Below are 57,671 nucleotides of genomic sequence, written 5' to 3' on the forward strand. Positions count from 1 at the left end.
GGAAAGTGAAGAGACAATAGATACGATTAATCATGGTATAAATCGCATCCAATCAATGCGCATAATTATTTCGTTTTTTCCACAATGAAAGTAAGTGATGTAACGCTGATTATTGATATGACAGCATTCTAACTATTTTATAATTTGGATAGACTGATTCCATAATGTCTAAGTTGTCTGTATGAGAGCGTAAATATGTGGAATAAAGTTGTCTCTATGTCTGAAGACGATAAGCAGGTCATTGCGAAACTGCCATCGACGGTTGTCGTTGAAAGCAATTTCGATCAGACAGGGTTAGATGAAGCGCTTGATGCTTTAGATGCCCAAGACTTATGCTTATTAGAATCAGAGGTAACTCGTTTCATTAATTGCGCAAAAGATGGTAAAGGTGATGCTTATGAAGGTTTCGTCATTGCTGAGTCTCGTAATGCGACATCGGTTGTTGAAGTCACTGATAACGACATGCTTGCCACCATGGTGATTACAGGTGCTTATCGTGGGCGAGGCTTACGTGGTAACGAAATTGTTCATGCGCTCGCAACTGCTCATGTAACGAAAGGCATAAATAAGTTAGCCCTAAAAAAAGTCATGGCCGTAAGCGCAAGTTTAGCTGGAGGTGAGGTTTTCAATCAACCCGTTGCTCAGGGGAAAATGCCGATTCAAGGGACTGACAGCCAGTTTATCCCTTTGGTGGATGATGTTACTAAACAAGTTCTTAAGCCTCAGGGCGATAAAACTAGCACTGGTAAGTTGGATATGCGTAATCTAGGTGAGACGATTACGGTCGCTGAAAACGAACAAGTAATGAAAAGAATCCCGTCAACAAAAGGTGAGGCTGGATTTACTGTTCAAGGCAAAATTATCCCGCCTCAGCCAGGAAATGATGTCGCACTCCAGCCTGGCAAGGGGACTCATATCTCCCCAGATAACCCCAACTTATTACTCGCAAGTTTTGCTGGTATGCCGCTAATCAAGCCTAAAACGATTGATGTAGATAACGCCATGTGTGTGAAAAATGTAAGCGTGGCTACGGGGCATATAAAATTTAAAGGTAGCGTCGTTATTGCTGGAGATGTCGAACCGGGGATGATTGTCAAAGCGACGGGTTCAATCACTATTGGTGGTTTTATTGAGTCGGCCGATGTTCGTGCTCAAGGCGACATACAAGTAGGAAAAGGGATCATTGGTCACACCGTAAGTGATGGTGAGGAAAAAACCTGTCACGTGAGATCTAGCGGCTCAATAACGGCTAACTACGCTCAATTTTCAGATTTGCAAGCGGGACAAGATATAAGACTCAGCGTGCACAGCATGAATAATGAAATTCGCTGTGGTCATGATTTAATTGTTGAAGACGGCAATCAAAAGCAAGGCACCTTAAACGGCGGTTGCGCTAAAGTAGGACGCAAAATTCAATGTGTGCATTTAGGTGTTGAAGGGGACAATGCAACAAAAGTTATCCCTTTTGCTCGATACGACATGTATAAAGAGAAAATAGCTAAGTACAAAGAGCAGTATAAAATCGCGCAAGCTGCAACAATGGATGTTATTCGTAAAGAGATGGAGTTTAAGAAAAAACCAAAAGCGGAGCGGAGTGATGAAGAGGCGCACATTATTGAACAGATGAAAGCTCAAAACAGCGTGACTTTGGAAAAAGTGAAAAAACACCTTGAAGGACTTGAGTTAGAATTTGATGGCTTACTGGAAACAGCGACGGTAGATGTGATTGATAAGGTGTACACCCGAGTGAGTGTTCATTATGGCGATGAGTTTATTACGACGAAACGAGTACATGGGCCGAGTGTTTTTTCATTTAATCATTACGAGATATCTTGTGAGTCCAAGTTGGCAGAGGGAAGTGACGCTGAGTCAGATGACGATATTTCGATGTAATCAATACTTAAAAATAAAGCCCTTATCAAGTGATAAGAGCTTTATTATCAATAACTTTTTAGATACCCATATTAACAATACAAGTAAGATCAGAGTTAACTTGCTGCTTTTACTTTCCCTCTCTTCAAATCAGCTAATACTTGCGTTTTTGGTCCATCGGCAATGATGTTGCCTTTTTCCATAACAATAACGCGGTCGACAATATCTAACATTGAAGTTTTATGCGTAATTAGGATTAATGTCTCACTTGGCATTAATTGGCTCAACTGGTGCTTGATATGCATTTCAGAGCGGTTATCCATGGCACTTGTGGGCTCATCCAGTAGCAAAATTGGTGGTCGTCCTAAAAATGCTCTCGCAATGGCAACGGCTTGTCGCTGGCCTCCTGATAATTGCAAACCGCCTTCGCCAACTTGTCGATCTAAACCCGCAGGGTCTTGTTGAGTAAATACCGTGACCCCAGCTCGGTTAGCGGCATCCATTACATCGCGATCGTCCACTAATGTTCGGCCTAAAGTAATGTTATCTCGAATCGAGCCGAAGAATAGATTACTGTCTTGTGGAACACAGCCTATATTGCGTCTGACATCTACGTGATGAAGTTGCTCAATATCGGTCTCATCAATCCTTACATGACCCTCTGTTGGCTTATACAGGCCCATAATCAAGCGTTCTAGCGTTGTTTTTCCTGAGCCTATTCTGCCAATGATGGCGACCTTTTCTCCTGGGGTAATGGTTAAGGAGAGCCCGCGAATGGATGCGACTGGCGAGTCAGGGTAATGGAAAGTAACATTATCGAGTTCGATTTTCCCTTGAATGACTGGACGATGAATGTAGCGTTTTCCTTCTTCTTGTTCATCAGGCATGGACATCACTTGTTCAATGATGGTCATTGACGATTTAGCTTGGTTGTATCGCGTTGATAGTAGGGATAGTTGAACCAGTGGGCCAATGGCACGACCGCTTAACATGGTTGCTGCAATCAGCCCACCCATTGTCAGTTCGCCTTCAGCAATGAGGTAGACACCTAAGATAATCATTCCCACATTTGTGCTTTGTTGAACAAACCCTGCGGCATTTTGGATGCTGTCGGTTAAGCGACGGCTTTTAATATTCCAGTTCGCCATATGAGCGACGGCTTCTTCCCAGCGGTACTGAAACTGGCTCTGCGCACTAAGAATTTTAACCGTTTCTAACCCTGCCAAGCTTTCTATTAAATTGGCGTACTTCTGTGAGGCAAGTCGGGATCCCTCTTCAATGGTTTTTTTCAGCGGGCCTTGGATCAGTAAAGAGTGGATAATTAAGATGACCACACCAACGATGGGTACTAATACTAAATTGCCAGCCATCAGCCAGATTAAGCCTAAAAATAGCAGAGCAAAGGGCAAGTCGATCAACGATGACATCGTCGCTGATGTGAAAAATTCACGAATGGATTCAAATTCTTGTAGATGGCGAGCGAAAGCCCCAACGGATGGAGGTTTTGACTCCATGCGGATCCCCATCACTTTACTGAATAGTTTGGATGAAATCAGAATGTCTGACTTTTTACCTGCAACATCAATGAAGTAACTTCTGAGTAACTTTAAGCACAAATCAAAAGTGAATATGACAAAAATACCACTCGCGAGTACCCACAAGGTTTCAAATGCAAGATTAGGGACGACTTTGTCATACACTATTCGTGTGAACATAGGAGCGGCTATCGCAAACATATTGATTAAGATTGAAGCGATCAATACATCTCGGTAAATGTTGCGTGATTCCCATAACGTACTCCAAAACCAGTGACCTTCTCTAGTTTTGAGTACTTCCGGCGAACGTTCATCATAACGAAACTGTTTTTTTACTAGAAAGTACCGTTCAGTGTATTGCTCTTCAAGTTCAGCCAAAGGCAAGTTCACGGGGATCATGCCAGATTCATGGGTGATCACCTCCGCTTCCTGCGTCTCTTTGTTTATATTGATGAGCACACACGCTCCGCCGTTCTTGAGAAGCAGAACAGCAGGAAGAATGAGAAGAGGAATGTCCAATAGTTTGGAGCGATTTTCTTTTGCTACTAGGCCTGCGCGTTCTGCTGAACGCGGAAATAGGAAAGGCGTTAACCTTCCGTCTGTTAGCGGTAGGCCATTGATTAGCGCTTCAGGTGAATTCGCTAGTCCGTAATAACGGCTAACATAGATAAGCGAATTGAGTAGCGGATCTTGCATTCAATTGAACCTTAATTCTTATTTATCAACGATGAAGCCTTGGAACACTTCAACAAAATTTTCTGACAAGAAATCTAATTGGGTTTGAGTTTCCACGCGTGATGCTATGGTTGTTATCCCTAAGTTATGTGCTGTTCGAGAGATGGATGTCAGTGTGAATTTCTGTTTTTCATCGTTTAAGTGGTGAGTGAACAAGTAATCCAATTTCACGTAATTGGGTCTGAATTCATTGATGTAATCGAGAGACTGGAAGTTACGACCATAGTTGTCTACTCCAAAATCAGCGCCAGCAGTACGAATAGCATTACACAATAACGCGGTGTAGTGGGGGGCATTAACAAAGCAATTTTCAGGGATCTCAAAATGTAACTTGTTTGCAATGGAGGCGTGTTTGACCAACATCTTGCTCACCCAACGAATGAAGCTTGGCTGAGAGACACTGCTTTGGGCAAGGTTAATTGCGATAGGACAGTCAAACTCACCATTATGTAATTTTTCAATAATTGACTGGATAACAAATTCATCAAAGATGTGACTGGCTTGAAGTTGCTCAAGAGCGAATAAATACTGATTGGCGCTGTATCGCTCACCATCTTTTTCTATTGATGAAAAGACTTCACGATGGAATGTTTTTCCCCAGCTATTGTTGGCTTCTTGGAATCTGAAATTGACCCAACCATTGTGAATCGCTTCTTCAACAAGAGTTTTCCACTGTTGCTTACCGAGGATGTTTTGTCCTTTATCACTGCAAATTAACGCGTATGGTAGAGAGGGATCTGCTTTTGCTGTCGATAACGCATTATCGACTAAAGATAAAATTTCTGTGGTTGTTTTCGGGGTACGGTTAAATGTCACACCCAGCGAGATCTTAGGATTTGCCATTCCAGTAGGATCGGAGTCCATACTGCGCACGCAATTGATGATGCTGTCAGAAACAATTTTTAACTCACTCTCATCCATATTTGGCAGAATAAAACCAAATTCATCGGAAGAGATCCTTGCGATGGTTGCACCTGTTGAGGTAATCGTATGTTTAAGCTGTGCAGAGAGATCATGGATAAGAAGATCGCCTTGTTCATATCCTTTTTCATCATATTCATCTTTAATGAATTGAGCATGTAAAACGGCTAGGCCACCAACGGCTGATTCAGATAACCATTGGTTAAGTTGGGCAAGATAAAATGCACGGTTTCCAAGTTGAGAAATAGGATCAATGTAAGCTCGGTCTCGTAATTTTTGAGCTTCTTTGGCTTGAGCTTGAAAAGCAATCTCAACTTGCGTCGACATGTGGTTGATACCGTCAACAACAGAAATGAGATCTTTGGTGTTTGGCCTTTCTAACGGTTCACCAAATTGATTGTTGGCAATTTGGTCCATTTTGTTGACGATCTGTTTTAGTGGAATTAAAGCGTGTCTTAAAATCAAAGATATCGAGATTAACCCTATGAGAAAGATGCCACTAAAAACGGTGATCAAATCGATAAATGCTTTCCACAGTTGTAAGTAGGCAGGGCCGGGATGACTGACGATTTCAACTTCCGCAAGTTGCATCCATCCGCTGGTGACGACTCGGCGATCATGTATTTTTTCAAATAATGGAAGGTCAGTGAACCAAGTTGGAACCTCTTTCGAACCGACAGGGTATGAACGGAGAATTTCTTCACCTGAATCTAGAAAAATAAGCCTGACCACTGAATACGAACTTCCATCAAACAGGGCATTGATTACTGATTCAACGGCGACAGTGTCATTGTCTTTTAAGTAAGGGGCGAGTGCCAAGCCAACGGTATTGATTGTATTATTTACTTCAGAGCGTTGCTGCTGCTCTAGGTTATCGCGAGTGGTATTGAATTCGATAATGAACACTGACGCTATGAGCATCAAAAATACCGCTGTCATCCCCACGACAAGTTGTCTATATAAAGTCATAGTGCTTACTCATCATAATTTATAATTGGTTTATTTAAGTTTAAGTTTCGCTCTCTAGAGCGTAAATCGTTCCACAAGCTGAGCCTTGATGACTTACCAGCTAATTTTCCGCTTGAGTTCTTTGACTTCATTAGCCACAAGTTTTTACCGTTAAAGCTATAAATCGGTAGTAAATCTGGGCGTGAAGACGCTCGTTTTATTTCAGGATTAATGTTGTCTAAAATCAGAGGCTCGGCGCTGGGTTTTGAATAATAGGCTAATACCATATGAAACTGATTCAGTTCTATTGCTTTAACATACACCAAACGAAGTTTCTTATCTGATACACCAAGTTCGAGTAATGAAAAGTATTTGGCGATAGTAAAATCCTCACAATCTCCAGCATTACTACCTAGAAACTCTAGCGGTGTTGCCCAATAATCCTTTTTTCCCCATAAATCGATATCATTAACAAAATAGAGCTGATTAAAGAATCGATTGACTGAAGTGAGTTGCTGTTTTTCTGGCAACTGATGAAACTTCGCAATCTGATTTCGCCAAGTGTTTACTCTTTTCCCTGCTCGTTCACCATAAGTGATAGTGACAGCGTCAATCCACTGTTGTTCTTTCGTGTTTAATGCTAGCGATGTAAAAGAGGCTAATAGTATTGAAAATGAAAGAGCTGCTAGCTTAAGTTTCATTTAAAAGTCACTGTATCCAAGAAGTTAAGGTCAGTTATCACGTTGTTCTCCTTTAAGGCTTCCGTCGAATTCATCAAAAGATAGAGCTCGATGTCCAATCTATTTTTTATTTAGTGTATTACTCTTTTAAAGCATCATTCTTTTAGAGCATTAGTTCGAGCGCTTAAGATTGGCTTGAGTAGATACTCCAACACGGTTCTTTTTCCAGTGATAATGTCGATGGATGCGGTCATTCCGGGAATAATGGGTAACTCTTTATCATGACCAAAGTTGGTTTTTTCGGTACGAACTCGCACAATGTAAAAGCTGTTCCCTTCTTCGTCTTGTGTTGTATCTGCACTGATATGTTCCAACACGCCTTCCAAACCGCCATATTTAGTGAAGTCATAGGCGCTAAACTTCACTATTGCTGCCAAGTTAGGTCTTAAAAAAGCGATATCTTGTGGGGCTATTTTAGCTTCAACCAGCAAGGTATCTTCAGTGGGAACGATTTCGACGATATCCATCCCAGGCTGAATTACCCCTCCCACCGTATTGAAGTTCAGTGTTTTTACGGTGCCGGTAACGGGTGATATAACATTGGTACGGTTAACTCTGTCTTCCAAGCCCACTGCTGATTCTGTTATGGCAGATAACCTGTCTTGCGCGTCATTGAGCTTCTCTTGCTGCTCTGAACGAAATTTTAGTGCAGCATCAATTCGGCTAAGCATCGCCTCTTTGATTGCAGATTGCAGAAGTGGGATCTTCAATTCGCTAGAGGTCAGTTCACGTCTAGTATCGTTCACTTGGCGTTGAAGTTTTAGTAACTCAATACGCGGTACCACGCCTTCTTCAGCTAATGGTTCCGTAATTTCGAGTTCTTTCTGTGCAAATTGGTAGCTTCTCTTGAGGTTTCTGGCTCGGGCTTGAATTTCGATCAGATCTTGTTGTCGCTGAATGACTTGTTGATCAAAAACTGACAGTTGGTTACGTAGACTATTAAGATCTTGTCGATATTCTGCTTTTTGGCGACTAATTAATTTCGGCTGAAGTTCGCTAAATAGAGGAGGGAAAGCGAGTTTTCCATAATCAATTTTTACGCTGTCTTCCCAATTCTTTTGAGAAACTTCTTCATTGATAACCACACTGCTTATTGAAGCTGAAAGTTGTAAAACATTCGCCGTTAGATTTGATACTTGCTGTTCTCGCTCACGGTAATCCGACCGAAAACGAGTGTCGTCGATCAGTAATAGAGGTTGTCCTTTTTGGACTTGTTGCCCTTCATGAACCAGTATCTCTTTAACTAAACCACCTTCAAGGTTTTGAATAATTTGGATTTGAGATGAAGGCACCACTTTTCCTTGGCCTACGGTGACTTTATCTATTTCTGCCCAAGAGGCCCAAAGCCCAGCAATAATAAAGAATAGAACCATGATCCATAGCATCAATCGTGCGCTAGTCGGAGTATTGAGAAGCAATGCCGCGGTTTTGTCATCTACGTAATCAAGCTCATTCTTTGAGAGCTTGTCGTAGTTTTTATTACTCATGTGCGTTCCTTGTCAGCATGCATCGTTTAAGTCTCAACGATATTTTAGGCTGATTTTAACAAAATGTTAAAGTTTTTAGGTAATTACCTTATTATACAACAGCCATTGGGATTTTATTAAACCTCTAAGTTTTAAAGTGAGATTTATCTAATTGGTGTTTTTTCAGTTTGTCATAGAGCGTTTTTCGTGAGATTTGCAACTCTTGTTGGATTTCTTTCAAACGGCCGTTATGTCGTTGCAGAGCATCCATTAGTAGAGAGTGTTCAAAACGCTCTGTTTTCTTAGAAAATGAATCGCTCTCCGTGGTTAACTCAGACAACAATACTTCAGGGGATTCTTCCGCAGGTTTTAGAGCTCTCATCTCAGCATAGTGACGTAGCTGTTTGATGTTTTCTGGCCATTCGTAGCTTTCGAGTTGTTGAATTTCGTAGTTTTTAATGGTGGGAGGCTGTAACTGATATCGACTTGCCGCCCCACGGACAAAGTGCTTAAACAGTAGACCAATATCCTCATGTCTATCTTTCAGTTCTGGTAATGAAAAATGATACAAAAGGGAGGTCGGTTGATTCTGTGATGATTCAATTTCTTGAGGCAGTGTATTGGTTGCAAGAATGAGGCGGCAGTTGTGCATGTTAATTGTCAGTAGTTGTTGCCAATGCGCAAGGGTTAGGATTTCCGCGGAGTGAATGTAAATCGTTCCTCCCTGGTAGTGGTCCGCAAGCTTAGAAATAGAATTAATCAGCTCGCACTCTTGTAATTCGCATAACGTATAAGCCGAAAGGGGATAAAGCTCAGCTTGTGGCGATGAATGAATGTCATGGGTGTACTGCGCGGCGATACGTTTACCTGTTCCAACTTTACCAACAAAAATGATCGGTAGTCTGGGTTCGAGTTCTATCAGCTTGCGCCGTAAATCGATAATGGCTTTGGAATGACCGATGAGTTTTGGGCCAACCTGACTCTGCATCTCTAACTCTTTTTTTAACCAGATATTTTCTCTCACTAAAGTGAGCTTTTCTTGTGCTTTATAGATTGAGGCGAGAAGTTTTTCGGTTGAAAAAGGTTTTTCTAAAAAATCGCATGCTCCTGATTTCATCGCGGTTACAGCCGTCGATACATCGCCATATCCTGTGAGTACAATGACTTGAAAGTGAGGGTTGTTATCTAGTAACTGGGTCATGAAATCGAGCCCTGTCATCACTGGCATGTGAATATCTGTTATCACAATCGCTGGCGTTGTCATATCAATCGTGCTGAAAGCTTCCAGGGCATTAGGAAAAGTCACAACATGGATCTGTTCAATCAGTAACGCTTGAGAAATCGCATCTCGGATTGCTGGCTCGTCATCGATTAAGTAGATGGTTTGATCTAGCATTATTCTTCCTCCTTTATATCCGATCCGTGATTTGACCGAGCAAGTGGTAGCCGAATAGTAAATGCTAATCCGCCTTCTTCTCGGTTATGGGCTGTGATATATCCATGATGCGCTTCAATAATTCGCTTCGTAATAGTAAGCCCGAGCCCTAATCCTTCTGGTTTTGTTGTGAAAAATGGGTCAAATAGCGTGGTAAGTTCTGTGTCATTTATCCCCGGCCCATTATCCCAAAAATGAAGGTTGCCTTCTCTGTTGTTCACCTCCCACTCAATGCCGATTTGTGGGTTGTGCGACTCTGTTAAGGCTTGCAAAGCATTGTGGATTAGGTTGACTAATACTTGCTCTAACTGAACGGAGTGAATTGCCACATATTGGTCATTCGCAATTGCGGGAATACGCAGTGTAACGCCTTGGCGTATTGCTTGAGTGCTTAGAATACCGATAGCGTTATTTATTGCTAAATGCACGCAAGCGGAACAGGTATCGCTTTGGGTACTTTTACGAGTAAACACTTTTAAGCGGCTAATAATATCCCCGACGGTTTGATTGAGTTCTACCATTTTGTTGAGGTTACTCGTCACTAAATCTAGGTGTCCCATCTCTAATAGACGCAGGCTGTTTTCACTGTAAGTCCTCATTGCGGTAAGCGGTTGATTAATTTCGTGGTTGATACTGGCTGATAGTTCTCCCAATAGCGCTAATTTTGCCGCTTGAGTCAATTCATGCTGAGTCTGTTTTAGCTCGTGTTGAGATTGCTGATATTGAAAAATTGTATTTTCCAACTGTTCATTGGCGTGTTGTAAAAATTGAGTGCGCTTTTCTACTTTACTTTCTAGTGCTTGGTTTAAGTTTAGCAGTGCGTTTTTTGCGTGATATGTTTGTCTCCAGTACCAAGTGACCACGATGAGCAGGCTATAGACCAGCAGATAGATAATAGCGACCTCACTGGTTGCTATCAGTAGTTGACTCTTTGGTTGTAGTGCTAAAATTTGATAGCCGTTTGTGTTCGATGGTTGAGCGTATAGGTAGTGATCATCGGTTGAGAGTAGTTGCTCGGTTGGTAGAGTCAGATCTGCAGCGAAAAGCGGACTAATATTTGGCTCTGTGAGCAAGCTGATTTCTTGCACGCCATATTGACGTGTTGACTGCAGTACTTGGTGTTGTTTTGCGTTTAAAGGGGATACTGATTGATATAGCCACGGAGCGAAACTGCTTAGAAAAACGATGTTGTTGCTATCAATCACCATTATTTGCATGTTATCAGTACGGATCAACTGCTCTATATTTTCCAAGCTGACTTTCACTGTCAAAACGCCAACAATGGTTTGCTTAAAGAAGAGTGGGGATGAAAAGTAGTAGCCACGTTTATTCGAACTGATCCCTAAGCCAACGTATTGGGATGACAGCCCCTTTATTGCCTGTTGAAAGTAGGGACGAAATGCGTAGTTATTGCCAACAAAGCTATTGGGCTGATCATGATTACTTGCCGCAATACTGACACCGCTCAAGTCGTTAATGTAGATGGTGTCTGCAAGGCTTTGAACGGACCACTCTTCGAGTAATTCATTCAGTGTTTCAGAGCTTAATTTCCCCTCAAAGTAAGCCGCTATTCGTGGGTCGTGATCCAGTAAGTTGGGTATTTGCTGAAATTTGGCGAGCTCAGAATCTATCTGTTGGTAGGCTTTCTGAGCGCTTGCGTTGAACTGTTTTTGTAGTTGTGTTTGCTTGTATTGAGTTACGCTGAAAAAGATCAATATTAAACTGACGAGACCAATGATGACTGATTTGATGATGAATTGTGAATTGGTCGATAGCGATGATGAAAACGTCGATAACTTAGACAAATAAACCTCGAAGATATGCCGATCATGTGGGTGTTTATTTAGCTTATCAGTTTGAGCCACATATTAACGCGATCCAGTTATCAAGGGCTTCCAGTTTGTAAGTGTTTGTTTGTCTAAGAGTTGGTTTGGCGAATTTCGATTGTTACTTGTGTTTCGTGATATAACAGCGCAAAATCTAAAAAAAATTCTAAGGAGTAGAAATGGAACTGACAGATATTCGTCGTGAATACGCACAAGGCGGTTTAAGACGAAAAGACCTAAAAGCCGATCCTATTGAGCAATTTAATTTTTGGTTAGAGCAGGCGATTAACGCCAAACTTACCGATCCGACGGCAATGACGGTTGCGACTGTGGATAAGGATGGTCAGCCATTTCAGCGAATAGTGTTACTGAAAAATGTCGATAAAGAGGGATTCATTTTTTACACTAATTTAGGTAGCCGTAAAGCTCAGCATCTGGAAGATAATTGCAAAATTAGCCTTCACTTTCCATGGCACCCTTTAGAAAGACAAGTTCATATTACTGGCACGGCTGAAAAGTTATCGGCATTAGAGAATATGAAGTATTTCTCTTCTCGTCCTAAAGAGAGCCAACTCGCAGCAATCGCGAGCAAGCAAAGTAGTCGTATTTCTGCGCGCGGTATTTTAGAAGGGAAGTATTTAGAGCTGAAGCAAAAATTTGCCAAAGGTGAAATTCCGGTACCAAGCTTTTGGGGTGGTTTCAGAGTTAAACCTGAAAGCATCGAATTTTGGCAAGGTGGCGAACATCGCTTGCATGACCGGTTCCTTTTCTCTAAGCATGATCAACAGTGGGATATTGACCGCTTAGCGCCATAGTTCTATAGGTGCGAAGTTATGCTGTGTCATCGTTTTACATTGTAAATCGTCGATTATTAAGCCTCGAAGTAACGTTGAAAAACGAACTCGTGAGGCTTTTTGGGGTCGAGAGAGCTTTTGTGTTGCGTAAGTATGCAAAATAACTTTCCCCGCAGAGGAAACCTGTTGTGGGACATCTTCGCGATGGCTCCAACTAGCGTCCAGAGGATCAATAAAAACAGTAAAATGATGACCACGGAGAGCGGCATCACCACGGTATAAGTGCTAGACCAATAAAAACCGATGTTATAGAGGTAAGTGATCACATGAGGCGTGATAATGACCGCGGTTAACAACAGCAGCAGTCGGCCATTCATTTTCAATGCAGAGGAGAGGAACTGGAAATACTGTTTGGTGCCGTATTCATCATTATTATTGGTTCCGTTATTCTTAAAGCGACCTCTTTTAGTATTTTAAAGAGTAGAGCTTCGCCCGTGTAGAAACCAAAGCTGCTAATATGATGCTTTAATTGAATATTATGGTTAGTGTTGAATTCAATTGCATCCACAAACGTTGCCTCATTGAATGGTTTAGTTCCCTGAATTAGGAAACAAAGCCGCATATAGCTTCTGAAATGGAGGCTATATGAAGTGCAAGTTATTTGCCTGTTGGTGAACAACTGATGGTTTTTTTATGAATGTTGATGTGACATTTCTGTCCATTCCATGGTGCGGCTGCTATAAACCTAACCCCACTACTGTCTACATTTACCCATCCGGCATATACGGTAGGTGCGTCCCTTTCTAGATCGAGTCCAGATTCACCTAACTTGCAATATCTTGTCTCTTCGTTTGATTTAAACATCTTAACGTTAATGCATGGATCGCTTTTTAACATGTAGGCAGCAAATCTTTCTTTTTTTGTATTCAGAGAGTAATCGGTGGCATAAAAGCGATAACTAGTGTCAATATTAGCCATTGCTGATAATGACACTAGGGCCATTGCGAAAATAAGTCTTTTCATAGTAAATGCTCCCAACGTTTTTGGAATCTATTCGGGTCAACACCTCTTTCTCTCCAACGATCGTTGATCATAATCTCGAAAAAAGATGAGTTTGTGTCAGTTATATTATTTTTAATATCGTAAACCAAGGCTGGTATAAACCAAGCTCGAGTACTACCTTTAGGGTCCTTGCTACCCGTATTATCACCTCGATATGTTAAGTCTACTAAAACATCCTTAACGTTTGCAGGGAGCCTTTCCCACACGATGACATGCTCCTTATCGTAAGCTGTGCGAACATCTGCTTTGGTAACAAGTCGCTCAGTCTTCTTTTCGTATTCAGGGTAAATTTCCAAAAACAAAAAGTGCTGTTGTTTGCGTGTGAGTAGTTGATCTTCTTTAGCAACCATGAAGTTTAATTGTTTGTAATGCTCATAAGCTGCTTGTTTGGTCTTCCCTGCCCCGTCTTGGATCCATTTGAGTAAATTGTCAGATATAGGGCTACAGTGTTTAGACATATTAGCAAAGAATTCTGTTATTTCACTCGGCTTGCGCTTTCCAATATCTAAACCTCGACCAAACGTGATACCTGAATCACCAATAACAATACCGTTGTTATTGGGAATGTGTGGGATACGAGTGAAGTAAGGGCTTGATTCATTATCATTGCCTTCTGAGCTAAAGGTCAGTTGCCCCCTGGGTACATTCAGCCACTTTTTATCCATTTCATCGTCATTCGACTTTATTGATTGAGTTATAGAAATGCTAGTTTCTACAACATGGTTGGTTGAAAACGTGTTTTTCTTTTCATTCAATTGACCATATTCAATACCTTCGGCTGCGACTTGTACCGTGAGATCCCCCGAGTTTTGAGCCTCTTTTAATATTGGCAGAGTCGCCATTTTACTTGCCGATCCTGTACCACTTCCTGGGGAGCCCCCGCCTAAATTGATTGCTGGACCTACAACAGTAACACCGTTGCCATCGACATTAATAAAGCTACCACCACCAGAAAGTGTAATTTCAGAGCCCGCTTCAATGACGGCTTTATTGCCAACATGTAGATGAATTTCAGAGCCTGATTCAATCAATTGGCTATGGCTAATTTTTTGATGCAGAGAGCCTTCAATTTGCTGGTGACTTTCATTTTTGGTGGCTGTAAATTGGTGGCCTTGTACTGTACTGTGGCTATCTTTTTTTATTTCTTGGTATTGATCGCCTGTGACCGTGAGGCGATCGCTGTCTTTGATCTCTTGAGTTCTTTTGTTCTCTACTTGGCTATCTAAATCTTTGGCGGCATGCAGATAAATGTGTTCTTGATCTTTTTTGTCTTCAAAGCGAAGTTCATTAAAGTTATCCGCCCCAATGGAAGAGGAGGTTTTAAAGGTGCTGCGAGTTTTATGTTCTGGTAGTTCGTAAGGCACACGGTTTTTGGCATTATAGAGAGCCCCTGTGATGAGCGGTTTATTTGGGTCACCATTGATAAAACTGACGATGACCTCATGCCCAACACGGGGCAGTATAAGTTGACCATAACCATTCCCTGCCCACCCTTGTGCGGTGCGTAACCAACAAGAAGCATTTTCATTGGCACTGCTTTCTCTGTCCCAGTGGAATAGCACTTTTACTCGACCAAATTCATCGCAGTAAATCTCTTCGTTTTCTGGCCCTGTCACGAAAGCAGTTTGCGTGCCTACGATCGTTGGTCGTGCTAATTGTTTTGGGCGATAAGGAACATCCCAAGGTATACAGGTAAACTGTGCCTGGTAAGATGCACCTTCAGATGCAAACTCTTCTAAGACTTGTGGTTGCTTGCCATGATGACTAACTCGTACGATTAACCAGTCATCATTCCACTCTGCTTTGCTGTGTTGCTGCATAGGTTGAAAATAGCCACTGGTGATTTGGGGGCTGTCACTTTCAGCACTTATGAGCGTATGATCGCCACGCCGTTGTTCTAAATGCAATTTAGATTGAACACTCGCTTGCGCTTCGGTAATAAACTCACCAGGGTAGCGGTAATCTTCTAATGGTTGTTCATCGGTAATATTTGTTATTTTTTGCCCTTGGGGCTTAAACGTGCTTTTTTTGAAATCATAATCACGAAGGCTTATTTTTCCGGTGCGAACTTGGTGTCGAAGCTGAAATTGGCTGATTACATCCTCTGTTTTGTTCATACCATTAAATGGTGCATAAACTAATGTAGGTAATTGTAAAAAGCCATCTTGGCCATCAGCGATAATTAATAGGTGCCTCTGCTGCGTGTGTTCAAAGTGATAATGCAGACCCGATTCACTCATGATTCGTTGAATGAAGCTCAGATCGGATTCCCCATATTGAACGCAATAGTCGAATTTTGGGTGAGGGTTTGACAACCTAAACTCAAATTCATTACTTAATATGCCCGCATCACTGAAGGTTTTCTTGATGATCTCTTCGACGGAGAGTTGCTGGAAGATTCTGGAATCTATTCGGTGCTTTAAGAGCTCAATTCGTGGCTTTATGGTGACTTTGTATTGGCAGTGCCTTTTGGTGTAGGTGAGCTGCTCAAACGCGTACACCATACCATTGATATAACGATGGTTATCTGCTGTTTGGTTATTTGGGTTGTTGTTTTGTAGAGTCAGGCAGACAGGCAGTTGCAGCCAGCTTTCGAGGTCCAAATTAGGCTCATCGCAGACAATGACCACGTCAAGGTTGAAGTTCTGACTGATCTCTTCATTTCCTTCGAAAGCGAGTACTTTTAAGGGGAAATCAATTGTGGCGACGTGAATTTCAAATTGAGCTCGATTGGCAGCCGTTACCATTGTACTTTTCCATATTTTGATGGGTGAGTAGAAACTTAAAAAGGGAGCATTGCCCCCATTAAATAAGTCGTTAAGCTATTTGTTACGAGACCATTGCTGTGCGCCAGTCATCTGAACCTGACGTGCCAGCCACTTCATGAGTCCACTCAATCGCTCGATAAGTCATAAAGACATCTTCCAAGTGCGTGAAGTGAGATAAGCCTGGATCTTGACAATTAGGCATTTTTGTTACGATATCAACGATGATCGCATCCGTTAATGTAGTGGTGAAATAGTGCTCTTGTGTACCGGTTGATGACGTGCGATACCATTTGATCTCTACTTTTGGTAGGCGTTCACCAGAGGTTAATGCGTTGTACATAAGTGGTGATGATTTATCAAAAATCTTTGAAATCATAACGGGTTTATGAACACGTTGACCTGTTGGTTGGCCTGATTGTGGATCTCGAGGTAGCACAACTTGGTGTCCAAAACCTTGAACTAAAACTTCGTCTTCGTGACCTTCTTGGAAAATATTTCCAACAGAATCTTCAGTGAAGTTACCTGCTGTAATTAGCCCTTGTTTCTCGCCTTCGATGCGCATATAAGCTGGAGTTGGTATTCTACTATCCTTTAAATAAGTGGTTTAATAATTCATGCACAGTAAAGCGATTAATGTGCCAATAATAAACCACTTACTTTTCAGTTTGTTACGTGTATTGGTGATCTTTTCTATTATTGAAATATTGAAAATCAAGCATAAATGATTGATTTTCAATCCTGGAAAAAAATATGCCAATATTATCGACTCTGGAGGCGGTACAGGTCTTTTTTAAGCTGTTGGAAACCTAAAGTTCTGTCTTGTTCTTTTGGCGTCATCCCTTGTAGTAATATTTGTTGAATATTAGCGAGTGTTTTATTCGTGCTTCTATTTATTAGGTGCTCTTGTTGATAGGGATGAATATTGAACAGTAATTTATAGATAAGAATACTTAACGAAAATAGGTCACTTTTTATTGTTGAGGTTTGCCCATTTATAACTTCTGGAGCGGCAAAATTTCCGCTCCATGCATGTACTTTATTGAAATCAATAGCAAACTGATTCTCTTTTTCATTAAGGCTTCGACTAATACCAAAATCAAATAGGAATAAATGCCCTTCCTTTGAAATTAGTATATTGCCAGGTTTAATATCGCCATGTATTACTGAACTGTTATGGCAGTGTGAAACGGCATTTATTAATTGGATGGCATAATTTACTCTTTCAGCATTGGAGATATGACTCATTGGTGAATCTAATAGTATTGAGAGTAGATCTCCCTGAATGAGTGGCATGAGAAGAAAAGTATTGTCTGTTTTATTGCATAACTCTATTTTCTGAATAGGTAATATATTGGGATGGTGAAGCTTTCGAGTTTGCGTGTATTCATTAATTAGAATGCATTGCGCATCGTTATATTGATGTGCTTCTGCATTTAATACTTTTATGGCCAATCTATCACTTGAAATATTCAGGCTAGTTAGCAATAGGTCACTGACTTCGTAAACAATACCCATTCCACCGATACCAGCGATACGCCTTATTTTATAGCGGTTATTGATGATTTCCGGTAAAGGGTGGGCGATTGGCGCTTTGGTTATAGATTTAGGCGCTTCGATTTCGGCACTACCGGCAAGAAAATCATTTATGTTTAAGTGGCTCATTGAGTTACCTTGATCATAACAGCAGACAAGTTATCTGTAGCGTCAGTTTGTAGTGTCATCTGTTGTAAGTATTGAGTTCCTTTGGCGGTATTTGTGTGCTCCATACTATGCTGAATGACACGAACAGGAATGGATTTATGTACTCCGTCGCTTGTGAGTAGTAACGTGTCATGGTTGCGGATAGAAAAGATGCAATGCTCGATATTTAGTGAGTAACCCATCCCAATAGCTTGAGTTAATACTTCTCTGCCTTTCTCTGTTTCTGTTGTGTGGTCTTTTGATATTTGATAGAGCTTTTTTTGGCGGTATAAGTAGCAGCGTGAATCACCAACCCAAACGCAAGCCATATGCTCTTTGTATGAAAGAAGTAAGCAGACGGTACTGCCAATAACAGAGCTTTGAGATAGGGTTTTCTCTTGGCTTAGGTGGTAATTAACTTGCTGTAATTGTTCTTTAGCTGCGTTAATTCTTTGCTCTAATGTGCCAGTGAAGGTCCCATCTTTTAGCCTTTCGATGATCATGCGACTAGCGAGTTCACCATAATCGTAGCCTCCCATACCGTCAGCAACAGCCCAGACGCTTTTTGAGCTCAAAGAGAGCAAGGCGTCTTCATTTTTAACTCGAACTTTACCCTGATGGGTAAAGCTCGCAGAAGAAAAAGCGATCATTATGATAGCTTCTTCGGTAGTGAGAAGTTCGTTAGCATTTTCCGGTCAAACGGGTTTGGTGTGCGCTCACTGTAAATGAGGTACTTAGCGTTCATTCCGCGATTTTGCAGATCAATTTTTAGTACATCTTTTCCTTTATAGTTTTGCACTTTAAAGCTATCTAACACTCTAAACAGCGCCCATGGACCTGTACCTTGCTTATTGATGACTTTAGTTCCGTTGAGGTCTTGCAATACAAAACTCACGTACTGGCGTTGTCCTTGAATTGGCCAGTTAAGCGCGACTTTTTGCCTCGGTCCGTGGCGATATAGCACTTTAGTCTTGCCATAGTAGAAGGTTGACTGAAGGGCGCTTGCGTCTAACTCGAATGGTGTAATTTTAAAGTTAAGGTTGGCATCACTTCCTTTATTACCATAAAAATTTCTTTTAATTTTAAGTCCTTTCGCGAACTGGTATAAGAAGAGATTGGATAGTCCAATATCTTGGCCGTTCACTTTTTTAAGCGACATCTTCCCACTTCTGTATTTAACAAATGGTGCTAAGGTATTGTTATAGAAGTGATCTAAAGCTCCGTCTTTTTGAAAAAAGCTATCAAAATCGGCAATGTTGACATCTCTGCTACTTTTCTTAAACGGGTAGCGCCCTGCTAAAGATAACGTATAGGGAGAGACGACTTGATCAGCATAGAGAGATTGCGCATGACCTCTTGCGGAATTCAATATGGTTCCCCATGCATTGCTCGATAACTGTTTCCACCAATTTGATAATGGTTGTGGAAGGTTTTCTGCCGAAATTTGCACATCATTCATTACATTAGGCATGCCTTGCATTCGATCTCTAGCGAGTTTGAACGATGATTTTAGGCTGTTTGGTGAATGGTTTATGATGGCTAATTTTGCACCAAGCTCATTGATTGAAACCAAGGCATCTTGCAGAGGTATATCGGCTTCTGCGGATTGGGTTAGTAATTGATTTAAGCTTTGGAACTGGCGTGATACTGCTTTTCTAGCGCTTTCTGTACGTTGTTCAACGCTGAATAGTCCTGAAGCCGCGAGTTTGGTTAAATTATTTCCGATCGGGGTTTTCTTGCTTCCTTTGGTTACTTTATCTGCTATTTGGGACTCATCAATAAACGTAGTGTTGTCTTTTATGATTGATAGTAATTTTACGATTGGTTGGCTTGAGCCTGTCATGCTGGTTATTTGAGCAACGGCATGATCGTAATCCGTCGCTGGAATGATCTGCAGCTGATTGACGGCATCTTGCCAGTAGCGAATATAGTCATTGAAATAGAGGTCTTCTACTTCAGCATATAACTCTCTTATTTCTAATGAACTTAGGTCGGTAGAGGTACCTAATACCCAGTTTTCATTCACTAGGGTCTGCACTTCAGATAACCCTTTGTTTAGGAATATTTTTTGGTATCCAGTTTGAGTGTAAAACCCTGATATAACAGTATCTGTATTATTAAATAACAGTTGAGATGGGCCTAAGTAGTCGCTGAATTTTAGATCGCGGAGACCTTCAACATCTGGGTCCTCTTTGAGCATTTGGTAGACTAACTCTGATGTATTCGCTTCACGTAGATATTTGCGTGATTTGGCAATTAAGTTGTCGTTTAACTCTACAGGTTCAAAGCCAGAATTGAGCAGGCGTTTAAAGTGCTTTTGTAGTGATTGCTGTTCCGTTGCTGAGCCACTATAAATATAAGACCAGTTAAGAGCTAACCACTCTTCAAGGTACTGTTTGTCCATGTGCTCTTGCTGTTTAAGCATTAGATATGCACGTAGTGATTTAGTTAAAAACTCTCGATTGTCTTGGTTGCTTTCTATTTGCTTCTCTAGCTCACTTTCAATGCGAGGTAGCAGTAAAGTTCTCAGCTGTTGCTGATAAGTTTCTACTGTAGTTGTAATGATCTTGTTGCTTTGATCTAAACCAGAATAATGTTCAGCGAAGCTCTTATCGCCGTGTGAGTAGACTTGTGTTGCTTTATAGAGCGTGTTGAGCGTTGGTAGTAACTCAATAGAACTGGCTAAAGGTGAGACATGCAAGATTCGGTTCTGATACTGTTCTTTTAGTGCTAATAGTTCTTGCTGTTTACTGTGGTTGCTCAGAAAACCGCTGACCCATAGGCCACCAAAGAGGATGATAAGGGATACTGAGCCAGCGTAAAACATGGTGTTTCTTAATTTGACAGTACGTTCGTATTTTTCATCTAATGTTGCTAGTTCACTGTTAGGGAAAATGATCTCTTCAAGCAGTCGTCGAATGAAAAAACCACGTTGATGCTTGTAGGTTGGTAGAGCTCGCTGACTTATCCCCAAATTTTGCCCGATAGCTGTTGATGTGGAGTCGATATTTTGCGCTTCAGGTTCTGGAACGGAAGTTAGGTAAAGTCCACGAAGGTGAGTAGGGGTGTGGTAGCGTGTTTCTGCAAATGATAGTTCGCAAAAAAGAGAGAGACGTTCGACAATTGCATTTAGCTGCCTTGGAAATTGCAGTAAATCTGCGCGTCTTATTACATCTCGTTCAGTATGAAGGCGTGACAAAAGCTGAGCGTTTAAGCGACGTAGGAGCTGTTCAAATTCTTGTTTTATATATTCTGTTTGTTGTCCTTCACCTTCATTAAATGTGACTCCGAGCACTTGATCCATCTCTTCGCGGCTAAGCTGAGAAAAGAAAGAGTCAAACCCAGTAATTTTGTCGGTTTTTGTTAATACTAAATAAACTGGTACATCAGAGTTTAATTTCTCTCTTAATGTTTGCAGTTGATCTCGAACGTATCGAGCATGTTGTTCGATTTCATTTTCATCTGGATTTTGTAATGTTTGGATATCTATGGTTAAGATAATGCCATTGATTGGACGACGACGGCGTTTAATATTTAGTAGGTGTAAAAACTGCCCCCAAATGGAGCCTTCAATGGAATTAGAGGCTTGATCAAAGAAACGTCCTGCGGCATCTAGAAGTACTGCATGGTTGGCAAAATACCATTCACAGTGTTGACTACTTTGAATATCTCTTGTGTATTTACCAGTGGCTTGATTCAGAGGAAAATCAAGACCAGAGCACTCTAGTAGCGTGGTTTTTCCGCTGTTTTGAGGGCCTATCACCATGTACCATGGAAGTTGATACTTCACATCGTCATTTAATTTTCCGTATAAGCCTGCTCGTTTTATGGTGGCAATGGCGTCATTCAGCTTATCTTTTAATATATCAACTGAATCGTGAATGATGGACTCTTCTGCCGCACGAGCTTCAGTTATCTCTTTGTTTTCTTCTGAAAGTGCTTGCTGTTTTTTTGAAAAGTCGAGTGCGAATAGCGATAATCCCCAGATTGCAAAGAAGAGTATGATTGCTATGACTTTACTGCTGGTCGCTGTTAAAAATGCATGACCACCAATTGCGATTTCTGCTCCCCAGATCACAACGATGACGCTAATGAGCAGGGTGAGAACTAGACTCCAGCACCAGGTTTTTTTTAAGGTTTCCCAAATTTTTTTGAATACAGCCTTCATGTTTTGAAATCCTATTGAGTAATCTGAAGGTAAGAACCTGCAACTTGTACAGATTGCTGATCAAGTACGTAGTAAAAGCCACTGAACATAGCGATAAGGCAAAGGAGTACGACGCAACAAATTCCGATTCTTGATGTATTTCGTGCAAGCTTGTGCCGCTGAACTCTTTTGGGCTCCCAGTTTGGAGATAGACCGGTGGGCTCATCACCTCGAAGTGAACGAATTTGGCGATATAAACTATCTCTGATGGTGTCAAGTTCGATAAGTCCTCTAGAGAGCACCCGATATTTTCCTTCAAACCCTAAGCTTAAGCAGAGGTAAATGAGCTCTAATAAATTGAGAAATTTAGCTGGGTTACGGCTTAGTTTTTCAAGTAATAGGAAAAACTTTTCCCCACCATAGGTTTCATTATGGAATGTACTTAGCATGCTTTGTTGAGACCAGTTACTGTTGTGCCCCCAAGGGGTGGTGACAACGGCTTCGTCAACAAAAGTGCATAGAAGGTAGCGCGATAATGAAATATAGTTATTCTCTACCCCAAAGTTAAGCGCTTGAAATTCAAAGGCTTTAATTTCATCAATTAAACGTGCTTTGAGTAGTTCTATATCTTGATAGGTCTCTTTTTTGAGATCGGCCGCGAGCCCTAATATGGGGGTAGCGGCATCAATTAAAGGGTTGATGCCGACAATGATCTGCTCTTCAGGTTTCAGACGCGCAGCGTAAACCATTCGTTCCTGGAGTTGTTCAAACCTTGGCGCGTTAGCTTGGGTGGTTAATGAGGCAGATGCTTCGTTAGGCTGTTGGGTGATTAGAACTGTTCGATCATCTATACTGCTTATGTTGTTCATTTAGCTATTCCTTATTGCCCAAAACTGAAGTGATAGATCGTCGAAATCGCCCGCAATATGGAAAGCAAAACCACCTGATTGGGTAAGTTGTGAGCGGTCGGTAGTATTGAGGTCAAGAGCGAAGTAGCAACAATCACCATGGTAAGGCACTTGTCGCGGTGCTACTTGTAAAGCTCGGCAGCGGATCCCCGGAAGTTGGAGGTTGACTAGGCTACGGATCTTTTCTACAGGACCGACTTTTAGCTGCGGTGGTAGTTGTTTACGCAGAGTTTCTGGATCCATATTTGAACGAGCCGCCAAAATAAAGGTGGAACCATGGATAAGATCGCTCTCATTGATAGGGGCAACCAGCACGCCATGATTACGTTTTTGTAGCTCGATCTCTAAAGCATTCTGTTTTAGTGATTGAGTTAGTTGGCCTCTTAGATTAAACATTAACTCTTTAAAGCATGCGATTTGATCTTGGTGGTTATAGGATAAATTCAGGTTCGACCGACGCGTTTCAGGGCTATAGGTCGCAAGCTCTCCTTGTAGTGATAATAAATTGAGATAGAGCTCTTCAGGGTGATAGCTGCTTGCGTTATGTAGATAATTGAGTTGAGGCTCTTTTTTGTTTAACAGTTGCAGTAGCAAAAAGTCACCAACTTCAGAGGTGGCATGGGCCGACTGGGTTATGCGTTCAGCAAGTACATTGGCTCGATGAGTCACTAGGTTTAAGGTTTCGCGAAGGGTACGCTGAACATAACCAGAGTTTCTGCCATTGATGAATGGCACTTCAAAGTCACTTTCAAGCTCAATGATTCCTTCTGGCATCACTTGTTTAATTTTACATATCGGTAGCTTTATCCACTGATTATCAATATCTGCATCCGCTAGAATATGAAAATCCAGTTCACCGCAGCTAACATTTTGGATATTTTGCATGTTGGCATTGTTGTCCGATATCGTTACATCAAATGAGATATATCGAGTCGTGATATTATCATCATTTTTTTTACGTGATTCAGGGGTGTTGGGGCTGGATATTGGTAAAGATAAATACAGCATTGCACCATTGCTCTCTTGGCCCCCCTCCCATATCAAAGGTTTTGACTGGTGATTGATGTCAAATAGCGTGCCGTCGGGCATGATCCCTTTGGCTTCCGTTACGACTACTTTGCCAATCGATAGGTGATGTTGATCTATGGTGAGTGAATAGACTCCCCAATTGAATCGGTTCTGATGTTGTGTTCTAACTTGCATTTGATGATGTAAATGCCGGTCGTGCTGTTGAAAATGCTGTGGTCTTAACAGCATTCCTTCTTTCCAAACCACTTTGTTCATGACTCTGTACTTCCTTTATTCGTTGTCGGTGCTAGGTGTGGTCGGTTTGTTTTTCTGTGACTTTACATACTTCACTCGTAGGATGCTGCTTTTGGTGATAGCTAATTCAACGGACTGTCTGTCTTCTATTTCAACCGTGTGTAAAAACTTCCATTGAGAGTCATCTAACTGCTGATAAGCGCCAATAACCCCGATATATTTACTGCCATCATTTATACGGAGTTTGAGATCTTTTGTTTCACCAGGTCTCATAATAATCTCCTCTTCGGCCACTAAATCGGGCCCTAAAGTCGAGGATGCACTGTTATACAGTTGGAAAAAGCCCGCATTTTCAAAGGTGGTTGCAGCATTTAGCTCAATTAATTTGACCACCATTGGTGAAGGTCGGCCTACTTGATCGGGGTTTAAATTCGAAGATGCTGCGAGTTTGAGATCGATTAATGTCGGATCTGGTTGACTGCTGCATCCACTGAGTAAAATAAGTAAGAATAGTGGTAATAATTTTTTCATGTTGTCCTCTTAAACACGCAGTGCTGCATTAAGTAGTTGAAGTTGGGTTTCATAGTGTTTGGCAAAATCTTGCTCTAGTAGGGCATTACGCCAATCTTTGTCTGCTACGATTTTTTCGTGTAGGCGGACATAAGATTGCCAATATTGCCCATCAGCACTGCTGAATTTGAAGCGAGGTTTAATCCCATCTTGGACAAAGCGGTACACTAAGGTTTTCGGTGATAGTTTCTCTATCATTTCGTCTAAGGTATTATGGCAAGCGTCATTTAAGGCCAGTTGATGGGCTTGTATATCACGGCAGCTTTGGCGAACAGCTTCGATTCCCTGTAGGTAACCTGGCTTGTGATTGATGAGGATATTTAGAGCCTCATGACTATCGTGAGTAAATTTAATTGGATTGTTACCTTGGGCTTGAATGGTCGTTGCTTGACTTGAAAGATTATTTTTAAGCTCGGTACGAGTTCGTAATAGTTGCTGAATACCGGATACCGATGTACGCAGCAAAATACCGACGTCATAAGCGAATTGAGCGTCATCTTCTATTTGATGAATATCAATACCTAGACCTTTGGCGAGTGCAGCTAGTATGGCTGATTGATCGTCTGGTGTGGCTGTTCTCTTTTGCTGTGGAGGCTCAGTGGTGACGGCGATGGTCGGTTCGTCTGATGGTTCAATTTCTTCAGCTCTTTTGCCTGTGAATTCATAAAAAACATCATCGGTTGCATCACCCATTTGTACTGGTTCTGATTGTATTTTTGGGCTAAGTTCTGGCGATATGAATTGTTCTTTTAAAAGGCGAACATCACTCTCTGGAGAGTCTGATGGATCCAACATGTGATCAATAGCCAACTCGTCATCTGTGGCGAGTAGTTCTTCGACTGGCTCATCGTTTAGAAAGCTGTCATCAGGGATCATGTCCTCAATGGATGTGCTATCAAAGTGATAAGTACTTGGATCTTGTTTAATCTGTGCTTGTATATGAACGGAACCTATTTCAAATGTATCTCCATGTTTAATAGGATAAGGTTCGTTTTTATTTAATGACGCCTCCTGCCCATCTAGGTAAGTACCGTTGGTGCTTTTGTCGGTTATATAGAAAGTATTACTCTCAAATGAGATAACGGCATGTACATTAGATATTTGGCGCTTGGGATCTGGCAAGCACCAGTCAGATTCACTATTTCGACCGATAATGCCTCCAGTTTGTTTAAACGTGAAAGTGGAGTCCATTTCTGGTGTTGTATGATCCGCTTTAACAATCTCGAATATTAACTCCATGATCAGTTAACCTCATCTGTAATGAGTTCGGCTTGCTCTGCTGGTGGTGGGCTACCAATAGGACGATAGTCTGCCACATTGGTGCAGGCTGAGAGCAGCGTGCTGAAAAACAGTACTGAAATTAAATGTTTCATTATTGGTGTCTCCATTCTTTAGCGGATAAGTTAAATTTTCGCATTCGGTAATCAAGCGACCCTTTTGACAACTGAAGTTGTTGCGCCACGGTTTGTAACTGACCTCGGTATTTGTCCAGATAGTGAGTTAATAACCTCTTTTCAAATTGATCAATTTGAGTCGATAAGCTGCCATCCACGCCTTCTACATCAAATGATGATGCGGTTGTGTTAGTTGAATTTGAATTTGAACTTGGAAGTTCATTAGCCAAAATCTGAGGACAAATTGAGTGAGGGTTTGAACTCATGATTAATGTTCTTTCGATGATGTTTTTTAGTTCTCTAACGTTGCCGAGAAAACGATGGCTCGAAAGGTTTTTTTTGCATGAATCAGATAGGGAGCTGATTGGCGTTGAATTTTCTTTCGCATATTGCTTTATGAAAAAATCAGCCAGAAGAGCAGTATCTTGTTCTCGTTGATGTAGCGGCGGGAGCTCTATTGGAAATTGGGCTAGGCGGTAGTATAAATCTCTGCGAAACAGTCCTTTTTGGATATGCATTTCAAGGTTCTGATGTGTTGCTGCCACAATGCGTACATTGATAGGAAAAGAGGAAGTAGAACCCAGTGGGCGTACTCGTTTTTCTTCGAGAACCCGAAGTAGTTTTGCTTGTAATTGGATTGGCATATCACCAATCTCATCAAGGAAGAGGATGCCATTTTGAGCCGAGCGTAATAGACCATCATAGTCTTGATCTGCACCTGTAAATGCCCCTTTTTTATAACCAAATAGCTCACTTTCTAGCAAGTGTTCTGGAATGGATGCGCAATTTTGCACACAAAACACTTCATTTCTGCGGTTGCCATATTGATATATGGCTTTGGCTATTAGCTCTTTACCTGTCCCTGTATCTCCTGTGACGAGAATATTTTGATTAATATGTAAAGCTTGGGAAATTTTTAAATGAACCGCTTTAATCGCTTTGCTTTTACCTATGATTCCGTAGTTTTCAGGAATCGGACTGGAGACTTCTCTTAGCTGAGGTTTATTGAGTGATTCGGTTGTCAGAGTGCGCATCATAGCGATCTTAGTCATCGCTAGGTGATTGATGGTACGAAGATCGCTATTTAGCCTGTTTTGATTGTTTTCGATAGGCATGTATATCGCTAATACACCCATAACAGAATGGCTGCTATTTGGATTATGCAAAGGAAGCAGCATTATTCTCCCTTCTTCGATTTGATAGCGTTCATCTGCGGTAAATAGAATATGGCGCAATGTGTCATTACATTGACTGAATTTAAAATTAAAACTTCTCCCTTCAGTCAAACAAAGAGTCAGGGCATTTGCATCGTCGTAATCGGTTCCACTGAGCCCTTGAGGGTCAGCTTCTATTGCAACGCCCTCCGAGTCTGCTGAAGCAATGTTAGTTAAATGGGTACCTTCTGGATCAAGTAAAAAACACAGTACCTTTTGGGCTTCAGTTAATGCGAGAATAGACAGGAGCCAGCAATTTAGAGTATTGCTGTACTTCGTTTGGATCCCTAATTGATACAGAGAATCCGCCAAGGTTGTAGAGCTTATTGGATTCGATGTTAAAGAGTTCATGCTCCCCCCTGAAACTTGCAGTAAAATTGGCCTTGGTTATTTTTATCAAGATGAACGCTAACTAAAGGTGTGTCTGTTGACATTGCGCTAAGAATTTGTGCCGAGAGTGTTGGTTTAATTTGCCCATTAATAATGGTGTCAATATTTCTTGCCCCTGTTTCTGACAAGGTGCAGCAGCTTGCAATTTGTTTTAAAACGTCTTGGCTGTAGCTAAATTCAATATTCTGTTTTGCCATTAGTTTGACTAATTGGTTCATACGAATTTCGGCTAACTCAAGCATGGTGTCTTGCTCGAGCGGATAGAAGGAGACAATATTCATTCTGCCAACGAGAGCTGGTTTGAAATATTGATTTAGGATTGGCCTAATCGCATCGTTAAGGCTGTTATGTTCGGGTCTGGTAAATTCAACGCTCTCTTCTTTCTCTACGAGTTGAACAGGTTGAGAGCAGAGTTTTTCGATGACATCTGAGCCTAAGTTTGAGGTCATGATAATCAATGTTTGGCGGAAGTTGATTTCTCTTCCTTCGCCATCATTTGCAACACCCTTGTCAAATATTTGATAGAACAGATTCATGACTTCTGGATCGGCTTTTTCTACTTCATCAAGTAGTACAACGGAGTAGGGACGCTGGCGGACGGCTTCTGTTAATACGCCACCTTCACCGTAACCCACGTAGCCAGGAGGTGAGCCAATAAGTCGAGAAACCGTGTGCTTTTCTTGAAATTCAGACATATTGATAGTGGTCAGGAATTGATCTCCACCGTACATTAGATCAGCAATGGCTTGAGCCGTTTGTGTTTTACCCACGCCACTTGGTCCAACAAAGAGAAAGACGCCAGTAGGTGCATTAGGGTTATTTAAACCAGCAGCGGTAGCTTGTACGGCTTGTTCTAAAGCAATGATGGCATTGTCTTGGCCTTTTATCTGTTCTTTTAGTTTGCTACGAATCGTAAGAACTTGTTCAGTTCTCGCTTTCATCAAGGTTCCAAGCGGGATCCCTGTCCAGTGCGCGATGACCTCACCAACGAGTGATGGACATACTTCATAATTAACTAAATCATGTTGCTCTTTTAATGTGGCAAGTTGTTGAGCTAATTCAGTTTGTTTGGTGATAAGTTGATCTTTTTCTATTGTTGAGTCGCCGGATGTGATCGCTTGGCGAGTATCTAAAAGTGCTTGTGCAACCTCTTGTTGGTTTAACCACTGTTGTTCTATTTCTTGCTGTTGGCGCTGAAAATTGGCTAACTGTGTAGTGAGTTCTGCTGTTTCTTGAGCATCACACTTTAAGCCCGCTTCTAAATCTCGTTGGCGTGACTTTAGCTCCCTTTCAGTAATGGCGATATTGTGTTCTAAACGCTCTAACTCACTAGGTTTTGCTCGTAAATTGATTTTGACTCTAGCGCATGCCGTATCAAGCAGGTCAATGGCTTTATCTGGCAGTTGTCGTCCAGTTAAATAGCGAGCGGATAGTTCTGCAGCAGCAATAATGGCATCATCGCGAATATAGACACCATGTGTCTCTTCATAGCATTCGGCTAACCCACGTAAAATAGTGATGGCCTGTTCCACACTAGGTTCATTTACTTTAATGGGTTGAAAGCGACGAGCCAGTGCAGGATCTTTTTCGATATATTTTTTGTATTCAGACCAGGTTGTGGCACCTATAGTGCGAAGTTCGCCACGAGCAAGGGCTGGTTTAAGCAAATTAGCGGCATCATTACTGCCTGCCTGCCCGCCTGCCCCTATAAGGGCGTGGGCTTCATCAATAAAGAGCACGATTGGTTCCGCACTCTGTTTAACGGCTTCGATTACGCCATTTAAGCGGCGCTCAAACTCTCCTTTTATACTTGCACCGGCTTGTAGGAGTCCTAAGTCCAATGATAATAGAGTGATGTTTTCAAGAATATCGGGCACTTCTTTGGCGGCTATTTTTAATGCTAACCCTTCGACTAAAGCCGTTTTCCCTACGCCAGCTTCACCCACTATCATTGGGTTATTTTTCCGTCTACGAGCCAAGATATCGACCATCTGACGTATCTCATGATCACGGCAGAGCACAGAGTCAATCTTATTATCACGAGCTAATTGCGTATAATTCGTGGTATAAGCTTCTAGCATCTCGTAAGCATCACTGTTCGTGATGTCTAAAGATTGAGAGGCATCAATTAAGCCTGCTACTTGCTGCTTCAGTTTGTCTTTTGGGATGTCTCCCAGCAGTGCATAATAAGGTGTGTGCCCATATTTCCCTGGGTTACTTAAGAGTGTTAATAGCATACCTGCTGATAACACTTCTGATAGATTCAGTTCAAGAGTGGAATGTAAGTAGGACTCTTGTAGCCACTCAACTAATGCAGGAGAAAGGACAGGATGAGTGCTCTCATTATTTGAGACTTTACGTGAGTGTTGTAGTGTTTTTATTAATGCTTCACGGTTGATCTCAAACTGCATACAAGCTTTATTCCAAAAGCTCTGCTCATTGTTCAATATAGCTAGAATAAAATCTTCACATAAGACTTCATGCCCACCACGAGAAACACAAAGTTGCGCAGCTTGCTCAAGAGCAAGGTGTGATTCTTTATCTAACGCTTTGATTAATTGTTGAAGTTCAACGTTTAGCATAATATTTTTCCTGAAAGTGTAATACTTCTCTCATTGGGTTTAGAACCTAGCCAACTCGTCCAACCAAGTTGACAATCATTAGTGCTGTCTATTCTTAGTGGGCGGGGTTCATTCTCTTTAAGATGAAGCTGGATGTCATAATCGAGTGGATCTTTAACAACAAATGGAACCAATTGATGCAGTGCTTTCCAATCTTGTTCGCCCGCTAAAAAACGGTGGAATTGTTGCCAAGTTAGTTGACGTATATGGATACGAAATTTATTGGCGCGATCTTCTACTGAAGTGCCAATAACGGTATCCATACCTAATGTACTGCTCATGAGTCCTAGCTGATTTTGTTGCATAGGGTGAATCTGACTGTATCGCAATGTACATTGCTCTATGTCGATATGAGGGAGTTGAAAATAGTACCGAAGCACGGCTTCTATCGCCGACGCAGAGCGAACTCTTTGGCTAAGTAACCCTACATATGGGAGTAGTCTTGCCCAGTCTATATGTTGATTTTCTCGGAGCTCTTTATCCCTCAAGCCTAATAAAGCAAAAGTTTGTGCTGAAAAAGTGTCTGATGCTCCGGTGCGAAATGAAGCGCTATAACGGTACTTTTTCCATACCGTTTTAATTAACCTATGAATTCTATGATGGAAAATATCCAAAAAATTTTGAATGTTTTTACTATCACTATTAGAAACATAATCGTTGTAGTAGTTTGGCATTGGTGAAGAGCTACCAAATAGCGCCAATAGGTTCAGTGTTATGATTGCTTTGGGTTGTCCTTGAGCATCGTTTATTAGCTCTGCGCACTCCACATCACTCGCAGCGAATCCTTGAGATGGATTGGCCACAAATTGAATCCGTTCATAAGCCTCATCTTTTGATAGATGAGGGATTTTAGCGGTTAATAGATCGCAAATTCTATCGACGGCTTGAATCAAAGAGAATCGACGAATTTCTTTATTAACCAGTATCAAATCACAGGTTGCTGACCGACTCGTGGTGACCATGAGTAGTTGCCTCCTTCTGAACTTTGTACAGATAACATGTTGACGGTGTTTATACTGGTGTAGAGTGAAAAAAATTCATTCAATACTGATGCAAATAAGTAGAGTTCGCCTTCACATAAAAAATGTTTAGATTCCAGTGTTAATTGTGTATTCATACCTCGAACAGGAAGGCCCTGTAACAGCAGGTCAATTGGCTTCGTTGACATATTTTTGATGCCACCAAGTAACCTTTTTGTTTGTTTCGCTTTGGTGTCATTTTGGGCACCGGGAAAGTCATACGCGACCAAGAGCTTCTTTAACGCTTCTGGCTGGGTTAACGAGATATAGTTGAGCGACATATTGGATATCAGCGACCATAATCCATCTTTTTCTATCGGTGGAGCGTAGGATTGTGTTGGCATGGTAATGTTTTTAAATGTCGTAAATTCTGGTGATGAATCGGTGCTTTCACTGATATCGCCGAGAGACAACTTACAAGGAAGCGAACCATTACAAGCTTTTATCGAAATTGAAATCGTAGTAGAACGATGCTCAGTATTATTTAGGTTAAAAGATAAGTAGGTATCGAACTGACGAGTTACGATATTTGGTGACTGTTTAATACTAAAAAATTGACCATCATTGTTATTCGCATCATGTTCAAAGGATTCGAAATCATGAAATTTGATTCGCCCATGAGTGCCTGGTTGCCAACCCACCACACTATTTACGCCAACGATAATGCTTTTATCGTCACTTAAAGTGGCGTGAGAGAGTTTGTAATGTGTTTTGGTATGGTTCAGTAAAATAGGGGCGGCATCAGCCTCAAATAGGTTGACAATTGGAGTACAAAAAAGCGCGACTTTAGCTCTGTCAGGGTAGAACTGAGTCATAGATAATTGTTCAAATTTAAAGCTGAACTCAATGTGAGTACACTGTTTTGTTAACTCGACAGGCCATATTGGAAGATCGACTAAATCAATGTATTGATATTTATCTGGGTAGCAAAAAAATTCTTGTAAATGGCGGTATCCCATAAATGTATTTAAAGGATATTCCAGTAGAGCCTGATCTTTTTCGAAGCCGACTTCTTTGAGGGTGTTTAGTGCTAAGGTGGTGTTGTTTATTCGCTCGCCTTCGCTATTAATTAAACGATACTCAAGTTTTGTGGTACGAACCTTCATTGCTAGCAGCAAGGTTAGACAAGTTGATTTATCCCCGTGAAAGTGAAGTCGTAACGTATTGAGGTTTATGTCGCTAAGCTGTGCTCCATTTTCAAGGGCCAACTTAATCGTGTATACACCGCCATCACCTGTTGAGGTGTATTTACTTGAATGGATCGAAAGCGGATAAATATCTGTGTCATAGCAAGTCTTAAAAATACAGGCGGTATCTTCGATCTTGTTGCTTTTAACTTCAGTATTAGCTTTTATCGTTTGCTTTTGAGTTAATTCTGGCTTTGGTTTAAAAGCCAATGTGCTAATTGATGGAACAGGGCGAATATAGTTTGGCCATAATAAGCGCATCAGTGAATGAGTTAATTCAGGAAGTTCATCGTCTAGACGCTGTCTTAAGCGTCCGACCAAGAAAGCGAACCCTTCAAATAGGCGCTCAACATCTGGATCTTGACCATGTTGGCTTAAAAATGGCGCCAGAGCTGGGTTCTCATCAGCAAATTCTTTACCTAGCTCTCTGAGAGCAGATAGCTCGCTTAAGTAGTACTCATTAAAGCTCATGCAGCACGGTATCCGCGGCTGTTCACGTTAGTGTTGAATGCAATTTGTTCTCGTTTCCCGTGAACGATAATGTCGCCGGTTATGTTAAACGAAAGGTGCAAGGGACAGTGTAGGTCGCCTAAGTAAGATACTGAGGTATTTATTATACGTGGTTCATAAACGCGAACCACTCGCTCTACTTCGCGCTTTACATTTTGAATTGCATCATGAGGGCTCAAATGCAGGGCATTGATGTCAGGTAAACCTAAATCAGGAACAGTAAGAGCCGAACCTTGGCGGGTTTCTAATAGCTGGATGACATGATTTTTAATAGAAAGTGACACTTTCTCTGAGTCAGAAAGAGCTTCTATACCGTTATTTTTGCCTGCAAGACGTTCAAAAAGTCTAATGCGCATTATTCACTTCCTTTTACAACTTCATGTCTAATTTATGATAAGGATCACTCCTAACAATGAATCATTAGGAGTGTCGATAATTATTCGGTATCCAGTTTCCCAACAAGAGAAAGCGTGAAGTCGGCACCCATATATTTAAAGTGTGGGCGAACCGCTAAGCCAACTCGATACCAGCCGGGATTACCTTCAACATCATGAACGGTAATTTGTGCTGCGCGTAATGGGCGGCGGCTGCGCACTTCTGCTGGTGGGTTCTCTTGGTCTGCAATATATTGGCGAATCCAAGTGTTAAGCTCAGCTTCCAGATCGGTTCGTTCTTTCCAACTGCCGATCTGCTCTCTTTGAAGAACTTTTATGTAATGTGCCAAGCGACTAATAATAAATAGGTACGGAAGTTGAGTGCCTAAACGGTAGTTAAGCTCTGCTTTTTTTCCTTCAGCACTGTTACCAAAAGTTTTTACTTTTTGAACAGAGTTCGCCGACATAAATGCTGCATTGTCAGAGCCTTTACGCATAGTAAGAGCAATAAATCCCTCTTCGGCGAGTTCATACTCTCGGCGGTCTGAAATTAAGACCTCGGTTGGGATCTTAGTTTCAATATCCCCCATACTTTCAAAATTATGGAGGGGAAGGTCATTAACCGCACCACCAGATTGAGGCCCAATAATATTTGGGCACCAGCGGAAGTTTGCAAAGCTATCGGTAATGCGTGATGCCATTGCAAAAGCCGTGTTTCCCCATAGGTAGTGCTCATGAGTTTGCGATACGTCTTCTTGGTAATTAAATGTTTTTACAGGGTTTTCTTCAGGATCATAAGGTTGACGAAGAAGGAAGCGAGGTAGAGTTAACCCAACAAAGCGTGAATCTTCTTGTTCGCGGAAACTTTGCCATTTTGTGTAAAGTGGGCTTTCAAAGTGGTCACTTAAATCTTTAAGATCAGGTAAACCTTCGAAGTTCTCTAAACCGAAAAATTTTGGCCCAGCAGCAGAGATAAATGGGGCATGAGACATAGCGGATATAGCTGCAACACTTTGTAGCGTCTTGATATCCGGTGCTGTAGGGCCAAAATCGTAGTTACCAATAATAGCGCCTACTGGTTCACCACCGAATTGACCATATTCAGCGGTATAGATGTGTTTGTAGAGTCCCGATTGAGTAATTTCAGGTGCATCTTCAAAATCTTCAAGTAGATCATCTTTAGATACATTAATGAGTTGAATTTTAGTGTTTTCACGAAAGTCAGTACGATCAACTAACATTTTGAGGCCGCGCCATGAAGACTCAAGTTTTTGGAAGGTATCATTGTGTAAAATGGCATCGACTTGATGACTTAATCGTTGATCAATTTCAGTGATCATTTTATCAATGAGTGCTTTTTTAACGGGCTCTGACTGGTTATTAGGTTTTAAAAGCTCTTCAATGAATGCGCTCACTCCGCGCTTGGCGATACCATATGCTTCATCATTTGGTTGAATGTTCGTTTGAGATACAATTTGATCGAGTAAGCCGATTGATGATTCTTGTTGTGTTTCGGCAACTGTTGTTGTTTCACTCATGACGTTATTCCTTGTTGTCGTTTAAGCCAAGCTCTGCAAGTAACTTGTCACGAGCACTATCATCTACGAGGGCTTCTTCAATGGCTTTACGGAAAGATGGTACATTTCCTAGTGGACCCTTCAATGAAACTAACGCTTCTCTAAGATTCATTAATCCTTTTAATTCAGGCACTTGATCAACAATACTTGCTGGTTCAAAGTCCTTCATATTTTTGATAGCCAGAGACACGGGAATTTCATCGTTTCCCCCTTCTTGCAATCGGTTATCAACATTAAACTCGATATTCAGTGCTTGTTTTTCAATCACATCATTAAAGTTATTTTTATCTATGTTGATTGGCTGGCGCTCTTCCAGTTTGCGATCATCGGCTTGGTTGGTGAAATCACCTAAAACCATAACTTTCAAAGGCAGCTCTTTCTCTTCAGTTGCCCCACCAGTTGCTGGCTTAAACGTAACGTTAATACGTTCTTTTGGGGCAACAGATCCTTCTTTTGACATGATTTCTCCTTGGAGTATTAATCGCTAATGACTTGAACTGGGTTTAAGCAGCAAAGTCGATCGCGTATTGATTTATTCAGAATTGGATCCTGATTTTTATTGGGTAATTGGTTTAAGCATGTGAGCCAAAGTTCAAGTAACTGTTCTTGTAAGTCAGGGGCCCATGTAGTTAAAACGTTCTGGCCATATAGCGAGTCAAGTTCATTCAACAAGGTGCTGGCTAAGTCAAATTTTCTAGCTTGAACTAATAGTTTTATTTGTGAATATCGCCAAAAAAAACGTTCACGACCGGAATTCGCTTGTTTGTATCCTGATATTAAAGGTTGGATTGAAGAAGCTAATGTGCTGGTTTTAAGTGCTTTCTTTGACTTATCGAGCTCAGATTCCCATTCATCAATAGTATTATTGATATTATGTTCAGTAGTAGACTCTAAAGGTGAGGGTGATGAGTTTGCAGTTTGAATAGCAATCCAACTTTGAGTATCGTTGCTGGCAAATAATGTCCCATCATCAAAACTAAGTTCTAGTAATTCAGGAAATTGCAGTAATAGCTGTGAGACCTCTTGGCAGATAATCGTCGCCGCTTCTTTTTTATTCTGAGCTTCTAGGCATTGCCATGCCATATAATGGCCATCAATCCAAAACGGTGACTTGGTTAAACTTGCTTCAATTTGAATAAGCAAATCGGCATATTTTTCTTCCGCTAAAAGAGTTTGGTATTGTTGAACTTTAGTGATAGGTACAGGTTTTAATGGAGTAATTCCCTTATCATCTGCTTTTGGTGCTTGAAATATATTAAGCCAGGTTAACGAGCGATTAAGCTTAAATACGCGCGTGTCGGCTGAATTTTGTTTAAGCCAATATTCAGTCAAATTTCTGCTCATTTCTTGTATTTGACGAAATGCTTTATTTGCATCTCTATCACTTTCAATACTGGTCTCGATATGCAGTAAGTGCGTAGCTACAGATTTAGCTTTTTCTAAAACCGTTGTTTTACTTATCTCTTTAATCGATTTGTCTTCGCTTTTTGATGAATCAATACGCTTGATTGCCATCTTGATTTTTTTTATTAACGGCAGAAGATTAAAAGCATCGTCTTGATGTAATTTCATTAAACTCTTATCTAGAGAGGTAATGCAATTTAACGTTGAAGATAGATTTTCTTTATTTAGATCATCAAGATAAGTTCCAATTTCCTTTTCTGCAAAATTAAGGAAATCAGACAAAATACTGATTTGAGCTCTTTTACGCTGTGGGTATGCGGATTCACCAAATATGGTGATGAAATCATCATGCAAAGAAACAGCCGAAATTAAATTATTAATGGAGCTGTTTAGTTTGTATATTGATTTAGAGTACCAATTCAATAAGCGATAGTCTTTAGATTCACTTTCAAGCAAAACCTCAGAGTGGTTTTTTATAAAGTCCCAATCAGTTGGTTTATTTGAAAATAAATTGTTTGTGTTGTTGATTTCATTTTCAATAGCTTCAAATCGTTCGTCATATTTTAATTCAACACCCGCAGGAGTTCCCTCACTAATATAAGTGAGTAATTTGTTGTGTTTTGTCATGTATAACCTAGCCTAATGTCATACGAAATCAACGTAACCTAGCTCTGCTAGTGAGATGCTGATGCTTTTATAATTATATTTTCAATTATCTATGCAACGTTTATTTTTGTTTTTGTCAATAACTGAATGTTTTGCACTATTTTGTGCTTGATGGGAAAGTAGCACATAATATTATATTTTTAATCCTGTTTTTTCTTTGAATTATAGATATGTAATAATTATTCTCATATTTGAGATGGTTAGTGTTAGTGTTAGTGTTAGTTTTGTAATTAAAATAAAAAATCCAATTAGAGGGATAGATTCTATTAATAGAATCTATCCTTTAAAAGTACTGAACTATTCCATTTTTGTAATGTGACATTTTTTAAATGTAAGGTGCGTGCTAAGGTGTGAGGGAAGTCGCATATCTTGGCTTAAAATATAGGTTTTGCTAACACTGTTGAAACTACTTAATATTCACGCTACTGCCTGCTTTGATTTCACCGCCACAGTTAACAGCGCTGCCATCAATAGCGATGGGTTTGCCATTGACTAATATGTGAGAAGCTCCCGATGCAATTTTTCGAGGGTGGGGCGGGTTTTTAGGTTTGTCGTGAGGCTCTAAATCATCCCCAAGGCGGGCCACGGGTTTGCCATCAATCATGACATCGGGGCTCGCGGAAATAATGGGTGTTGGCGGGAAGCCATCGTGTTCGCTTCCAATATCACCGAGTAGTGCAGCTTTTGGCATGAGATGTTCCTTATTCAATGCTTTGGTTTTAATCAATTTCGTTAACAATGTTTGCTTAGTGTCGACAAATAAACACGCGTTTGTATTGATGAGTAAATATCAGGATTTTATAGGTAGTCTTAAGCTAGTTGTAGCAAAGGGTGTTAATAGTTTTCGAAAAGTTCATAAATATTTTGTTCTACTCCAGCAATAACATTTAAAAGCTCTCTGGCAGTCGTACCATTTGAATTTTTCTTATCTGGGTTAGCTCCATTAGAGAGTAAAATTTCAAAGGTATCATGATCAAGTGGCATTCGATCAAACCCTGTTCGTAGTGCGTCAATGGCCTTTTTATTCTCATGCTCAAGCAATTTATCTGCACCATTTTCCAATAACAAGCGTATACCATCTACATTACGCTGACGCACAGCATAGATTAAGGGAGTATTCCCATAATTATCTATGGCATTGACATCTAAACCTTGTTCGAGAAGGAATTCGATTGATTTAACTGGTGTTTTATCCATTAAATCGGTCAAGCTAATATGAAGATAGGTCCATTTATCATTTTCTGTGATACGGTATATGTCCTCGCCATTTAAGATAAGTTTTTGGATTTTCTCAACATCCCCATCATCTAAAGCTTCAACTAGTTCAATGCTCATTATTTAGTCCTTTTTAAAAATTTCTTCATATGAATTTTAATTCTTTCTAGACCATTTGAACCTGGCTTTTCATTCACATGGCTTAAGTTTGTTTTAGCATCTTCAATCTGATAGTAATCAGGGCGAGAATTCATAAAATCGTTTAATTCTTGTTGAGTCATATCAAGCTCTTCTGCCGCTTTAATCACTCGTCTATTTTCCAATCCTTCTTTATGTCCATAATGCCAGTCAGTTAAAATATTTCTGTCTTCACCAATAAAATTTCCGTTATTATCTTTCATGGCATTAGATTCTATCTGCCTTTTTGTTTCAGATCGTAAAGAAGGACGTTGAAGAGTTGGTTTAGGCTCACCTGATGAAGCAAAGCGTCCTAACTCATCTCTAAGTTGGTTAAAGACAAGATACAGTGGCGGTATTCCAGAATCCGCTGGGAAAGTAATAATATACTCAGCCAGATCTGTCTCAGGGTAAAGTGCCGTTCCAATCTCTTGTCCATGCTCCTCAATGGGGCGAACCCAAATATTATGTACATCGAGTTGGTCATTTTCAGGTGAAACCGTGCTAGGCGATAAGAGATGACCTGATTCATCTGGTGTCCATGTTAGTGTAATACCATTATCGAGCTCAGCAATATAGTTTTCACCACTTTGAGTCGCTTCACGCTTATTTATGCGTTCGCCGTAGACACTGCCATCCCTTGTTTTTATGCCGATCACTTGTTGTTTGCCGAACTTGTCGGTGCTCATGTTAAATCGAACGCGAGTAGTTTGCGTGGGTTGTGAGGATAGTTGAGCAACGTTATCCAAAGAGCTATCCCCTAATGGAGAAGGCCAAAGAGCTGCACCTAAGCCACCGCCGGCTCTAGCAAAGAGACCTAATGCTTCTCTTGAAATACTTAAGCCGCTCAGTTTTGATGCGTGGCTAATCACACTTTGATTACCACTCGCCGCATACGCAGGAAGTGCTAAAAATGCGGATTGTTCGTATTGAGTTGTTATCGGGTCTACTTTTTGTATTTCTTGATTATTTCTTGATTATTTATTGATAGCTCCGGCAATTGTGCTATCTCACCCGCATAACCTGAGCCACTGCCCGGACTGCCTCCGGAGTTGATTTTAACGCCAGTGCCAGACAAGGTCACACCCGAAGGATCAACCTTCACAAAACTGCCTCCGGCTTTTAGCGTGATCTCTGCGCCAGCTTCAAACACTATTTTCTGCCCAGAGCTTAAATGCAGCTCATTCCCAATGTCAGTCAAAGACTTATTCTCTACTTTACTATGTTGAGAGCCCTCCACTTGTTGGTGAGCATCGCCTTTGGTGGTGTCGAATCGGCTACCTTGAACGGTTTTGTGATGATCGGTTTTGATCTCCTGAAAGCGTGAATCATGAACTGTTAAATGGTCGTCATTGAATATTTCTTGAGTGCGATCATTTTGCACTAACATATCCATATCTTTGGCGGCATGAATAGAGATCTGTTCACTCTTTTTCTTATCTTCAAAGCGTAATTCATTAAAATTATCGCCGCCAAGTGATGATGAGGTTTTGAACGTGCTGCGAGTTTTACTGCTAGGGAGCTCGTAAGGGGTTCGATTTTGTCCGTTATACAGTGAGCCCGTAATAATAGGGTGATCCGGATCGCCATTAATAAAGCTCACGATCACTTCATGCCCAATTCGAGGAAGCACCCATTGCCCATAGCCATTGCCAGCCCAACCTTGAGAGGTTCGTAACCAGCAACTGGTTTTCTCGTTAGCTTTACCTTCACGATCCCAGTGAAATTGAACTTTTACACGGCCAAACTCATCACAGTAGATCTCTTCACCTTTAGGGCCGGTCACGATAGCGGTATCAATATTGTTAATGATAGGTTTTGCTAACGCTGGAGTGCGAAAAGGAGTATTCCAAGGTGTGCAGATAAACTGAGCGTGGTAGGAACTTGCTCCATCTGCATACTCTTCCAGCACTTGAGGTTGCTTGCCTGAGTGCTGCACTTCGTTGACGAGCCAATCGACATTCCAATCCGTTCTCTTAGGGTAGTTCAATAGTGGCTGGAAATACCCACAGGTGATTTGGCTGCAGTTACTTTGTGCATGCACCACAACCTGTTGGCTGCGATGTTGTTCTAGAGCGAGCGTTGCCAAAGCGTTGGCACATCGCTCTGTGTGAAACCCTCCAGGGTAGTGGTAGTCTTCTAACGATCGCTGATTAACGATGTTGGTTTGAGCTAGACCTTGGGGAGTGAATTCAGGTTTTCGGAAATCAAAATCTTGTAATGTAATGTTGCCTGTTTTGGTCTGTTGTTTGAGCTGAAAGGCAAAAATAGCGTCACTGTCTGCCTTTAGTCCAGCTTCTTGATTATACGGAAGTGCGGGCAGTTGCAAGAAGCCATCTTGACCATCAGCAATGATCATTTTGTGGCCATTTAGGTGGTGTTCAAAATGGTAGTGAAGGCCCTCTTCGCTCATTAAGCGCTGGATAAAATCGAGCTCTGACTCACCATACTGCACGCAGTAATCTCTTGGTTGTTGCGCATTCGAACACCTAAATTGGTACTCGCTAGATAAGATCCCGGCATCATTCAATATAAGAGTGATGATCTCTGATACGGTTTTATCTTGAAAGATACGGTGCCCACAGCGATGTTGGAGTAGCGCGACTTTTGGCGTAATGCTCAGTTGATATTGACAGTGCCGGTCTGTATGAGTGAGTTGCTCAATACCATAGATAATACCGTTGATATAACGATGATCATCTTGCTGTTCATTGTTAGGGTTATTATTTTTTAAAGTGAGAGTGACAGGGAGTTGCAGCCAATCTTCAAGCTCTAAATTTGGTTCATCACAAACAATAGTGACTTGAAACAGGAAATTTTGGCTAATCTTCTCGACACCTTCAAAGGCATACACGCTGAGTGGTGTCTCGATAGATGCAACATCAATGTTAAATAATGTTCGATTGGCTGGCAGTGCCATAGGTGTCACCCTCAATAACAATAAAAAAAGAAATAACGCGAAATAAGAAAAATTCTTAAGGCATAGTTTATGCGTTACCTCTATAACTGAAAAACGGTCGCGTTAAGAGAATATGATTTGGGTTAATAATCGCATGAGATCCGCCATGACCTATCCTTGGGAGTTCGAGACTAAAATTATTTTCACTGTAGTGCGATTAGCGTGCCATATTTTAATTTGATAAAAATCATATGGTTATGTTTGCGGTTTTATTGTAGAAAGATTGAAAGATTGAAAATAAAGCATAAAAGCTTGAAAAACCATCAGGGAAATTATTATGCCAATATAGTAGTGAAAGGAGATGGCTTTAGGAGAGGGGCGATATTGTTACTCTATCCGGAAAAGCAATATCTTGATTGTGTAATAACTGGCACGGTATTTTCCTTGATTCTTTTTCAATAATTCCGGCTTTATTTTCAAGCTTTCACATAATAGGATTCTAACGTTGATGTTTAACTATTTGATTTATATGTAAAATAAAACTGGCACAGTTATCGCTATGTTGAGTGGGATCATACATTCACTTAACTAAATAGGGTAGCAATATGCCAACTCCAGCTTATATGCGCATTGAAGGCGAAAAACAGGGTCTGATCAGTGCGGGTAACTTTACTGAAGATTCTGTCGGTAACATTTTCCAAGAAGGTCATGAAGACGAAGTAATCGTTCAAGGATTTGAACACCAGGTGGTGCTTCCTCGTGATCCACAATCGGGTCAACCTACGGGGCAACGTGTCCACAAGCCAGTCAAAATATCTAAGATTTTTGATAAATCCTCACCGCTTATGTACAACGCATTAACTTCTGGTGAGCGCTTACCGAAAGTAGAAGTTAAGTGGTACCGTACCTCTTCTACTGGAACCCAAGAGCACTACTTCACCACCACATTAACCGATGCGATCATCGTTGATATCGTGGCAAAAATGCCTAACTGCCAAGACCCAGGCTTATCTCACTTCACACACTTAGAAGACGTATTCATGACGTATCGTGCCATTGAGTGGACTCATGAAGTGGCTGGAACGTTTGGCTCTGACGACTGGCGTACAGCAATGAGCTCATAAGCTCTTCGTCATGTTTATGGTTTCAAGATAAGCAAATCAAATAGGGAGCGAGTCTCCCTATTTGTGTTTCTATTAATAATTAACACAATGGAAAATAGGTATGGCAATGGCAGCCAATCAAGCGCAATTTACTATTCAAGTCGCCACAATAGAGACCACCCCGTTAAAGGTTTACGGCTTTGAAGGCTACGAGGGGATCAGTCGAAATTACACTATGGCAGTGACTATTGTATGCGATAAAGCTGATTTGGAGCTTGAAAATTGGCTACAACTGCCCGTTTGTTTGATCCTCGAAACCAATAACCCGCAACAAGAGGCCAATCGTTATATTCATGGCATGGTCTATAGCATAGAGCAGTTGAGTTTAGATCCAACTAACCCATTAGATCGACACTGCCGCTATAAACTGACCATTACTCCAAAAATCGAGCGATTAAAACATCGTCGTAATCATCGAATTTTCCAACAAAAAAGTGTTCCAGAGATCATCGAACAGATCTTGGTGGATGCAGGTATTTTCGGCAATGAGTACCAATTTAAGTTTTCATCAGAGCATAAAGCGCGAGAGTATTGTGTTCAATATGGTGAATCCGATCTCGCCTTTATTCAGCGGTTAATGAGTGAAGAGGGGATCCACTATCATTTTCAACATTCAGAGCATAGCCACTTAATGGTGATTGCCGATGGTCAAGATGGTTTCTTACAACTTCCCGCTCTTCCCTATGCTCAACATAATGGGATGACCAAAGAGCGCGATATTATTTCTCAGTTTCAGGTGAAACAACAAGTGAGCACTGGGAAAGTGACCCTTCGAGATTATCACTTCAAAAAGCCAGAATTTAAGCCTCAAGGGCAAAAACAGACCAATATCGTGACAGAACAACCTCTTGAGTGTTATCAGTTTCCTGGCCAATTCAAAACCGAGGCAGTGGCCAAACGTCGAGCTTCTATTGGATTAGAGCAGCACAGAACAGAGCATACTCTTATCACTGGTCGTAGTGATGCCCCACAAATGACCAGCGGTTATTATCAGCCGCTTATCCAACACCCAAACCAAGCGTGGAACGATGATTGGTTGGTGATTGGTGTGATCCACAAAGGAAAACAACCTCAAGTATTGGAAGAGTTTGCAGATGGGGCGGCAACCTATCAAGCCGAGTTTACATGCACACCTTGGGATGTGCCTTTTCGCTCGTTAACGCAGCCTAAACCTCTCATTCATGGTGAGCAGACCGCTTTTGTCACCGGGCCAGAAGGGGAAGAGATCTATTGCGATGAATTTGGGCGTGTGAAAGTCCAGTTTCATTGGGATCGAGAAGGGCAGGCCGATGAAAAAACCTCTTGCTGGTTACGAACCTCTCAAGGGTGGGCAGGAAACGGCTACGGACAATTTATACTGCCGCGCATAGGCCATGAAGTGATTGTGAGCTTCATGAATGGTGATCCAGACAAACCCGTGATCACCGGGGCGGTGTATAACGCAAAAAACAGAGTGCCTTATGAACTGCCAGCAAACAAAACACGCAGTACCTTTAAAACCTCATCCTCAATGGGCGGGGATAACTTTAATGAACTCAGTTTTGAAGATAAAAAGCAGAGTGAGCAGATCGCCCTTCATGCCGCTAAAAATCTCGATGTACAAATTCAACATAATCGGACTCAAGAGATCCACCAACAAGATCACCTCACCGTTCATGGCTCGCGTTACCAAGAGGTGAAGCGTGATAGCCATACCACAGTGAATGGAACTCAATTTGAAACCATAAAAGGGGATGATCATCAGCAGGTGGGAAAAGAACGCCATACCGAGGTGGGGTCGAAACTACTGAGTGAGGTGGGCTCAGAAATCCATGTAAAAGCGGGTCAAAAAATTGTGATAGAAGCGGGAAACGAAATCACAGTGACCGCAGGCGGCAGCTTACTCAAGGTAGATCCCTCAGGGGTAACACTACTTGGGCCTATGGTGAACATTAACTCAGGAGGCTGCGCTGGCAATGGCAGTGGGATCGCTCTTTTGTCACCAGAGTTACCTTTTGTGAGCTCACCATCGACAAGTGGTAAAGGGCTACCGTTAGTGGAAACGCAAGAGCATACGGCGGACAAACTGGTTCTGCCAAATTATGAAGCTTTAGTGAAGCGTGGATCCGCCATTGTCGAAACCTGTACCTGTGGAGAAGCGAAACCATGTCCTATTCATCCAAAATAAGCGAACTTGGTATTACAGAGGTTGATGCCCCAGAACTCGGCAGCCATTACCACTACGCCATCATTGAACAGACTCTGTTTGAAGATCTGCTTATTTTTATTTATCAACTGCCCGTTGTTCCGCAGTGGTGTTACTTGTTTAAGCAAACCGATTATGAGGAAAACGCCAGTAATGGCCCCATTCTATTTGAAGTCGAAACGGTTGAAGTCATGGCATTAATCGCCAAACGATTTGAAGAGGGCTTTTCAGGGGCATTTATATCATCAGTGAATGCATTTGATGTGTTACAGCCTCAACTTCAGCGGGCGCTTACTATTAAAAAACAGAGTGGTAACCGTGCGCTGAGCCGTTTCTATGATCCGAGAGTGCTGACTGGGCTACTTGGCTCGCTGTCTCAAAATGAAGTGGTTCAATACCTAGGGCCGTTAGCCTCCATTCAATGGTATGCCTATTCTCACTGGCTTCAATTCGCCCTCTCTAAGTCGCTTGAAAAACCAATAGAGCAAGTGCCAATTTTCATGCTGAGCGACGAGAAAATTAAGCGGATGGATGCTATTCGGCTGTGGGAAATCAAACAGTATTTGATCACTCGATACGCATCGTTTGTTGAGTCGCCAAACATCACGGCTCTCATTTTTGATGATGCAGAAAATCACGGAGCGCAGTCGGCAAGAGAATTAGAGTCTTATCTGCGGCTTAGGATCACCATCAACTCATTACATTCAGAGCCCGAATGGCTAACTCGCATTATGCAAAACAATGAATCCCCCTTTCTCACTAGAGTAAACATGGCTCAAGACAGTGCCCAACAACAGGATATGTGATCATGGAATATACGGTACAGAAAAATGATAACTTAACCAAGATCGCGAAGGAGCATGGCTACACTGTTGATGACATTATTGCCTCTAATCCCAACTTGGAAAGTGATCCCGATACCATCATGGTGGGGCAGACCGTTTCGTTGCCAGAACAGAATTTTGATGAAACCAGTGACACACAGTTATGCAACGAAGCGGATCCACAATGTAAAGGCGCAGAAGCGTACAGTTTGGTCTATTTCTCTGGTGAAGGACCCGAAAAAATGTGCCTGCTGGATAGTGTTCAAACCAATGAGTTAAAAGTGGAAATCAGTACTGTTGAAGCTATGATGAAGGAGTTTGGTCGCATTGTTGCAAGTGCCGATTCCGATGAAAATACCGCACAGAAGAAGCGTGATTGGCTGATAAAGGCCGCTCGCGAAGGGTTAATAGATTACGATCCGCCAACAGAAGAAAATGCTGAAGATTTGGTCAAGAAGCCGGATGAAGAGGTCACTTTAATGGGGAAAATTACGGCGTTAGAAAAAGAGGAGAAATACCTTTCCGGGTACACCCCATTTTTGGAAGCGCATTTTTCAACCGATTACAGTGTGAACTGGAAAAAATTAAAAACGCGTCGCATACAAGCCATTAAAAAGAAAATAAAAGAGCACGAATCCGTTCTGGTGACATTAAAAGGGGCGCTCTCTAAACCGACAGAAACTAATGCTAAAGCCGTGATGCCAACATCGAATAGTAAAAAAAAATCGGCCGCGATATGGAAAAGTAGAGGCTTTCAAGAGCTGATCATGATCACCGCTGAAGGTGACAGTAAGAGTTGGGGGTATGTGCGCAAAGATTTCGCTGACAAGAAGCGAACGGCATGGTCGAGGCTCACATCGGTAGAGAATGTTAGAGCTGCGCTGCCTAAGAAAAGTGACTCAACGAATCGAACCGATTATGCGAAAAAGATAGGGGCGGCTCTGGCAAAAGATATCAAAAAATCTATTAAAGACGATGCTCAGAAATCTCCGCTAGGCAATATTGAAGCCAAATTAGTCACTTGGAACGCGCCGGGGTTTTTAGTGTTTGATGATTTAGAGTTCAAAGCGTCATCAAGCTCTGGCGATGATAAAGGCGATGTACAGCATGAATTGAATGCAGAAGCGCAGATGTTACGATTTGCTGCTCAAGCCAGTGCTGGTGTGAATGCTTTTGATTTAAACAAAGGCGAGGTTGATATTGGTGCAAAGGGGCAAGCCTCCTTTAGTTTGGCAGAGGGAAAGATCTCATACGACAATTATTACCCTTCGAAAAAAGGTTATAACGCAAGCTTAGTGTTTACCAATGCTAATGGCGTTGAAGAGTACATGTATTTTGGGCATTTTCGCTGCCATGCGATGTTAATTTTGTCGGCGTTTGTGGGCGCGACGTGCTCGGCAAAAGCAGAAATTAGAACCAGTATTGGTGGACGAAACCAAACCTCTCACCAAGTGGCACTTAACGGCAATACTGGCGGAGGAGAGGCGTTGTTGGCTCCTCAAGTAAGATCGTCTACTTCACGCGGAGGCAGCGTGGGCGTACAAGGTGATGGGTTTGCAGGCGCTCAGTGTGGTGGAGTGCTGGCAGGAAACATCGAATGGGAGTCGCCAGAAAACTGGGATCAAGACAGCTTTAAATCTTTGGTCGGAATTAAAACCGAAGGCAATCTTGCACTTGGCGGCGGGCTTGGTTTTGATTTTGAGATTGCTTTAACTCGTGAAGGAAAATTTCAATTTAACTGCCACGCTCGTTTAGTGTGGGGGCTTGGCGCTTCTGGTGGCTTTGGGGTCGAGGTGGATGGCGAACAAATTTGGGAGCTACTGATCATTGTTTATCAATGTTTGGAAAGACTTGATTACCGAAAATGGAAAAATCTGACCTTAGAAGCATTCAACCAATGCAACCGAATTATCATTTATACCCTCACTCAACCAGCGGCGGCTTTTTCTCACACCGCGCAGATGCTTCGTGGTGAGATAGATGCATGGTGGAAAGTTCGCTGTGAAGGTATTGAAATAGAGAGAGTAAAAATACAAGAAGCTAAACAACTGGCGAAAAATATCAATACCGAAGCGACTTTTAATGAGCTGAATATCAACCTGTTGTTACCGGAATCGATTGGCGTGATGTTGAACACCTTACTGCCGACTCAGTTATTCGGTTTTGAGGAGGCACAAGAGCGAGCGATTATTACGCTGCTCTCTAGCATCACCAGTTGGCGAAAGTTTGAAGAGGTACTAGCAAGAATCAACGCTACGGGCAGTAAAGTGGAAGGTGAGGAAGCCATATTTGAGAACTTCAATCGTTTAAACGGTATTTTAGATCTTAGGGAGAAAAAAGAGTTCAACGAGTGGATGTCTCAGTTAGCACTTTCTGATCAGCGAGATGAATCTAAATCGATGATGCTGGCTTATACCACTACGCCTTTTAACCAAAAACGGGAGCTTATCGAGTATCAGTTGGCTCGTTTGAACACTCACCGTTCACAGGCTTACGCATAGAATAGCCGCTGAATAGTACACGTATGGCGGCAAGGGTGGGCACCCCACAGACGGTCGCGGCTTCCCTTCGTTTTACTTAGAAGTTTGAACGGCGACCGCCAGTGGAGCCGTCACTCTATCTGTTATTGATTGGCGGCGCAGCGGAAACCATATTTCGCAGAATAGTATTTACCAACCGGATTAAAACCAATTCGATTGGCGGTCATGGAGAATTTAACACTATTTTGATAGCTTCCTCCTCTGGCTACTTTTAGCGCCCCATTATCTGGCCCTTGCGGGTTTAACTTGGGTGAGGCGTGATAATAGTTCGGATCATACCAGTCATTGACCCACTCCTCAGCATTACCTGTCATATCATAGAGTCCAAGAGGGTTCGGGGGGTACGAGGCAACAGGGTGAATTTGGTCATCGCCGGCATAATTAATACCAAACTTATTATTGTTGTACTCAATGAAGCCATTATCGGTGGCGTAGTAGAGGTTTTGGCCTCGGCTGCGGGCGGCGTATTCCCACTGCGCTTCGGTAGGCAGGTCAAACTTGAGACCGGTGAGGTCACCTAGCCACAAGCAGTGATTTTTGACCTCTTGCCACTCCTTGGTCCAAGCGGGAGTATTGAGCTGGAAGTAACTCTTAGTATGATGAAGCTTTCTACGTTCGTTAAGTGCAATCTCTTGTCCTTGACTCAATCGAAACGCATCAAACTCTTTCCACGTGGTCTCATATTTGGCAATCGAGTAATCCGACAGCGTCACTTCATGTTGAAAGTAGGAGCCGCTATTCGTGGTGCTGTTATTAAAAAACGATTGGCAGTTGGCGTCTTCTGTCCACACTGGGCGGAGCATGTCTCGATTAGGGCCGCCATCGCAGGTGATTTTAAAGTCCCCCATGATGAAGGTGCCCCCTTTCACGGCGATTTGGTTCTCAATCGCCTCTACCCCCACTTCCAATATCATCTGCTGAGTTTTGGTGGGCAGGTCGGAGTAGTGAGTGTGGATATACTGTTTGATGCTGTCGATACGCGCTTGTGAGACCGTTTCACTTTTTACGTCAATATCGCTGCTGCACGCGACTAATAAGGGGAGTGCGATGGGTAAGCCTAGCCATGGTTTCATTGTGGTTATCCGTTGTTTTTTTATGGGGAGCATTATAAGCAATGGCGTTCACATAAGACATAACGAGCAGATAGTTAACGTGTTTTTCTCAAGTTTGATACGTGATTGAAATGGGTAAGCTGATGCTGACATAGGTGCTCACAGCTTGGCTTCTTTTAGCTGTTCTTAGCTTTTACTTGGTATTCACTTTGAACGGCGACCGCCAGTGGAGCCATTGCCCTATCCGTTATGGATTGGCGGCACAGCGGAAACCGTGCGCGGACGAATAGTATTTACCGATTGGATTAAAGCCAACTCGATTGGCAGTCATCGAAGCAGCTTCACCATTACCATAACTGCCACCTCTGGCAACCTTTAGCTCTCCGCTACTAGGCCCTTGTGGGTTTAACTTGGGCGAGACGCGATAATAGTGTGGGTCATACCAGTCATTGACCCACTCAATCATATTGCCCGTCATGTCGTAGAGCCCAAGAGGGTTGGGTTCAAATTGACCGATTGGGTTGGGGCCGTCACCACTATAGTTAATACCAAACTCTTTCCACCCTCCGTTACTAGTGTAATCAATGAAGCCATTATTAGTGGCGTAGTAGAGGTTTTGGCCTCGGCTGCGGGCAGCGTATTCCCACTGCGCTTCGGTAGGTAGGTCAAACTTGAGCCCGGTGAGGTCACCTAGCCACAAACAGTGATTTTTGACCTCTTGCCAATCCTTGGTCCAAGCGGGGGCATTTGTTTGATATCTGGGTTCTGCTTTATTGCGTTCTCTTCGTTCTTTACGAACAATCTCTTTCCCTTGACTCAATCGAAACGCATCAAACTCTTTCCATGTGGTCTCATATTTGGCAATCGAGTAATCCGACAGTGTCACTTCATGTTGAAAGTAGGAGCCGCTATTCGTGGTGCTGTTATTAAAAAAAGACTGGCAGTTGGCGTCTTCTGTCCATACCGGGCGGAGCATGTCTCGATTAGGGCCGCCATCGCAGGTGATTTTAAAGTCCCCCATGATGAAGGTGCCCCCTTTCACGGCGACTTGGTTCTCAATCGCCTCTACCCCCACTTCCAATATCATCTGCTGAGTCTTGGTGGGAAGGTCGGAGTAGTGAGTGTGGATATATTGTTTGATGCTGTCGATACGCGCTTGTGAGACCGCTTCACTTTTTACGTCAATATCGCTGCTGCATGCGACTAATAAGGGGAGTGCGATGGGTAAGCCTAGCCATGGTTTCATTGTGGTTATCCGCTGTTTTTTATGGGGAGCATTATAAGCAATGGCGTTCACATAAGACATAACGAGTAGATAGTTAACGTGTTTTTCTCAAGTTTGATACGTGATTGAAATGGTTAGGTTTATGTTAACATAGGTGCTCGAAGTTAACTGCGACGGCCAGTGTTAAAATCAGTTATATAGACTGTTATCGATAGTTTTTGACGGTAGGAAATAGCGATGCCAGTTATCATTGATCTGATCATAATTGAAGGTGCAAAAGTCTTTACGATCGGTTAAGTAATCATTCTCTACTTCATCGAGTAGCGCTTGATGTTTTTCAGGATCACTCCCGTATACTAGGCATAAGGTAGAAAAATAGCGCTGCAAATCGAAACTATGTTCATCGATATACTCACCGAAATCATAATAGTCAGGCCTGTCGTCAGATTCGAAAGCGAACATATCAGCGGCACTGATTGCTGCATCATCTCCTTGATCTACATAGTTAAGCATCAGGATAGTCGCGAAGTTATCGACCGCATCTTCCTCTTTTCCTAGTATCGCAATATCTTGATCAGCAATAAACGCATGCCCGGCCTCATGCAATAAAGTGTGCAGTAGAGTGTCTATTGCCCCCAGTTGCGCAGATTTCTGAAATTTTTCCTCATACTTATTTTTTTGAAAGTAAGATAAAGATTCTTGATAAAAGCGGTAAGGGATATAAATAGTATGTTTATCAGGATCATATAATGGCCCTTCAGTACCACCATATTGAATGGTTAATGTCTTATTAAAAGGGAAGGATTGATTGGACAGCTCTATTACCGTTTGATTGATGCCACTAGCTTCTATTTGCTGTTTCGCTACCTGCTCTGCAGAGTTGTCAGGAGCCGAAAATTGAATGATCATATTTGGTTTGGCTGCGAGGGCAGGAGAAATGCACAAACAAGAGTAAGTGATCGTGCTAAATAATCGTTTCATCAAAATCAGTCCCTTTTATTTTCAATGTTATAGCTATACCGCATTATTATCATTTAAACAAATGGCGGTATGGTGAGTATCGTTTTATAAACAACATCATTAACGGTATTGATTTTGGAGAAATGTTTCGTTTAAAGCTGAGGTGAAGATAAATTTCGGCAGATGAAGACGATGTGCTATAATCCGCGCCCGATCCGATTTGGAGCATAACTTAGGGTATTTTTATGAGTGTTAAAAACGAACTTCAAGAAATTAACAATCGTCTAGATAAGTGCCGTCACAAAATGGCTGCCGCTAAAACTCGTCAAGATCGCCCTGTGGTCCGTCAGTTTGAAGAAGAGATTAAAAAGTTAACCAAAAAAGTTGCACAGCTTAAGCATAAGCAGAGCTATGACGTGAACCAAGAGCGTAAAAGTTTAGTTGATATGCCTTTCAAGCGTGCAATTACTAAAGCGGAACAAGCTGATATTGGTAAATTGAAAAAATCAGTGAAAGACCTAATCATTGTTCATCCAATGACTAAATTAGGCAAAGAGCTACGTATTGAAGAAATGACAGGATTTGCACCTAAAGCATTTTAATTCTTTAGATTGTGCGAAAAAAGGAGCTTAATAGCTCCTTTTTTGCTTTTTTACTTCTAAGTAAACAAGCATATAGGCGTAGCCAAGGCGTTATGAGGGAGATCATAAACAGGCTATCGCTGATACATACCTAACGTGCGCGTAACATTGTGCGCAATCAACTTTGTACTGTGGTGTGATTTTTATTCATTTCGATTGAGATAACCACACCAAACTGAGGACACATACCAGCCAAGGTACTTAACTATTACAACAACTCTCATTAAGGATGATGATTGAGCAAATATAAGAGGTTATATGAATCAATTAATTTCAGTAGGGGCATTAGAGTCTTTTCTTATTGCCATCAGCGTGCTATTTCTCGGCCACTTTGTTAATACTAAGCTTCCTACGTTAAAGAAATACAACATTCCAGAGCCAATTGTTGGTGGACTTATTGTCGCCATTATTATCACTGTGCTGCACTTCAATGGCTTAGATCTTGAATTTTCTCTACCATTACAAAATACCTTCATGTTGATGTTTTTCAGCACTGTAGGGCTTGCCGCTAACTATACTCAGTTAATGAAAGGTGGTGCGAAGGTCTTTATCTTCTTAGGCATTGCATCGGTATACATCATTATTCAAAACGGTGTCGGGGTGTCATTGGCAACCGCTTTAGGACTCGATCCCTTAATGGGGTTGATTGCTGGATCCATCACTCTATCTGGTGGTCATGGTACTGGTGCCGCATGGTCACAAACCTTTGCTGAAAATTACGGTTTGTCTAATACCTTAGAAATAGCGATGGCTTCCGCGACCTTTGGTTTGATTATTGGCGGTATTATTGGCAGCCCAGTCGCGCAGAAGTTGATCGATAAAAATAACTTTGAATCAGACTACGGTACTGGAACTCACACACATGAGCGCTTCCCTGAGTTAGTTACCTATAACGAATATGAAGAAGATAAAGTCACCGCAAAGAAAGTGATTGAAGTGCTGTTTATTCTTCTTATTTGTGTGACGGGTGCTAAGTACCTTGAACAATGGGTAAGTACCTTTGAGATTAAATGGTTAATGATCCCTGATTTTGTATATGCACTGTTTATCGGTGTGTTTATTACCAACGTGATGGAAGTGACGAAAGCTCATAAGATTGATACCGAAACGGTGGATATTCTCGGTACGGTGTCTTTATCACTATTTCTTGCGATGGCGCTAATGAGCCTCAAATTATGGAACATCTTCGATTTAGCTATTCCATTCTTAATGATCTTAGCTGTTCAAGCGGTGATTCTAGGTATCTTCGCTTATTTCGTGACATTCAAAGTGATGGGTTCTAATTATGATGCGGCGGTTATGGCTGGTGGACACTGTGGCTTTGGCCTAGGTGCTACACCAACTGCTGTAATGAATATGGGCTCATTGGTTAATCGCTTTGGTCCATCGCCACAAGCATTTATGGTGGTGCCTATTGTCGGTGCATTCTTTATTGATATCGTAAACCTGATCATTCTTCAAGGTTACATTTCGTTTATAGGATAAGCGGTAAATTAGCCTTTGATTAAAACGGCTAGGATACTAAACATAAAAGCTCTGCTGATTTAGCAGAGCTTTTTTTATAGGCCGGTATTAATGAGGTAGGGCTAGGAAGAACTAAGATTCTTGGTTTGTAACACTCAAAAATCCTGTTGCGAAAGTGGAAGGTAGATAGTGGCATGAATCCAGAGAAAGGCTTCTAATCAGAAGCTACCATTAACCGTTGAACTTCTCGTCTCCGCTCTTGTAAATAATTTTAATTTTAAATTCAGTGCCTTGCTGACTTTAATATGCGCGTGGTTGCACTTCTGGTTTGAGTGGTTTGAGTGGTTTGATTTTTGCTATGATTAATTAAGACAAAAGAAATTATGCTAGTAGCTCTGTCTGTTTGCTTCATATCTTTGTGTTTGTACAGAGTGAAAATTTTATGATTTTATTTAATGATAAAATTGTTATATAAGAAGGTTATACTAGCTAGTTTTATAAAATTATGCACCAGAGGCGTTTAAGGGGACATATGGGAATTCAATTACTTTCAATGCTGGAAAGTGTCTCGAATACACTCGTTATAGACAAAAGTGGCAAATTATTGATTCTCGCAGATGGTGTGTCCCCAAGCCCTGGTGATGTAATTGTTGGCACAACGACTACTCCGGATAATAATTCTTCGTTAAATGTCGAAATTGTAGGGGAAGATAATGATATTCAACCGCTTCCACTTGGGGATGATATCGCCCAAATCCTACAAGATATTGAAGATGGTATTGACCCTACATTAAATGAAGAACAAGCGGCAGCAGCGGGTGCAGGTTTGAGTTCCAGTGTAACTTTGGCTGCATCAATTGAAGCAACGTTACTAGAGACGCTTGCCGAAACGTTTTTTGAAACAACCGCGAATTCAGAAGTCGCGCTTTCAGAAACTCAGAGTCTGGCACTCCTTGATTTACTCGTTAATGCGACGCCTTTCGCGGCAACGGAAATCAGATCTTTTGATGAGGAGTCACAAGACAGCGCGTTAAACCTCACCCTACCAGCCGATTCAGATGGTGATGTATTAACTATAACCGTGACTGAGTTACCCAATTTAGGGCAAATAACCCTTGCCGACGGAACCCCGATTTCTATCGGCCAAGAGCTGGCTCTTGCAGAATTTGATAGCCTTCAATACGACGCTCCAGATGATTATGTTCCGGGTGATGACGCTGGTGCCTTTGGCTATTCTGTCGATGATAATCAAGGAGAAGATAACTCTATCCAGCAAGGTGAAGTTCAGTTTCGTATCAACCCTATTAATGATCTCCCAGTTGCCTCTGATTCTTCTCAAACAACAGATGAAAACCAAATTCTTACAGCACAAGTGCCTGATGCAACTGATGTTGATGGGACGATTAGTTCATACCAAGTCGTTGATGATGTAACCCAAGGCCAGCTTACCTTTAACTTAGATGGTTCTTATTCTTTCGATCCCGGTACTGATTTTGATTTTCTTGCGGCTGGTGAAAGTAGTCAGCTAACGTTTACTTATACCGCTACGGATAATGAGGGCGGTGTGAGTGAAACAAAAACAGTGACGATCACGGTTCAAGGCCTAAATGATCCGGCTTCTATTTCTGGGGATGATTCTGGTGCGGTAACGGAGGATACATCGTTACCGCTTCTGCAAGACAGTGGTTCTTTACGCATTTCTGATCTCGATGGAGATGATGAAGCCAGCTTTAAAACTAATAGCGTGGTTGCTGCAACTGGAGCCCTTGGTGCGCTCACTTTAACGGAAGCGGGCGATTGGAGTTACTCTGTTGCTAATGCGGCCGTGCAATATCTCGGGGAAGGTGAGACCAAATCCGAAGTGTTCACCGTTGAATCTTTAGACGGTACCGAACACACCATTACCGTGACTATTACAGGCGTGAATGACGCCGCAGTCATCACAGGTGTTGATACTGGTGCAGTAACAGAAGATGCCGCCAACCCAATTCTCAGTGATTCCGGTAAGTTGGAAATCTCTGACGTGGATGGCGCTGACGAAGCGAAGTTTGATGTTAGCAGCGTAACACCTGCCGCTGGCGTACTTGGCAGTATCACCATTGATGAATCTGGCAACTGGGATTACACCGTCGCCAATGCCAAAGTGCAATATCTTGGAGAAGGTGAAACCAAATCTGAAGTGTTCACCGTTGAATCTTTAGACGGTACCGAACACACCATCACAGTAACCATTACTGGCGTGAATGATGCTGCTGAAATTACAGGTGTTGATACTGGAACGGTAATAGAAGATGCCGCTAACCCAACTCTCAGCGATTCCGGCAAACTAGAGATCACCGATGTTGATGGCGCTGATGAAGCGAAGTTTGATATTAGCAGTGTCACACCTTCCGCTGGCGCACTTGGCAGTATCACCATCAATGAATCTGGCAACTGGGATTACACCGTCGACAATGCCAAAGTGCAGTATCTCGGAGAAGGTGAAACCAAATCTGAACTGTTCACCGTCAAATCGTTGGACGGAACAGATCACACCATCACCGTTACGATCACGGGCGTAAACGATGCCGCTGAAATTACAGGTATCGATACTGGCGCAGTGATTGAAGATGCTGCCAATCCAATTCTTAGTGACTCCGGAAAACTGGAAATCACTGACGTCGATGGCGCTGACGAAGCGAAGTTTGATATCAATAGTGTGACAGCCAATTCAGGCGCATTAGGTAGTCTTACTATCGATGAATCTGGCAACTGGGATTACACCGTCGACAATGCCAAAGTGCAGTACCTTGGCGAAGGTGAGATCAAATCTGAACTGTTCACCGTCAAATCGCTAGACGGCACCGAACACACCATCACAGTGACCATTACTGGCGTGAATGATGCCGCAGTCATCACAGGTATCGATACAGGTGCAGTGACAGAAGATGCCGCTAATCCAATGCTCAGAGATTCGGGCAAACTGGAGATCACCGATGTTGATGGCGCTGATGAAGCGAAGTTTGATACCAATAGCATAGTAGCCAGTTCAGGAGCATTAGGTAACCTTACTATCGATGAATCTGGCAACTGGGATTACACCGTCGACAATGCCAAAGTGCAGTACCTTGGCGAAGGTGAGACCAAATCCGAAGTGTTTACCGTTGAATCGTTGGATGGCACCGAACACACGATCACTGTGACTATTACAGGTGTAAACGATGCTGCTGAGACTTCTGGCGATGCATTAGGCTCTGTTGTAGAAGATGCTAATACACCAACGTTAAGTGATAACGGTTCATTACGAATTTCTGATACGGATGGCAGTGATGAAGCTAGCTTTAAAACGAATAGTGTCGTCGCTTCGGTTGACACTCTCGGAGCTCTGACTCTGACAGAAGCGGGCGATTGGATCTACTCCGTCGCTAATGCTGCGGTGCAGTATTTAGGTGAAGGTGAAACAAAACCCGAAGTGTTCACCGTCGAATCGTTGGACGGCACTGAGCACACTATTACTGTTACGATCACTGGCGTGAATGATGCCGCTGTTATTACAGGTGTCGATACTGGCGCAGTGATTGAAGATGCCGCTAATCCAACGCTCAGTGATTCCGGAAAACTGGAGATCACCGATGTTGATGGCGCTGATGAGGCGAAGTTTGATATTAGCAGTGTCACACCTGCCGCTGACGCACTTGGCAGTATCACCATTGATGAACTAGGCAATTGGGATTACACCGTCGACAATGCCAAAGTGCAATATCTCGGAGAAGGTGAAACCAAATCCGAACTGTTCACCGTTGAATCGTTGGACGGCACTGAGCACACGATCACTGTGACCATTACGGGTGTGAATGATGCTGCTGAAATTACAGGTGTTGATACTGGTGCAGTAACAGAAGATGCAGCTAACCCAATTCTCAGTGATTCCGGTAAATTGGAGATCACTGACGTGGATGGCGCTGACGAAGCGAAGTTTGATACCACTAGCGTGGTGGCCAGTGCGGGCGAATTAGGTAGCCTTATTCTCGATGAGTCTGGCAACTGGGATTACACCGTCGCCAATGACAAAGTGCAATATCTTGGTGAAGGTGAGACCAAATCAGAACAGTTCACCGTTAAATCTTTAGACGGCACTGAACATACCATCACGGTGACTATCACGGGCGTGAATGATGCGGCTGTCATTACAGGTGTTGATACTGGAACGGTAACAGAAGATGCCGCCAACCCAATTCTCAGCGATTCCGGTAAGTTGGAAATCTCTGACGTGGATGGCGCTGATGAAGCGAAGTTTGATATTAGCAGCGTAACACCTGCC

The 57,671-nt window shown here is 42.0% G+C and carries 42 protein-coding genes (1 of these 42 cut by a window edge); 9 read left to right on the top strand and 33 right to left on the bottom strand.

Translation table 11 applies throughout. The features are described 5' to 3' along the window. Positions 1-168: 168 nt before the first annotated feature. Entirely contained in the window at positions 169-237 is a 69-nt protein-coding gene (locus F0249_RS20385) for a hypothetical protein (protein ID WP_353958745.1), read from the bottom strand. On the opposite strand from F0249_RS20385, the gene F0249_RS01465 reads away from it, so the two are divergent. Beyond that, complete coding sequence (locus F0249_RS01465) at positions 217-1,893, top strand: DUF342 domain-containing protein (protein ID WP_367613431.1); 1,677 nt, start codon at positions 217-219, stop codon at positions 1,891-1,893. The genes F0249_RS20385 and F0249_RS01465 overlap by 21 nt on opposite strands. Before the next feature lie 95 nt (positions 1,894-1,988). On the opposite strand, the gene F0249_RS01470 is transcribed toward F0249_RS01465, so the two are convergent. The 6 genes from F0249_RS01470 to F0249_RS01495 form a co-directional block, all read right to left on the bottom strand. Further along, positions 1,989-4,103 carry a type I secretion system permease/ATPase gene (locus tag F0249_RS01470; protein WP_171755597.1) on the bottom strand — a complete coding sequence of 705 codons (2,115 nt, stop codon included), beginning with the start codon at positions 4,101-4,103 and terminating at the stop codon, positions 1,989-1,991. An 18-nt stretch (positions 4,104-4,121) separates the two neighbouring features. Further along, positions 4,122-6,032 carry an EAL domain-containing protein gene (locus F0249_RS01475; RefSeq protein WP_136995004.1) on the bottom strand — a complete coding sequence of 637 codons (1,911 nt, stop codon included), beginning with the start codon at positions 6,030-6,032 and terminating at the stop codon, positions 4,122-4,124. A gap of 5 nt (positions 6,033-6,037) precedes the next feature. Then, the gene (locus tag F0249_RS01480; RefSeq protein ID WP_113798645.1) at positions 6,038-6,712 is read right to left on the bottom strand and encodes a transglutaminase-like cysteine peptidase; all 675 of its coding nucleotides are present in this window, start codon (positions 6,710-6,712) and stop codon (positions 6,038-6,040) included. Positions 6,713-6,846: 134 nt separating this feature from the next. Continuing rightward, positions 6,847-8,238: an HlyD family type I secretion periplasmic adaptor subunit gene (locus F0249_RS01485; protein WP_017053860.1), complete on the bottom strand. Its 1,392-nt coding sequence runs from the start codon at positions 8,236-8,238 to the stop codon at positions 6,847-6,849. 124 nt (positions 8,239-8,362) lie between these two features. Further along, positions 8,363-9,613 (bottom strand): sigma-54 dependent transcriptional regulator, encoded by a 1,251-nt coding sequence (locus F0249_RS01490; protein WP_171755598.1) that lies wholly within the window; start codon positions 9,611-9,613, stop codon positions 8,363-8,365. Continuing rightward, positions 9,613-11,457: an ATP-binding protein gene (locus tag F0249_RS01495; protein WP_216599484.1), complete on the bottom strand. Its 1,845-nt coding sequence runs from the start codon at positions 11,455-11,457 to the stop codon at positions 9,613-9,615. The genes F0249_RS01490 and F0249_RS01495 overlap by 1 nt, the downstream gene beginning before the upstream one ends. Positions 11,458-11,657: 200 nt before the next feature. On the opposite strand from F0249_RS01495, the gene pdxH reads away from it, so the two are divergent. Next, on the top strand, positions 11,658-12,293 hold the full coding sequence (pdxH, locus tag F0249_RS01500) for a pyridoxamine 5'-phosphate oxidase (RefSeq protein WP_017053857.1): 636 nt from the start codon (positions 11,658-11,660) through the stop codon (positions 12,291-12,293). Positions 12,294-12,929: 636 nt separating this feature from the next. On the opposite strand, the gene F0249_RS01505 is transcribed toward pdxH, so the two are convergent. The 23 genes from F0249_RS01505 to tssI (F0249_RS01610) form a co-directional block, all read right to left on the bottom strand. Then, positions 12,930-13,295: a hypothetical protein gene (locus F0249_RS01505; RefSeq protein ID WP_171755600.1), complete on the bottom strand. Its 366-nt coding sequence runs from the start codon at positions 13,293-13,295 to the stop codon at positions 12,930-12,932. Next, entirely contained in the window at positions 13,292-16,081 is a 2,790-nt protein-coding gene (gene tssI / locus F0249_RS01510) for a type VI secretion system tip protein TssI/VgrG (RefSeq protein WP_216599485.1), read from the bottom strand. The genes F0249_RS01505 and tssI (F0249_RS01510) overlap by 4 nt, the downstream gene beginning before the upstream one ends. Before the next feature lie 82 nt (positions 16,082-16,163). Then, positions 16,164-16,682 carry a type VI secretion system tube protein TssD gene (locus F0249_RS01515; RefSeq protein WP_171755672.1) on the bottom strand — a complete coding sequence of 173 codons (519 nt, stop codon included), beginning with the start codon at positions 16,680-16,682 and terminating at the stop codon, positions 16,164-16,166. 179 nt (positions 16,683-16,861) lie between these two features. Then, positions 16,862-17,764 (bottom strand): serine/threonine-protein kinase, encoded by a 903-nt coding sequence (locus tag F0249_RS01520; protein ID WP_171755601.1) that lies wholly within the window; start codon positions 17,762-17,764, stop codon positions 16,862-16,864. Next, positions 17,761-18,432: a PP2C family serine/threonine-protein phosphatase gene (locus tag F0249_RS01525; RefSeq protein ID WP_171755602.1), complete on the bottom strand. Its 672-nt coding sequence runs from the start codon at positions 18,430-18,432 to the stop codon at positions 17,761-17,763. Before F0249_RS01525 ends, F0249_RS01520 begins: the two co-directional genes overlap by 4 nt. Next, on the bottom strand, positions 18,432-21,950 hold the full coding sequence (gene tssM, locus F0249_RS01530) for a type VI secretion system membrane subunit TssM (RefSeq protein ID WP_171755603.1): 3,519 nt from the start codon (positions 21,948-21,950) through the stop codon (positions 18,432-18,434). Before tssM ends, F0249_RS01525 begins: the two co-directional genes overlap by 1 nt. 11 nt (positions 21,951-21,961) lie before the next feature. After that, positions 21,962-22,798, bottom strand: a complete 837-nt coding sequence (gene icmH, locus F0249_RS01535; protein WP_171755604.1) for a type IVB secretion system protein IcmH/DotU — start codon at positions 22,796-22,798, stop codon at positions 21,962-21,964. Next, positions 22,799-24,121 carry a type VI secretion system baseplate subunit TssK gene (tssK, locus tag F0249_RS01540; protein WP_171755605.1) on the bottom strand — a complete coding sequence of 441 codons (1,323 nt, stop codon included), beginning with the start codon at positions 24,119-24,121 and terminating at the stop codon, positions 22,799-22,801. A 15-nt stretch (positions 24,122-24,136) separates the two neighbouring features. Next, a complete protein-coding gene (gene tssJ / locus F0249_RS01545; protein ID WP_171755606.1) occupies positions 24,137-24,631 on the bottom strand; it encodes a type VI secretion system lipoprotein TssJ in 495 nt (164 codons plus the stop codon). 9 nt (positions 24,632-24,640) lie between these two features. Continuing rightward, positions 24,641-25,909 carry a type VI secretion system-associated FHA domain protein TagH gene (gene tagH / locus F0249_RS01550; RefSeq protein ID WP_171755607.1) on the bottom strand — a complete coding sequence of 423 codons (1,269 nt, stop codon included), beginning with the start codon at positions 25,907-25,909 and terminating at the stop codon, positions 24,641-24,643. Between the two features lie 2 nt (positions 25,910-25,911). After that, the gene (locus F0249_RS20320) at positions 25,912-26,043 is read right to left on the bottom strand and encodes a hypothetical protein (RefSeq protein WP_017054507.1); all 132 of its coding nucleotides are present in this window, start codon (positions 26,041-26,043) and stop codon (positions 25,912-25,914) included. Beyond that, entirely contained in the window at positions 26,043-27,629 is a 1,587-nt protein-coding gene (locus tag F0249_RS01555) for a sigma-54-dependent Fis family transcriptional regulator (protein ID WP_171755608.1), read from the bottom strand. The genes F0249_RS20320 and F0249_RS01555 overlap by 1 nt, the downstream gene beginning before the upstream one ends. Beyond that, positions 27,626-30,250: a type VI secretion system ATPase TssH gene (tssH, locus tag F0249_RS01560; RefSeq protein WP_171755609.1), complete on the bottom strand. Its 2,625-nt coding sequence runs from the start codon at positions 30,248-30,250 to the stop codon at positions 27,626-27,628. Before tssH ends, F0249_RS01555 begins: the two co-directional genes overlap by 4 nt. Continuing rightward, positions 30,244-31,251 (bottom strand): type VI secretion system baseplate subunit TssG, encoded by a 1,008-nt coding sequence (gene tssG / locus F0249_RS01565; protein ID WP_017054504.1) that lies wholly within the window; start codon positions 31,249-31,251, stop codon positions 30,244-30,246. Before tssG ends, tssH begins: the two co-directional genes overlap by 7 nt. After that, positions 31,215-32,966 carry a type VI secretion system baseplate subunit TssF gene (gene tssF / locus F0249_RS01570; RefSeq protein WP_171755610.1) on the bottom strand — a complete coding sequence of 584 codons (1,752 nt, stop codon included), beginning with the start codon at positions 32,964-32,966 and terminating at the stop codon, positions 31,215-31,217. Before tssF ends, tssG begins: the two co-directional genes overlap by 37 nt. Next, positions 32,963-33,361: a type VI secretion system baseplate subunit TssE gene (tssE, locus tag F0249_RS01575; RefSeq protein ID WP_017054502.1), complete on the bottom strand. Its 399-nt coding sequence runs from the start codon at positions 33,359-33,361 to the stop codon at positions 32,963-32,965. The genes tssF and tssE overlap by 4 nt, the downstream gene beginning before the upstream one ends. A gap of 80 nt (positions 33,362-33,441) precedes the next feature. Next, complete coding sequence (gene tssC / locus F0249_RS01580) at positions 33,442-34,917, bottom strand: type VI secretion system contractile sheath large subunit (RefSeq protein ID WP_171755611.1); 1,476 nt, start codon at positions 34,915-34,917, stop codon at positions 33,442-33,444. A gap of 4 nt (positions 34,918-34,921) precedes the next feature. Next, a complete protein-coding gene (gene tssB, locus F0249_RS01585) occupies positions 34,922-35,416 on the bottom strand; it encodes a type VI secretion system contractile sheath small subunit (RefSeq protein ID WP_171755612.1) in 495 nt (164 codons plus the stop codon). Between the two features lie 17 nt (positions 35,417-35,433). Continuing rightward, positions 35,434-36,987: a type VI secretion system protein TssA gene (gene tssA, locus F0249_RS01590; RefSeq protein WP_171755613.1), complete on the bottom strand. Its 1,554-nt coding sequence runs from the start codon at positions 36,985-36,987 to the stop codon at positions 35,434-35,436. A 445-nt stretch (positions 36,988-37,432) separates the two neighbouring features. After that, the gene (locus F0249_RS01595; RefSeq protein WP_171755614.1) at positions 37,433-37,717 is read right to left on the bottom strand and encodes a type VI secretion system PAAR protein; all 285 of its coding nucleotides are present in this window, start codon (positions 37,715-37,717) and stop codon (positions 37,433-37,435) included. Positions 37,718-37,860: 143 nt separating this feature from the next. Then, a complete protein-coding gene (locus tag F0249_RS01600) occupies positions 37,861-38,361 on the bottom strand; it encodes an ankyrin repeat domain-containing protein (RefSeq protein ID WP_171755615.1) in 501 nt (166 codons plus the stop codon). Next, positions 38,361-39,290, bottom strand: a complete 930-nt coding sequence (locus F0249_RS20390; protein ID WP_216599487.1) for an S-type pyocin domain-containing protein — start codon at positions 39,288-39,290, stop codon at positions 38,361-38,363. The genes F0249_RS01600 and F0249_RS20390 overlap by 1 nt, the downstream gene beginning before the upstream one ends. A 74-nt stretch (positions 39,291-39,364) precedes the next feature. Beyond that, the gene (gene tssI / locus F0249_RS01610; protein WP_253825259.1) at positions 39,365-41,338 is read right to left on the bottom strand and encodes a type VI secretion system tip protein TssI/VgrG; all 1,974 of its coding nucleotides are present in this window, start codon (positions 41,336-41,338) and stop codon (positions 39,365-39,367) included. Between the two features lie 584 nt (positions 41,339-41,922). On the opposite strand from tssI (F0249_RS01610), the gene F0249_RS01615 reads away from it, so the two are divergent. From F0249_RS01615 to F0249_RS01630, 4 genes are all read left to right on the top strand, one after another. Further along, the gene (locus F0249_RS01615) at positions 41,923-42,441 is read left to right on the top strand and encodes an Hcp family type VI secretion system effector (RefSeq protein ID WP_171755616.1); all 519 of its coding nucleotides are present in this window, start codon (positions 41,923-41,925) and stop codon (positions 42,439-42,441) included. A gap of 100 nt (positions 42,442-42,541) precedes the next feature. Next, complete coding sequence (locus F0249_RS01620) at positions 42,542-44,647, top strand: type VI secretion system tip protein VgrG (protein ID WP_171755617.1); 2,106 nt, start codon at positions 42,542-42,544, stop codon at positions 44,645-44,647. After that, positions 44,626-45,471 carry a DUF4123 domain-containing protein gene (locus F0249_RS01625; protein WP_171755618.1) on the top strand — a complete coding sequence of 282 codons (846 nt, stop codon included), beginning with the start codon at positions 44,626-44,628 and terminating at the stop codon, positions 45,469-45,471. Before F0249_RS01620 ends, F0249_RS01625 begins: the two co-directional genes overlap by 22 nt. A gap of 2 nt (positions 45,472-45,473) precedes the next feature. After that, positions 45,474-47,990: a LysM domain-containing protein gene (locus F0249_RS01630; RefSeq protein WP_171755619.1), complete on the top strand. Its 2,517-nt coding sequence runs from the start codon at positions 45,474-45,476 to the stop codon at positions 47,988-47,990. Between the two features lie 122 nt (positions 47,991-48,112). Here the strand turns inward: F0249_RS01630 and F0249_RS01635 are convergent, their stop codons facing one another. The 3 genes from F0249_RS01635 to F0249_RS01645 form a co-directional block, all read right to left on the bottom strand. Further along, on the bottom strand, positions 48,113-49,102 hold the full coding sequence (locus F0249_RS01635; protein WP_171755620.1) for an SUMF1/EgtB/PvdO family nonheme iron enzyme: 990 nt from the start codon (positions 49,100-49,102) through the stop codon (positions 48,113-48,115). A gap of 226 nt (positions 49,103-49,328) precedes the next feature. After that, a complete protein-coding gene (locus F0249_RS01640; protein ID WP_171755621.1) occupies positions 49,329-50,327 on the bottom strand; it encodes an SUMF1/EgtB/PvdO family nonheme iron enzyme in 999 nt (332 codons plus the stop codon). Between the two features lie 168 nt (positions 50,328-50,495). Further along, positions 50,496-51,287, bottom strand: coding sequence for a DUF4344 domain-containing metallopeptidase (locus F0249_RS01645; protein WP_171755622.1), 792 nt, complete (start codon positions 51,285-51,287; stop codon positions 50,496-50,498). 224 nt (positions 51,288-51,511) lie between these two features. Between F0249_RS01645 and F0249_RS01650 the strand changes: the two genes are divergently transcribed. The 3 genes from F0249_RS01650 to F0249_RS01660 form a co-directional block, all read left to right on the top strand. Continuing rightward, on the top strand, positions 51,512-51,868 hold the full coding sequence (locus F0249_RS01650; RefSeq protein ID WP_171755623.1) for a YibL family ribosome-associated protein: 357 nt from the start codon (positions 51,512-51,514) through the stop codon (positions 51,866-51,868). Positions 51,869-52,165: 297 nt separating this feature from the next. Continuing rightward, positions 52,166-53,392 (top strand): sodium/glutamate symporter, encoded by a 1,227-nt coding sequence (gene gltS / locus F0249_RS01655; RefSeq protein WP_171755624.1) that lies wholly within the window; start codon positions 52,166-52,168, stop codon positions 53,390-53,392. A gap of 511 nt (positions 53,393-53,903) precedes the next feature. Then, positions 53,904-57,671, top strand: the beginning of a protein-coding gene (locus tag F0249_RS01660) for a VCBS domain-containing protein (RefSeq protein ID WP_171755625.1). The gene runs 9,942 nt beyond the window's last position; 3,768 of the gene's 13,710 nt are visible here — the first part of the coding sequence; its start codon is at positions 53,904-53,906; its stop codon lies beyond the right edge, outside the window.

Source organism: Vibrio sp. 03-59-1, assembly GCF_013114135.1.
Lineage (GTDB): Bacteria > Pseudomonadota > Gammaproteobacteria > Enterobacterales > Vibrionaceae > Vibrio > Vibrio cortegadensis.

What these genes read in the sequence shown, in the direction of transcription:
- F0249_RS01465 (WP_367613431.1), top strand. Translation starts at nt 217, where the DNA reads ATGTCTGAAGACGATAAGCAGGTCATTGCGAAACTGCCATCGACGGTT.
- F0249_RS01470 (WP_171755597.1), bottom strand. Translation starts at nt 4,103, where the DNA reads ATGCAAGATCCGCTACTCAATTCGCTTATCTATGTTAGCCGTTATTAC.
- F0249_RS01475 (WP_136995004.1), bottom strand. Translation starts at nt 6,032, where the DNA reads ATGACTTTATATAGACAACTTGTCGTGGGGATGACAGCGGTATTTTTG.
- F0249_RS01480 (WP_113798645.1), bottom strand. Translation starts at nt 6,712, where the DNA reads ATGAAACTTAAGCTAGCAGCTCTTTCATTTTCAATACTATTAGCCTCT.
- F0249_RS01485 (WP_017053860.1), bottom strand. Translation starts at nt 8,238, where the DNA reads ATGAGTAATAAAAACTACGACAAGCTCTCAAAGAATGAGCTTGATTAC.
- F0249_RS01490 (WP_171755598.1), bottom strand. Translation starts at nt 9,613, where the DNA reads ATGCTAGATCAAACCATCTACTTAATCGATGACGAGCCAGCAATCCGA.
- pdxH (WP_017053857.1), top strand. Translation starts at nt 11,658, where the DNA reads ATGGAACTGACAGATATTCGTCGTGAATACGCACAAGGCGGTTTAAGA.
- F0249_RS01505 (WP_171755600.1), bottom strand. Translation starts at nt 13,295, where the DNA reads ATGAAAAGACTTATTTTCGCAATGGCCCTAGTGTCATTATCAGCAATG.
- tssI (WP_216599485.1), bottom strand. Translation starts at nt 16,081, where the DNA reads ATGGTAACGGCTGCCAATCGAGCTCAATTTGAAATTCACGTCGCCACA.
- F0249_RS01520 (WP_171755601.1), bottom strand. Translation starts at nt 17,764, where the DNA reads ATGAGCCACTTAAACATAAATGATTTTCTTGCCGGTAGTGCCGAAATC.
- F0249_RS01525 (WP_171755602.1), bottom strand. Translation starts at nt 18,432, where the DNA reads ATGATCGCTTTTTCTTCTGCGAGCTTTACCCATCAGGGTAAAGTTCGA.
- tssM (WP_171755603.1), bottom strand. Translation starts at nt 21,950, where the DNA reads ATGAAGGCTGTATTCAAAAAAATTTGGGAAACCTTAAAAAAAACCTGG.
- icmH (WP_171755604.1), bottom strand. Translation starts at nt 22,798, where the DNA reads ATGAACAACATAAGCAGTATAGATGATCGAACAGTTCTAATCACCCAA.
- tssK (WP_171755605.1), bottom strand. Translation starts at nt 24,121, where the DNA reads ATGAACAAAGTGGTTTGGAAAGAAGGAATGCTGTTAAGACCACAGCAT.
- tssJ (WP_171755606.1), bottom strand. Translation starts at nt 24,631, where the DNA reads ATGAAAAAATTATTACCACTATTCTTACTTATTTTACTCAGTGGATGC.
- tagH (WP_171755607.1), bottom strand. Translation starts at nt 25,909, where the DNA reads ATGGAGTTAATATTCGAGATTGTTAAAGCGGATCATACAACACCAGAA.
- F0249_RS20320 (WP_017054507.1), bottom strand. Translation starts at nt 26,043, where the DNA reads ATGAAACATTTAATTTCAGTACTGTTTTTCAGCACGCTGCTCTCAGCC.
- F0249_RS01555 (WP_171755608.1), bottom strand. Translation starts at nt 27,629, where the DNA reads ATGAACTCTTTAACATCGAATCCAATAAGCTCTACAACCTTGGCGGAT.
- tssH (WP_171755609.1), bottom strand. Translation starts at nt 30,250, where the DNA reads ATGCTAAACGTTGAACTTCAACAATTAATCAAAGCGTTAGATAAAGAA.
- tssG (WP_017054504.1), bottom strand. Translation starts at nt 31,251, where the DNA reads ATGGTCACCACGAGTCGGTCAGCAACCTGTGATTTGATACTGGTTAAT.
- tssF (WP_171755610.1), bottom strand. Translation starts at nt 32,966, where the DNA reads ATGAGCTTTAATGAGTACTACTTAAGCGAGCTATCTGCTCTCAGAGAG.
- tssE (WP_017054502.1), bottom strand. Translation starts at nt 33,361, where the DNA reads ATGCGCATTAGACTTTTTGAACGTCTTGCAGGCAAAAATAACGGTATA.
- tssC (WP_171755611.1), bottom strand. Translation starts at nt 34,917, where the DNA reads ATGAGTGAAACAACAACAGTTGCCGAAACACAACAAGAATCATCAATC.
- tssB (WP_171755612.1), bottom strand. Translation starts at nt 35,416, where the DNA reads ATGTCAAAAGAAGGATCTGTTGCCCCAAAAGAACGTATTAACGTTACG.
- tssA (WP_171755613.1), bottom strand. Translation starts at nt 36,987, where the DNA reads ATGACAAAACACAACAAATTACTCACTTATATTAGTGAGGGAACTCCT.
- F0249_RS01595 (WP_171755614.1), bottom strand. Translation starts at nt 37,717, where the DNA reads ATGCCAAAAGCTGCACTACTCGGTGATATTGGAAGCGAACACGATGGC.
- F0249_RS01600 (WP_171755615.1), bottom strand. Translation starts at nt 38,361, where the DNA reads ATGAGCATTGAACTAGTTGAAGCTTTAGATGATGGGGATGTTGAGAAA.
- tssI (WP_253825259.1), bottom strand. Translation starts at nt 41,338, where the DNA reads ATGGCACTGCCAGCCAATCGAACATTATTTAACATTGATGTTGCATCT.
- F0249_RS01615 (WP_171755616.1), top strand. Translation starts at nt 41,923, where the DNA reads ATGCCAACTCCAGCTTATATGCGCATTGAAGGCGAAAAACAGGGTCTG.
- F0249_RS01620 (WP_171755617.1), top strand. Translation starts at nt 42,542, where the DNA reads ATGGCAATGGCAGCCAATCAAGCGCAATTTACTATTCAAGTCGCCACA.
- F0249_RS01625 (WP_171755618.1), top strand. Translation starts at nt 44,626, where the DNA reads ATGTCCTATTCATCCAAAATAAGCGAACTTGGTATTACAGAGGTTGAT.
- F0249_RS01630 (WP_171755619.1), top strand. Translation starts at nt 45,474, where the DNA reads ATGGAATATACGGTACAGAAAAATGATAACTTAACCAAGATCGCGAAG.
- F0249_RS01635 (WP_171755620.1), bottom strand. Translation starts at nt 49,102, where the DNA reads ATGAAACCATGGCTAGGCTTACCCATCGCACTCCCCTTATTAGTCGCG.
- F0249_RS01640 (WP_171755621.1), bottom strand. Translation starts at nt 50,327, where the DNA reads ATGAAACCATGGCTAGGCTTACCCATCGCACTCCCCTTATTAGTCGCA.
- F0249_RS01645 (WP_171755622.1), bottom strand. Translation starts at nt 51,287, where the DNA reads ATGAAACGATTATTTAGCACGATCACTTACTCTTGTTTGTGCATTTCT.
- F0249_RS01650 (WP_171755623.1), top strand. Translation starts at nt 51,512, where the DNA reads ATGAGTGTTAAAAACGAACTTCAAGAAATTAACAATCGTCTAGATAAG.
- gltS (WP_171755624.1), top strand. Translation starts at nt 52,166, where the DNA reads ATGAATCAATTAATTTCAGTAGGGGCATTAGAGTCTTTTCTTATTGCC.